This window comes from Amycolatopsis sp. NPDC005003, from assembly GCF_053600695.1.
The window spans coordinates 1-57162 of record NZ_JBSGAI010000017.1; the positions used below are offsets into that span (position 1 = coordinate 1).

A 57162-nucleotide genomic window follows, 5' to 3' on the forward strand; every position below is an offset into this window, starting at 1 on the left:
GAACTGAGGACGAGACCCTGTTCGAACGGATCATTGGTGGGGAGATCCCCGCCGATGTCGTCTATCAGGATGAGACCACCTTTGCCTTCCGGGATTATCACGGCTTCGGGGTGGTGGGCACCGAACCCCGCCACCCGAAGCGCCCCGGGCACCTCCGGCCGAAGGCCGCTTCCACCACAGAGCACCGCAGCAACGACCGACTTCACCACCCCGCCCCCGACGGCTTCCGCCGCCCCCGACCACCGAGCCCCACGCTCGCCGAGCAGCGCCCCACGCCCCGGGGGCGCCCCCCGGTTCCAGCGTATCGAGCGCGACCGACGAAAAGCCGGCAAAGCGGCGGCGGCCGGCCTGGTTGTCCACATCGCCGCCGGGCTGTGGGCAACCCCGCCTGAGCTGCGGCCCGGCACATCGGGGCACTGGCGCGCCCCGTCCGGGCGGGCCTTCTAGACTCGGCCCCGATGTTCCAGCCACCTGAAACCCCGCTTCCGCCGGGGGTGGGCCGATGAAGCTCGTCTTCGCCGGCACTCCCGACCCGGCGGTCCCCGCCCTGCGTGCCCTGCTCGATTCCGGGCGGCACGAGGTCGTCGCCGTCGTCACGCGGCCCGATGCGCAGGCCGGGCGTGGCCGCCGCGTCCTGCGGTCGCCCGTCGGCGCGCTCGCCGATGAACACGGCATCGAGGTCCTCACGCCCGCGCGCGCCGGTGATCCGGCCTTCCTCGCGCGGCTGACCGAGCTCGCGCCGGATGCCTGCCCGGTCGTCGCCTACGGGGCGCTGCTCCCGCAGGCCGCCCTCGACATCCCGCGGCTGGGCTGGGTGAACCTGCACTTCTCGCTGCTGCCCGCGTGGCGGGGCGCCGCGCCCGTGCAGGCCGCGATCCGCGCCGGCGACGAGATCACCGGCGCCTCGACCTTCCGGATCGTCAAGGAACTCGACGCCGGCCCGGTCTACGGCGTCGTCACCGAGGCGATCGGCGCCACCGACACCGCCGGCGCGCTGCTCGGGCGGCTCGCGGAGTCCGGGGCCAAGCTGCTGCTGTCCACGATGGACGGTCTGGCCGACGGAAGCCTCGTCGCGCGGGAGCAGCCTGCCGAAGGTGTCAGCTACGCGCCGAAGGTGACCGTCGAGGACGCGCGGGTGTCGTTCGCGGACCCGGCGTCGGCGGTCGACCGGCAGATCCGGTCGGTCAGCCCGGACCCGGGCGCCTGGGCGGAGTTCCGCGGGGAACGCTTCAAGCTCGGCCCGGTCACGGTGCTCGACGAACCCGGCCCGCCGCCGGGCGAGATCGTGGTCGAACGCAAACGGGTGCTGGTCGGGACGGCGACGAAGCCGCTGCGGCTCGGCGAAGTCCAGGCACCCGGCAAGAAACGGATGGCGGCCACCGACTGGGCGCGCGGAACAAGGATCGACCAGGGAGAGCGCCTCCGGTGAACGACCACAGGGAACGACGCCCGTCACGGCCGCAGCGGGGCCGTCCGGCACCGCGCAAGGAGGGGCCGCGCCGCCCGCCGGAGGTCGACCCGGCCCGGCAGGCCGCGTTCGACGTCCTCGCGGCCGTCCGCACGAAGGACGCCTACGCCAACCTCGTCCTGCCGGACCTGCTGCGGGAACGGCGCATCACCGGCCGCGACGCCGCGCTGGCCACCGAGCTCGCGTACGGCACCTCGCGGGCGCAGGGCCTGCTCGACGCGATCATCGAGTCCTGCGCCGAGCGCCCGCTCAAGCAGACCGACCCGGCGGTGCTCGACGCGCTGCGCCTCGGCGTCTACCAGCTGCTGCGCACGCGCATCCCCGAGCACGCCGCCGTCACGTCCACTGTGGACCTCGTGCGCGCGGAAGCCGGTTCGTGGGCCACGGGTTTCGCGAACGCCATCCTGCGCAAGGTGTCCGAAAAGGACGAAGCCGCGTGGCTCGACGAGCTGGCGCCGGACGAGGCGGCCGACCCGATCGGGGCCTACGCGCTGCGCACCGCGCACCCGCGCTGGATCGCCCGCTCGTTCGCCGAAGCGCTGGGTGACAAGGGCGCCGGCCTCAAGGCGGCCCTGGAAGCCGACGACGCACGCCCCGAGGTGCACCTCGTCGCCCGCCCGGGCGAGATCAGCGCGGACGAGCTCGCCGCGATCACCGGCGGCGACCCGGCGCCGTACTCGCCGTACGGCGTGCGCCTGCCCGCCGGTGCCGGCGACCCGGCCGACGCCGAGCCGGTCCGCGAGCGGCTCGCCGCGGTGCAGGACGAGGGCAGCCAGCTCTGCGCGATCGCCGCGACGAAGGTGCCGGTCGAAGGCACCGACGAGCGCTGGCTCGACCTCTGCGCCGGGCCCGGCGGCAAGGCGGCGCTGCTCGGCGCGCTGGCCGCGCTGAGCGGGGCGTCCGTGGACGCCGTCGAGAAGGCCCCGCACCGCGCGAAGCTCGTCGAGAAGGCCACGAGCGGGTTGCCGGTGAAGGTGCGCGTCGCCGACGGGCGCGAGAGCGGCCTGGAGCCGGGTTACGACCGGATCCTCGTCGACGCGCCGTGCAGCGGGCTCGGCGCGCTGCGGCGGCGGCCGGAGGCGCGGTGGCGCCGCCAGCCCTCCGACGTCGCGGACCTGACGAAGCTGCAGGGCGAGCTGATCACCGCGGCCTACGAGCTGCTGCGGCCCGGTGGCGCGCTGACCTACGTCGTCTGCTCGCCGCACCTGGCCGAGACCGAGGGCGTCTTCGCGGAGACGGCGCGGCGGCTGAAGGCCGAGGTGCTGGACGCGCGCGAGTTCTTCCCCGGCGTCCCGGAGCTCGGCGACGGGCCGTACGTCCAGCTGTGGCCGCACCGCCACGGCACGGACGCGATGTTCTGCGCCGTGCTGCGCAAACCGTGAGGGACCTCGGGCTGGTCGCCGGCTCGTGCGGCGGGCTGGACGTCCGGTTCGCCGCCGAGCTGGCCCGCCCCGCGGCCGAGCGCGGCTGGCGCCCGGCGATCACGCTGACGCCGACCGCGCACCGCTGGCTCGACGCGACCGGCGCGCTCGCCGACGTCGCCGCCTGCACGGACCTGCCGGTCCGCAGCGTGTCCCGGCTGCCCGGCGAGCCCCGGCCGCACCCGGATCCCACGGTGTTCCTGTTCGCGCCGGCGTCGGCGAACTCGGTCGCCAAGCTCGCGCTGGGCATCGCGGACAACCAGGCGTTGACGGTGCTCGGCGACGTGCTGGGCGCGCCGGGGATCACGATGGTGGTGGCGTACCAGATCCAGGACACCCGGGTGCACCACCCGGCGTGGCAGCGCCACCTCGACACCCTCGCGGGCGCCGGGGTGACGTTGCACCGCCTGGACGTCCGGCGGCCGTGGACCGAGGCACTCGACCTGCTGCCCTGAGCCGAGGTGCTCGCGGGGGCGCCCCCCGATTTCCACGCTACCGGAGACCACCGACAATTCCGGGCGCCTAAGGGCACACCGCCGCGTCCATGGCCGCGAACAGGTGCTGGTTCGTCTCGGCCGGCGTCGGGTTCTGGTTCAGCACCACCGCCGCCCGGCGATCGCGCGGCCCCACGCCCGCCAGGTTCGTGAAGCCGATGATTCCGCCCTGGTGGCCCCAGAACACCCCGCACGACACCGGGAGGCTGCCCAGCCCGAGCCCGTAGCCCGCGCCCGGCGCGCCCAGGTCGGCCGGGACCGTCCGCTGCATCTCCGCCAGCTCGGCAGGCCGCAGGAGCCGCCCGCCCAGGAGGGCTCCGTAGAACCCGTCCAGGTCCGCCGGGGTGGAGATCAGGCCGCCCGCCGCCCAGGCGATCGTCGAGTCGAAGTCGCTGAAGTCCACCAGGTTCCCGGCGAACGGGAGGTAGCCGACGGCGTGCGGGGCCGGCAGCCGCTCGTCGCCCCGGCGGGGCAGGTACGTGTCGTGCAGGCCCAGCGGCCGGGTGATCCGGTGCGCGATCAGGTCGGTCAACGCCTTGCCGGTCACCTTCTCGGCGAGCATCCCGGCCACGATGTAGTTCGTGTTGGAATACGACCACTTCGTGCCCGGCGGGAACAGCGCCGGGTGCTGCAGCGCCATGGCCACCAGCTCGGCCGGCTCCGCTCCCCGGTGCCGCAGGGCTTCCGGGTCCGACCGGTCGATGTCGTCCGTGTAGTTGTAGAGACCGCTGGTGTGCTGGAGCAGCTGACGGACCGTGATCCGGCCGTCGGGCAGCAGCCCCGGCAGGTACCGCGCGACCGGTGCGTCGAGCCGGATCCGGCCCTCGGCGACCAGCTGCAGGACCACCGTCGCGACGAACGTCTTCGTCACGCTGCCCGCACGGAAGGAACCGTTGCGCGGGAACGGTTTCCCGGTGGCGATGTCGCCCGCGCCGCTGCGGACGACCCGGGTCCGGTGGCCGTCCTGGATCACCGCCTCGGCGCCGGGGACGCCGTCCTGCGCCGTCAGGACGTCGAGGCGTTGCTGCACCGGATCCGCAGTGGCCGCGAGCGCCGGCGCGGCGGTGGTGGCGGCGAGCAGTGCGACGAGCGTGCCGGCGGTGACGGCCCGCAGTGACTTCCGCATGGAAAGAACCCCCTGTGTCTCGGAAAACCCAGGTTAGGGCGCCGGGACGCCGGGCGGGATGGGGTGAACCACCGGATCTTCCTGCGGTTTACCCCACCATCGTCAGTGACCGTCGAGGTGGCCCGGCCGCACCACGCCCGCCTCGTACGCGATCACCACGGCCTGGCTGCGGTTGCCGGCGCCGAGCTTGGCGAAGATGTTGCCCACGTGGGTCTTCACCGTCTCCAGGCTGATCACCAGCGCCGTCGCGATGTCCTGATTGGACAGTCCGGTGGCGATGAGCCGCAGCACCTCGGCCTCGCGGCGGGTGAGCGTCTTCGCCGCCCGTGCGTGCGCGCCGCCCGGCGGCCGCCCGCGCACCAGCCGCCGGATCGCCGCCGGGAACAGCAGCGACTCGCCGGCGGCGACCGTCCGCACGGCGTGCGCGATCTCCTCCTTGCGCGCCCGTTTCAGCAGGAACCCGCTGGCCCCGGCCAGCAGCGCCTCGTGCACGTAGTCGTCGTTGTCGAACGTCGTGACGACCAGGATCTTCGGGGGATCCGCGAGCGCCGCGAGCACCTGCCGGGTGGCCTCGATGCCGTCCGTGCCGGGCATCCGGACGTCCATCAGCACGACGTCCGGCCCGGTCCGCCGCACCGCGGCCAGCACCTCGCCGCCGTCGGCCGCCTCGCCGACCACCGGCAGGCCCTGCTGCTCCAGCAGCGCCCGCAGCCCGGTGCGGACCAGCGGCTCGTCGTCGGCGAGCAGCACCGTGGGCGTCACGCTCCCGCCCGCAGCGGGATGGACGCCCGCAGCCGCCACTGCTGCCCGTCCGGGCCGGCGTCGAGCTCGCCGCGCAGCGCTTCGACGCGCTCGGCGAGCCCGGCCAGCCCGCGCCGCCCGGTCCGCGGCCCGTCGCCGGGCAGCGCGTTGACCACCGCGATGCCGAGGCGGTCCGGCCCGGCCTCGACCCGGACGTCGACCGTGCCCGGGCCGGCGTGGCGCAACGCGTTGGTCAGGCCCTCCTGCACGATCCGGTAGCCCTCGCGCGACACCGTGGCGGGCAACGCGGCGACCGGGCCGGTGACGGCCAGCCGGACGTCGAGCCCGGCTTCGCGGGCGCGCACGGCGAGGACGTCGACTTCGGCCAGGGTGCGCGTCGGCGCCTTCGCGGCCGGCTCCTCGCGCAGCAGGCCCAGGACGTGGTCGAGGTCCTCCAGGGCGCTCCGGGACGCTTCTTCGATCGTGCCGAGTGCGCGCCGCACCTGGGCGGGGTCCGCCTCGACCAGCTCGGCCGCGGCGGCCGCCTGGATCGTCGACGTCGTCAGCGTGTGCCCGATCGAGTCGTGCAGCTCGCGGGCCAGCCGGTTGCGCTGGGCGAGCACGGCCGAGCGGCGTTCGGCCCGCGCCGCGCGTTCGGTCTCCGACGGGCCGAGCAGCGCCTCCGCGCCGGTCCGGAAACCGCGGGTGGCGCCCGCGGTCAGCACCACCGCCGCGAAGAGCAGCACGACCCCGAAGGGGACGGTCCACCCGCCGAGCGGGACTTCGTCCCAGAAGAGGCTGATGGTGTCCTGGCCGCCGGCCAGCCAGACCTCGGGCACCAGCAGGCCCAGGCTCAGGAAGGCGAGCACGGTGAGCAGGATGCCGCTCAGCGCCGTGTGCAGGGCGAGCCACAGCCCCGACCGCAGCCGCGAACCGGCGTCGGGTCGCCCGTCCGGGGCCGGGACGGCGGTGCCGAGCAGGGTGTTCGCCAGGCCGATGCCGAGCCGCCGGACCGGTCCCAGCAGGCCCAGCAGCCCCATCAGCACCGCCAGGGCGAGCAAGGCGAGCAGCGCCCGCACGCGGGAGTCGGCCTCGACCGACACCGCGACAGCGAAGGCGAAGGGGGAGATCGGCACGGTGAGGACGGCACACGCGATGGCGTACGGCAGGCTGCGGTAGCTGCCGATCCGCGCCAGGGAGGCCAGGAATCCGGACATGTGGTCGAGGTTAGGGCGACCCGGGGTGCCGTGACCTCCCTCTCCGGAGCCAGATCCTGGTCACAACCGGTTAGCGAGCGTTAGCGCCGTCCTCCTACACTCGGGACGTGGCAGTCCGACCTTTGATCGCACCCAGCATCCTCGCGGCCGACTTCGCCCGGCTCGGCGACGAGATCGCCGCCGTGGCCGGCGCGGGGGAGACCCGCGCCGACTGGGTCCACGTCGACGTCATGGACGCGCACTTCGTGCCCAATCTGACCCTCGGCCTGCCCGTGGCCAAAGCGCTGATCCAGAGCACCGACCTGCCGATCGACTGCCACCTGATGATCGACGACCCGGACCGCTGGGCGGTCGGGTACGCCGAGGCCGGCGCCTACAACGTCACCGTGCACGCCGAGGCCGCGAAGGACCCGGTCGCGCTGGCGAAGAACCTGCGCGCCGCGGGCGCGAAGGCCGGCCTGTCGCTCAAGCCGGGCACCGCGCTCGAACCGTGGCTCGACGCGCTCAAGCACTACGACACGCTGCTGGTCATGTCGGTCGAGCCGGGCTTCGGCGGGCAGTCCTTCATCGCCGACGTCCTCGAGAAGGTCCGCACCGCGCGGCGCCTGGTCGACACCGGGCACCTGAAGCTGATCGTCGAAATCGACGGTGGCATCAACGCCGACACCATCGAGCAGGCCGCCGAGGCCGGCGTCGACTGCTTCGTCGCCGGCTCCGCCGTCTACGGCGCCGCCGACCCGGGCAAGGCGGTCGCCGCGCTGCGCGAGCAGGCGGCCCGCGGCCGCGCCGGCTGACCTCGCAGCGGCACCGGGGAAGCCTCCGGGCCGTGGCGGGTGTTGGATGGAAGGACCGGCTCACAGACCGGCTCACGAGGAGGCAGCGCACGTGTTCACCGGCATAGTCGAGGAGATCGGCGAAGTCACCGCGGTCGAGCAGCTGACGAACGCGGCCCGGCTGCGCGTCCGCGGCCCGCTGGTCACCAGCGACGCCGGGCACGGCGACTCGATCGCGGTCAGCGGCGTCTGCCTCACGGTCGTCGAGGTGGCGGGTGGCGAGTTCACCGTCGACGTCGTCCACGAGACGCTGCAGCGCTCCAGCCTGGCCAAGGTCGCGGTCGGCGACCGGGTCAACCTCGAGCGCGCCACCCCGGCCGGCGGCCGGCTCGGTGGGCACATCATGCAGGGCCACGTCGACGGGACCGGCGTGTTCCTCGGCCGCGACGAGAACGGCGTCACGACGTTCGCGCTGCCGAAGCACCTGGCCCGGTACGTGGTCGAGAAGGGCTCGATCGCGGTCGACGGCGTCTCGCTGACGGTCGCGGCGATCGGTGACGACCAGTTCTCGGTCGCCCTGATCCCGACCACCCTGGAAGTGACCACCCTGGGCCGCCGTGAGCCCGGTGACCTGGTCAACCTCGAGGTCGACGTGGTCGCGAAGTACGTGGAAAAGCTGGCCGAGGCACATATCCGCGACCAGGCGCACAATCGGGACGGCGGCACGGAGGAGCGGTCATGAGTGAGACGAGCGCGGCAGAGCCCGAAGCAGGCTGGACCCCCTGCGGCGCCGGAGCGGTGTTCGACGCCGACGCCATCGAGCGGGCCATCGCGGACATCGCGGCGGGCCGCCCGGTCGTCGTGGTCGACGACGAGGACCGCGAGAACGAGGGCGACCTCATCTTCGCCGCCGAGAAGGCGACGCCGGAGCTGCTGGCCTTCATGGTCCGCTACACCTCGGGGTACGTCTGCGTGGCGCTGACCGAGTCCGAAGCGGACCGGCTGGACCTGCCCCCGATGTACCACACGAACCAGGACGCGCGCGGCACCGCGTACAGCGTCACGGTCGACGCCGCGGAGGGCATCAGCACCGGCATCTCCGCCGCCGACCGCGCGCACACGATCCGGCTGCTGGCCGCCCCGTCGTCCACGGCGAAGGACTTCCGCCGCCCCGGCCACGTCGTGCCGTTGCGGGCCAAGGAAGGCGGCGTGCTGCGCCGCCCCGGGCACACCGAGGCGTCGGTCGACCTGGCCCGGATGGCCGGGCTCGCCCCCGCCGGCGTGCTCTGCGAGATCGTGTCGCAGAAGGACGAAGGCGACATGGCGCGCCGCGACGAGCTCGAGGTGTTCGCCGCCGACCACGACCTGGCGATCATCACCATCGCCGACCTGATCGCCTACCGCCGCCGCACCGAGAAGCAGGTCGAGCGGGTCGCCGAGGCCCGCATCCCGCTGGCCGCGGGCACGTTCCGCGCGGTCGGCTACGACTCGCTCCTGGACGGCATCGAGCACGTCGCGTTCGTCTACGGCGAGATCGGCGACGGCCAGGACATCCTCGTGCGCGTCCACTCCGAGTGCCTCACCGGCGACGTCTTCGGCTCGCTGCGCTGCGACTGCGGCCCGCAGCTGGAGGCGGCCCTGGAAGCGGTGGCCACCGAAGGCCGTGGCGTCGTGCTCTACATCCGCGGCCACGAGGGCCGCGGCATCGGCCTGCTGCACAAGCTGCAGGCCTACCAGCTGCAGGACGACGGCGCGGACACCGTCGACGCGAACCTCGCCCTCGGCGTCCCGGCCGACGCCCGCGACTACGGCACCGGCGCGCAGATCCTCTGCGACCTCGGCGTCCGGACCATGCGGCTGCTGTCCAACAACCCGGCCAAGCGGATCGGCCTGGAGGGCTACGGCCTGCGCGTCACCGGCCGCGTCCCGCTGCCCATCTCGCCGAACCCGGAGAACCTGCGCTACCTGCGGACCAAGCGCGACCGGATGGGCCACGACCTGGCCCAGCTGGAGCACTACGACCAGGTCGGCGCGCGCACCGAACACTCCGACGGAGGAGCACTGTGAGCGGCGAAGGCCGTCCGGACGTCAAGCTGGACCTCTCCGACTGCAAGGCGCTGAAGCTCGGCATCGTCGCCACCCGCTGGAACGCGGACATCACCGATGTCCTCCTGGAGCGGGCGCTGGTCGCGGCGAAGGAAGCCGAGCTGGAGGAGGAGCCGACGGTCGTCCACGTCGCGGGCGCGGTCGAGCTCCCGGTGGTGGCGCAGGCGCTGGCCCGCAACCACGACGCGGTGGTCGCGCTGGGTGTGGTCATCCGCGGCGGCACCCCCCACTTCGAGTACGTGTGCGACGCGGTGACGGCGGGCCTCACCCGGGTCGCGCTCGACGAGAGCACCCCGGTCGGCAACGGCGTCCTGACGTGCGACACGCACGAGCAGGCGGTCGACCGCTCGGGCCGCCCGGGCTCGAAGGAGGACAAGGGCTACGAGGCGACGGTGGCCGCCCTGGACTCCGCGCACGTGCTGCGGAGCCTGCGCCAGCCGTGGACCGAGCGGGGTTTCCAGTGAGCGTGGCGACTTCGCTGGTGATCCGCCCCCGCCGGGCGATGATCATGTGCAGCGTGCTGGCGGTGGCGCTGCTGGCGGTGTTCGTCGTGGTGGCGGTCCTGCTGCGCAACGGCGACACGGGGGTCCGCTTCCAGCGCTCCGACCAGGCGGCGATGGTGGGCATCGGCATCCTGCTGGCGTGCGGCGTGATGCTGTTCGCGATCGCGCGCGTGCGGGCCGACGCCGAGGGCATCGAGGTCCGGAACGTGCTGATCACCCGCCGGTTCGCGTGGAGCGAGGTGCTGTCGGTGAGTTTTCCCGACGGTGCGTCGTGGGCGCGGCTGGAGCTGCCGGACGACGAGTACCACGCGGTGATGGCGGTGCAGGCCGTGGACCGCGACCGGGCCGTGGAGGCGGTGCGGGCCCTGCGCAAGCTGCACCGCGCGGCCACCGGCGGCTGAGCAGTCTGCCGCGGCTCTCGTGAGTGGTAATTCGGGTTAGAACCCTAAATACCACTCACGAGAAGGGGCGTCACAAGTCCAGGTCGACCACGATCGGGGCGTGGTCCGACGGCCCCTTGCCCTTCCGCGCGTTGCGGTCCACATAGGAATCCTTCACCGCGGAGGTGAAGGCCTCGTTCCCGTACACCAGGTCGATCCGCATGCCCTTGTTGTTCGGGAAGTTCCCCGCCCGGTAGTCCCAGTACGTGAACGGGTGGTCGTACTTCAGCGGCCGGGGGAAGACGTCCGACAGGCCCAGGTCGCGCAGCCGGGCCAGTGCGTCGCGCTCCGGCTTCGTCACGTGCGTCGACTCCGCGAACAACGCGATGTCCCAGACGTCCGCGTCCGTCGGCGCCACGTTGAAGTCCCCGAGCACCGCGAACGGCCCGGCCGAAATCTCCGAAGCCACCAGCGAGTGCAGCGACGCAAGCCACTCCAGCTTGTACGCGTAGTGCGGGTTGTCCGGCTCACGTCCGTTGGGCACGTACACCGACCACAGCCGCACGCCGCCGCACGTAGCGCCGATCGCGCGGGCCTCCGAAGCCCCGTCGAACCGCGGCTCGTCCGGCAGCCCGCGGACCACGTCCGACAGGCCCACCTTCGACACGATGCCGACGCCGTTCCAGCGCCCCAGCCCGTACGCCGCTACCTCGTACCCGAGCGCTTCGACCTCGGCCGCCGGGAACGCCTCGGTCGTGTTCTTCAGCTCCTGCAGGCACAGCACGTCCGGCGCCGTCTCCTCCAGGAAACCCAGGACGCGGGGCAGGCGGGGGACGATGGAGTTCACGTTCCAGGTGGCGATCCGCATGCCCGCGAGCATCCCACAGACCACCGACAGAACCGGGACGGCGCCGGAGCGCCGCCCCGGGGACTCACACGCCCGCGGTCGTCCGGATCCAGGACCGGCTCGCCGCCACGCTCGCGTAGTTGTTCGTCCCGCGCGTGTTCGAGCCGCTCTGGTTCTGCACCGTCGACGCGACGCCGACCTGGACCCCGCCGGAGACCTGAGGGCCGCCCGAGTCGCCCTTCCACGCCGAGCCGTTGACGCCGACGCTCTGGATCGCGCGGCCGCCGTAGGCGTCCGTGGACCGGCCGGTCACCTGGACGTTCGCCGTCTTCAGCGACGTCGCCGGCGGGCCGGTCGGGGTGGTGCGGCCCCAGCCGTAGATCTGGTTGGTGCTGCCGGTCGCCGGGTCCGAGCTGCCCAGCGAGATCGGCGCGGCGCTGGTCGCCGAGGCCAGGTGCAGCAGCGCGATGTCGCCGTTCGGGGACTCGTACTCGTTGTCGACGGCGATCTTCGTGCCCGAAAGCAGCGTGTTGCTGCCGACCCGGACGTACATGCCCGAGCCGTCCTGGTCGAGGCAGTGCACCGCGGTCAGCACCCAGCGCGACGCGATGACCGTGCCCGAGCAGTTGAAGCCCTGGTAGTCGCGCCCGGCGGTGTTGACGTAGACCTGCGCGCCCCAGGAGACCGTCGGGGCGGTGGTGCCGCCGATGATGTTCGGCTGGACGCCCGCGGAGGCGACCGCGCCACCGGCGAGGGTCAGCGCGACGGCCGCGGCGGACGCGGCGCCGAGGAGACGGAGAGAGCTCACGGTGGGGATCCTTTCGGAGGGGGACCGGATCGGCCGGTCGGAAAGTAACCACCACGTCACCGAGCGGGACACCGACGAAGGTCGGAAACGGACGAACACCCTACTTCCGATGGGGCAGCCCCGGGGGCGTGCGAGAACTGTCGGTGGTGCCAAATAGGCTGGGGGAGTGGCTGACCCGACCACCTACCGTCCCTCGCCGGGGAGCATCCCGGATGCCCCTGGCGTGTACAAGTTCCGCGACGCGACCAAGCGGGTCATCTACGTCGGCAAGGCCAAAAGCCTCCGCAGCAGGCTGAACTCCTACTTCGCCGACCTCTCCGGCCTGCACCCGCGCACGCGCCAGATGGTGACGACCGCGGCGAGCGTCGAGTGGACCGTGGTCACCACCGAGGTCGAGGCGCTCCAGCTCGAGTACAACTGGATCAAGGAGTTCGACCCCCGGTTCAACGTCCGCTACCGCGACGACAAGAGCTACCCGGTGCTCGCGGTGACGCTGAACGAGGAGTTCCCGCGCCTGCACGTCTACCGCGGCGCGCGCAAGAAGGGCGTCCGGTACTTCGGCCCGTACGCGCACGCCTGGGCCATCCGCGAGACGCTCGACCTGCTGCTGCGCGTCTTCCCCGCGCGCACCTGCTCGGCCGGGGTGTTCCGGCGCCACGGCCAGATCGGCCGGCCCTGCCTGCTCGGCTACATCGACAAGTGCTCGGCGCCGTGCGTGGGCCGCGTCTCGGCGGACGAACACCGCGACATCGTCGAGGACTTCTGCGACTTCCTGGCCGGCAAGACCGACGTCATGATCAAGCGCCTCGAGGCCGAGATGGCGGCCGCCTCCGAAGAGCTCGAGTTCGAGCGGGCCGCCCGGCTGCGCGACGACCTCGGCGCGCTGCGCCGCGCCATGGAGAAGCAGGCCGTGGTGCTCGGCGACGGCACGGATGCGGACGTCGTGGCGTTCGCCCACGACGAGCTGGAAGCCGCCGTCCAGGTCTTCCACGTGCGCGGCGGCCGGGTCCGCGGCCAGCGCGGCTGGGTGATCGACAAGGCCGAGGAGATGGACGTCCCGGCCCTGGTCGACCACTTCCTCACCCAGTTCTACGGCGACGAGGCCGAGCTCGACGCCCGCGACGACGTCGACTCCGGCCCGGTCGTCCCGCGCGAGGTCCTGGTGCCGGAGCTGCCCGCGGACGCCGAGGCGGTCGCGGAGTGGCTCACCGGATTGCGCGGCTCGCGGGTGCAGCTGCGGGTGCCGCAGCGCGGCGACAAGAAGGCACTGGCCGAGACCGTGCAGCGCAACGCGGGCGAGGCGTTCACCCAGCACAAGCTGCGCCGCGCCGGCGACCTCACGGCCCGCTCGGCGGCGCTCACCGAACTGCAGGAGTTCCTCGCCCTCGACACCGCGCCGCTGCGCATCGAGTGCATCGACATCAGCCACATCCAGGGCAGCGACGTCGTGGCGTCGCTCGTGGTCTTCGAGGACGGGCTGGCGCGCAAGTCCGAGTACCGGCGCTTCGCGCTGCGCGAGGCGGCCACGGAGGGTGACGTCGCCTCGATCGCCGAGGTCGTCCGGCGCCGGTTCCACCGCTACCTCAAGGAAACCGCGGAAGAGTCGAGCACACCCGGTCTCGACCCGGAAACCGGGCGCCCGAAGAAGTTCGCCTACCCGCCGAACCTGCTGGTCGTCGACGGCGCGGGCCCGCAGGCCACGGCGGCCGCGGACGTGCTGGCCGAGCTCGGCATCACCGACATCTCCGTGGTCGGGCTGGCCAAGCGGCTGGAAGAGGTCTGGCTGCCCGCCGACCCCGATCCGGTGATCCTGCCCCGGACGTCGGAGGGGCTGTACCTGCTGCAGCGGCTGCGTGACGAGGCCCACCGCTTCGCCATCGCCTACCACCGCGAGAAGCGGTCCAAGCGGCTGCAGACGTCCGAATTGGACAGTGTGCCCGGGCTGGGGCAGGCTCGCCGCACCGCGCTGATCAAGCACTTCGGCTCGGTGAAGAAGCTCAAGCAGGCCAGGGTCGAAGAGATCGAGGCGGTGCCCGGCTTCGGCAGGCGCACCGCGGAGGCCGTGGTCGCCGCGCTGGCCGGGGAGTCCGGCGCGAGCAACGGCACAGGAGCAGGGGAGTAGGGAAACACAGTGAGTGCGCAAGAGGAGATCCGCGGCTCCGGCATGGAGGTCGCGGTCGTGTCCGGGTTGTCGGGGGCGGGCCGCAGCACGGCGGCCAAGTGCCTGGAGGACCTGGGCTGGTTCGTCGTCGACAACCTGCCTCCGGAGCTCATCGCCACCATGGTCGAGCTGGGCGCGCAGGCCCGCGGCGCGATCACGAAGGTGGCGGTGGTGATGGACGTGCGCTCGCGCGCGTTCACCGACGACCTGGCCTCGGTGATCAAGGACCTCGACGCCCGGGGCTACAAGCCGCGGGTGCTGTTCCTGGAGGCGACCGACGCGGTGCTGGTCCGGCGCTTCGAGGCCGTCCGCCGCGGCCACCCGATGCAGGGCGACGGCCGGCTCGCCGACGGCATCACCGCGGAGCGGACGCTGCTGGAGCCGCTGCGCGAAGAGGCCGACCTGGTGCTCGACACGTCGTCGCTGTCGGTGCACGACCTGCGCGCCAAGATCGAGGACGCGTTCGGCTCCGAGTCGAGCACCCAGACCCGGGTCACCGTGCTGTCCTTCGGCTACAAGTACGGCCTGCCGATGGACGCCGACCTGGTGATGGACGTCCGCTTCCTGCCGAACCCGTTCTGGATCCCGGAGCTGCGCGAGCACACCGGGCTCGACGGCGAGGTCCGCAACTACGTCCTCTCCCAGGAGGGGGCCGAGGAGTTCCTCGACCGCTACCACCAGCTGCTGCGGCTGATCGGCGCCGGTTACAAGCGCGAGGGCAAGCGGTACCTGACGCTCGCCGTGGGCTGCACCGGCGGCAAGCACCGCAGCGTGGCGCTTTCGGTCGAGCTCGCCGAACGTCTGTCCAAAGAGGACGGTATGGCCGTGAAGGTGGTGCACCGCGACCTTGGTCGTGAATAACGTGCGCGCGGTCGCTCTCGGGGGCGGCCACGGACTGCACGCCACGTTGTCCGCGGTGCGGCGGGTGACCCCCGACGTCACCGCGGTCGTGACCGTGGCCGACGACGGCGGATCGTCCGGCAGGCTGCGGCGCGAACTCGGCCTGCTGCCGCCGGGCGACCTGCGGCAGGCGTTCGCCGCCTTCGCCGCGGAGGACGGCGGCACGCTGTGGGCCGAGGTGTTCCAGCACCGCTTCGGCGGCGACGGCGCACTGGCCGGGCACGCGGTGGGGAACCTGTTGCTGGCCGGGCTCTTCGAGGTGCTCGGCGACCCGGTCGCCGCGCTCGACGAGGCCTGCCGGCTGATGGGCGTCTCGGGCCGGGTGCTGCCGATGTCGCCGGAACCCCTCGACATCGAGGGCCAGGTCAGCGGGCTCGACAGCGAGGATCCGGCGGCGTTGCGCACGATCCGCGGTCAGGTCGCGGTGGCGACCACCCCGGGGCAGGTGCAGCGCGTGAGCCTGCGCTCGACCGGCCGGTCGGGGCGCCCGCCGCTGGCGTGCGAAGAAGCGGTGGAAGCGGTGCTGACCGCCGACGTCGTCTTCCTCGGGCCCGGCTCCTGGTTCACCAGCGTGCTGCCGCACCTGCTCGTCCCGGGGCTGCACGACGCGCTCGTGCACACGGCCGCGACGAAGGTGCTCGTGCTCAACCTTGTCCCCCAGCCGGGGGAAACCGCGGGATTCTCGCCGGAGCGGCATCTCGACGTACTCTTCGAGCACGCGCCCGATCTACGGGTCGACGCGGTGATCGCGGACCGCGATTCCGTGCCCGACCCGGCGAATCTCCGCCGCGCGGCGCAGCGGCTGGGCGGCCGCGCGCACCTGGGGGCGGTCGCCGACCCGGAAGTACCGGGACGGCATGATCCTGATGCGCTCGCGTTGTGCATGCGGGAGGCTCTCGGTCTCGGCGGGGAGCACGGGGGAGGAGCGAAAGGCAGGGAGGGGCAGTAATGGCGATGACCGCCGCGGTGAAGGACGAGCTGAGCCGGCTGGAGATCACGAAGATCGGGCCGCGCCGGGCGGAGGTCGCGTCGCTGCTTCGCTTCGCCGGCGGGCTGCACATCGTGGCCGGCCGGGTGGTCGTGGAGGCGGAGCTGGACACGGGCTCGGTCGCGCGACGGCTGCGCAAGGAGATCCACGAGCTGTACGGCCACCATTCGGACGTCCACGTCATCACCGCCAGCGGCGGGCTGCGCAAGGGCACCCGGTACGTCGTGCGCGTGGTGAAGGACGGCGAGGGCCTGGCCCGCCAGACCGGCCTGATCGACCAGCGCGGCCGCCCGGTGCGCGGGCTGCCCGCGGCCGTGGTGTCCGGGGGAGTGGCCGACGCGGAAGCGGCGTGGCGGGGCGCGTTCCTCGCCCACGGGTCGCTGACCGAACCGGGCCGCTCGTCGTCGCTCGAGGTGACGTGCCCCGGCCCGGAAGCGGCGCTGGCGCTGGTGGGCGCGGCGCGCCGGATGGGCATCCAGGCGAAGTCCCGTGAGGTCCGCGGCGCGGACCGGGTGGTGGTCCGCGACGGCGACGCGATCGGCGCGCTGCTGACCCGCCTCGGCGCGCACGCGAGCGTCCTGCAGTGGGAAGAGCGGCGGATGCGCCGCGAGGTCCGCGCGACGGCGAACCGCCTGGCCAACTTCGACGACGCGAACCTGCGCCGCTCGGCCCGCGCGGCGGTGGCCGCGGCGGCCCGCGTGGAGCGGGCGCTGGAGATCCTCGGCGACACGGCCCCGGACCACCTCCTGGCGGCGGGCCGGCTGCGGCTGTCCAACCGGCAGGCGTCCCTGGAGGAGCTGGGGCAGCTGTCGGACCCGCAGATGACGAAGGACGCGGTGGCGGGCCGGATCCGGCGGCTGCTGGCGATGGCCGACAAGCGGGCCAAGGACCTGAACATCCCGGACACCGAGTCGGCCGTGACGCCGGAGATGCTGGAAGAAGAGGACGCGTAGGCCCAGCCGGCCCGCGCGATCGCACTGTCGTCGTGTTAACGGGATCGGTGCCGCCGCGCCGATCTCGTAACACCCCGGTAGCACCGGGGAGTGGCCGCCGAAACGCGGGCCCTCGAACCTCGGTCGGGAGGGATACGCCGAACGAGGGAAGGGGAAGGCATGCGCACGACCAACGCGCGGCTGCAGGTGTCACCGGAGGTCGGCACCTGGCTCGCCCGGCGCAGCAGCAAGGCGGGCGACTGGACGGCCGAGGAGCTGGTCGCGGCCAAACGCGGCACCACCGTTTCCGTCGTCATCCCGGCCCGGAACGAGGAAGCCACCGTCGGCGCGATCGTCACCGCCATCCGCGAGGAGCTCCGGGAGCACCACCGGCTGGTCGACGAGATCCTCGTCGTGGACAGTCACTCGACCGACGCCACCGCCGAGGTGGCCGCCGCGGCCGGGGCGCGCGTGGTCGCGCAGGACGCCGTCTTCCCCGCCCTCGAAGGCCTGCAGGGCAAGGGTGAGGCCCTGTGGAAGGGCGTCGCGGCGACGACCGGCGACCTCGTCGTCTTCGTCGACGGCGATCTCTACGACTTCACCACGAGCTACGTCACCGGGCTGCTCGGCCCGCTGCTCACCGACCCGTCCGTGGCCTACGTCAAGGGCTTCTACCACCGTCCCCTCAACGGCGCGGCGGGCAGCGAACCCGAAGGCGGTGGCCGCGTCACCGAGCTGGTCGCGCGGCCGCTGCTCAACATGTTCTGGCCGGAGCTGTCCGGGTTCGTCCAGCCGCTGGCCGGCGAGTACGCGGGGCGGCGAGAGGTGCTGGAGGGCATCCCGTTCGTCGTGAACTACGGCGTCGAGATCGGGCACCTCATCGACCTGCTGGAGCTGCGTGGCCTCGACGCGCTGGCCCAGGTCGACCTCGGCCACCGCGTGCACCGGCACCAGAGCACGCAGGCGCTCGGCCGGATGTCCGGGCAGATCATGCAGACGTTGTTCGACCGCCTGGAGCGCTACGACCGGCTGGTCACGGCCATCCCGCCGGCCACGATGCTGGCGCAGTTCCAGCGCGGCGCGTCGGCGGACGGCGTCGAGCGGGAACTGGTGCTGACCGACCTGACGTCCCGGCAGCGCCCGCCGCTGGCGAGCCTGCCGGTGACGCTGCGCCCGGAGAACGAGCGGACCCTGCAGGACACCGCCTAGTCATTCGGCGGGCGCGAGCGCGCGAGCTCCGACGGGCTGCCAGCCAGGCGGCCCGAACACGTAGCCCGCGCGCTCGCGCCACGTCCGGGCCCTGCGCAGGTCGCGCAGGATCGAGCCGTACTCGTGGAAGCCCACGCGCAGCAGGTTGTACGTCCCGATGTTGGTCGTCAGCCCGTACGTCGGCCGCCGGCCTTCGGGGACGAAGCTGCCGAACATGCGGTCCCAGATGATCAGGATGCCGCCGTAGTTGGAATCCAGGTACGCCTCGTCGCTGCCGTGGTGGACGCGGTGGTGGGACGGGGTGTTGAAGACGTACTCGAACCAGCGGGGCAGCTTGCCGACCTTCTCGGTGTGCACGAAGAACTGGTAGACGAGGTCGATCGACAGCCCGGTCAGGATCATCCACGGCGGGATGCCGCACAGCGCCAGCACCGACCAGAACGGCAGCTGGAAGTACGGCGTCCACTTCTGCCGCAATGCCGTCGAGAAGTTGTAGTGCTCGCTGGAGTGGTGCACCTGGTGGCCGGCCCAGAGCAGCCGCACGCGGTGGCTGGCCCGGTGGTAGGCGTAGAACACGAGCTCCTGGCCGAGCAGCATGAGCACCCACGTCCACCAGTCGCGCGGGTCGAGCTTGACCGGGGCCAGTTCGAACAGCGCCGCGAACACGACCAGCATCACCAGCCGGAACAGCGCGTTGACGCCGACGGCGACCGTGCCCATCAGCATGCTCGTCCGGGTGTCGGCGACGCTGTAGCCGACGACGCCGTCATCGTGGCCGAGCACGTGCACCGCGACGATTTCGATCGTCACGAACAGCACGAACACCGGAATCGCGAACAGCACGGGATCGCGCAGGTGCGCGAGGAACTCGGCCACGTTGCCTCCTCGGATCTGACCGTGCGGTAACTTACCTTCGGGTCACTTTACGCACGGTAGGCTCTCCGGTGTGACGGAGTCAAGGCCGGTCGGGACCAAGGGGATGCCCCGCGAAGAGCGCGAAGCCCAGCTCGTCGTGGCCGGCACCGAGGAGTTCGGCCGGGCGGGGTACGCGGGCGCGTCGATGGTCGAGATCGCGCGCCGGGTCGGGGTCACGAAGCCGTTGCTGTACCAGTACTTCGGCTCGAAGGACGGCCTGTACCTGGCCTGCCTGCACCGCGCGGGCGGCCGCCTCACCGACGGCGTGGCGGCGACCATGGCGGCCGGCGGCGAGCCCGACCAGATGCCGCTCAAGGTGCTTTCGGCGATCTTCACGACGTTCGACCACGACCGGTACGCGTGGCGCCTCCTGCGCGACGCCACGGTGCCGTCGACGGGCGACATCGCCGCCGCGGCCGCGGACTACCGCCGCCGGCTCGACGCGTTCGCCGTGCTGGGCGCGACCCAGCTGCTGACCTCCCGCGGCCTGACCGACCCGGCGGACATCGAGGCGGTGGCGCAGGTGTGGACCGGGGTGGTCGACTCGCTGATCAGCTGGTGGATCGACCGGCCGGAGGAAGACGCGGAGGCGATGACGGCCCGCTGCGCGCGGATCATGGGCGGCCTGTTCGGCTGGTGATCACCGGCTCCCGATCGGCTCGGCCAATGCCCTCGAACGGCGCTCCGGCCTCGTCGTGCACGTAGATCTGTCCATAGTGGACGTAAACCTCGCTGTGGACCACGGTTCGCATGGCGGCAAGCGCCGGCATTTCCGGGTTCGGGTGGCGGGGCCCGGATGTCGCTGACAGTTTCGGTTTGCCGCTTTTGCCCGCTTCGGTCGACACGGAGAGTGCTCTTCCGAAATTCGTTGCTCGAATGGCGTAGCGAAACCGCCCCGGTTCGCGATTAATCTGGGAAGCCGTCCCGTCGAGAGGTTGCCCCATGCCCGAACCAGCCGCATCCGTCCCGGCCGATCCTCGGCTCGCTGCGCGATTCACCGAGGATCTGCTCGACGGATGCCGGGTTCTCGCCAAGGATTACGGCTACCGGCCCGCCCAGTTCGAACGCATGGTGCGCGAACACGGCGGCGTCGAGGCGGCCCGGCTGCTGTTGCGCGGGGCCGGCACCGCGGGCGGGTTCACCGTGCTCTGGGAGAAGAACCAGCTCGGCCGCAGCTCCGAGGCGGTCATGCTGCGCGAGGAGTACGCCGAGCTGTTCACCCCCGACGAGCTCCTGCTGGCCCGCCGCCGGCTGGAGGAACACGGCTTCGACGTCGACGCCCACCTGCGCCGGGTGGCGGAGTCGCAGTGAGGGCGGCAGGGGTGACCGGCGCCGCTCCGGTCACCCCTGCCGCGGCTTCTAGGCGGCCGCGCTGGACTTGCCGCGCAGCACCACGTTGGCCGTCGACGCGCCCTTGATCGCCGTCTCGATCTGGGCCATCGTCGAAGACGACGTCAGACCGGGGACGGTCGCGGTGTTCAGGGCGTAGAGCGTGAACGTGTACGGGTGGCTCGAGCCGCCCGGGCAGGGGCCGAAGAACTTCTGCGCGTTCGCCCCGCTGCCCATCGCCTTCTGTTTCGCGCCACCCTGGTTCGGCACGGTGTACCCCGCGCCGAGTCCCTCCGGCAGCGACCGGGTGGCCGCCGGCACGTCCCAGATCGCCCAGTGCAGCTTGTTGCCGCTGTTGGCGACGTCGGCGAACACGATGGCGTAGCCCTTGGCGCCTTCAGAAGCACCCCACGCCAGCGGCGGCGACGGGTCCTGGCCCGCCGTGCCGTCCCCGGCGCAGGTGTACTTGTCCGGGATGGTGGCGTTGTCGGCGAAGGCGGAGCTGGTCAGCTTGAAGCCGCCGGGCGTGCTGCCGCCCGGGAACTTCAGCCGCACGATCACGTTGTCCAGCACCGACGGCGTGCCGCCGTTCTTGTCGTTGTTCGTCGAGGTCAGCCAGAGCCCGCCGTCCGGGGTCTTGGTGACCGAGCGCAGCCGGCCCCAGCGGCCGGAGAACAACGTCGACACCGTGCCGACACCCGTGCCCGCCGCGTTGATCTGCGTGGCGAACAGCTGCTGCCCGGTGACGCCGGCGATGTAGATCCAGTCGTTGACGATCTCCACGCCGCTCGGCCCGGCCTGCGACGTCGACCAGGTCTTCTTCGGGGCGATGAAGCCGCTGCAGCTGCCCTGCGTGCCTTCACAGCTGGGCCAGCCGAAGTTGCCGCCCTTCTGGATCAGGTTGAGCTCGTCCTGGCTGCTCTCGCCGAACTCCGCCGCCCACAGCTGGCCGCGGGAGTCCCAGGCCAGGCCCTGCGGGTTGCGGTGGCCGTAGCTCCAGACGTACCGGGCGTTGCCGCCGGTGGCGTAGAACGGGTTGTCGCTCGGGGCCGAGCCGTCCGGGTTGAGCCGCAGGATCTTGCCGTTGAGCGAGCTCTTGTTCTGCGCGTTGTCGCTGTTCTTGGCGTCGCCGACGGTGGCGTACAGCTTGCCGTCCGGCCCGAACTTGATCCGGCCGCCGTTGTGGTAGCGGTTCTTCGCGATCCCGGTCAGCACCGGTGTCGACGTCGACGACAGCGTGGTGCCGTCGTAGGTCATCTTCACGATCCGGTTGTCCCCGGATGCCGTGTGGTACAGGTAGACCGCGTGGTCGGACGCCCAGTTCGGCGAGATCGCCAGGCCGAGCAGCCCGCCTTCGCCGTTCGTGCCGACCGCGCCCGGCACCTTGCCCAGCGTGGTCTTCTGGCCGGACGGCGTCACGAGCAGGATCTCGAACCGGTCCCGCTCGGTCACCAGCGCGTTGCCGTTCGGCAGGAAGTCCACCGACCAGCCGAGGTCGACCTTCGCGATGTCCTTGTCGTACTCCGGGATGCCCCCGGCGCCGCCCGGGGCGCTGGTCTTCGCCGTGACGGCGTTGCTGGCGGCCGAGGTGTTGCCGTCGGGGTCACGGGCCTTGACGGTGAAGGTGTAGGAGGTGTTCGGGCTGAGGTCGGTGACCGTCGTGCTCAGTGACGTCGTGGTCGCGACCTTGGCCGAGCCCTGGTAGACGTCGTAGCCGGCGATGGTGCCGCCGTTGTCCGTGGAAGCGTTCCACGCCAGGGAGACGCTGTTCGCGGTGACACTCGTGGAGCGCAGGTTGCCCGGCACGCTGGGCGGGGTGGTGTCGTCGCTCGGCGGCGTGGTGAAGGTGACCACGTTGCTCTGCTGCGACGGGTTGCCCGCGGCGTCGAATGCGCCGACGGAGATGTCGTAGGCGGTGTTCGGCGTCAGGTTGTCGACGGTCGCGCTCGTGGTGTTCCCGTCGACGGTCTTGAGGATGTTGCCGCCGCGGTTGATCTCGTAGCGGACGACGCCGACGTTGTCCGTCGCGGCGGTCCAGGAGAAGGTCGCGGCCGTCGGCAGGATGTTGCTCGCCTTGAGGTTCGACGGCGGTGACGGCGGTTCGCCGTCGACCGGCGCGGTGAAGGTGTCGGTGAGCTTGTCGGCGTTCGGGCCGCCGTTGGCGGTGGTCGCGGTGGTGCGGACCTTGTTGACCCCGGCGGTGAGCTGGACGGTCGCGGTGACGGTCTTCCAGGTGGTCCACGCGCCGGTGGCGGGGAAGTCGACGGTGCCCTTGTCGCCGCCGTCGACGGTCAGCTTCACCGGCCGGTTGTCGGCGGTTCCGTTGGCGTAGCGGAAGGTCAGGGTGTGCGTGCCCGCCTGGGCCGCGTTCACGGAGTATTCGACGTAGCTGCCGACGACGTTGTCGAAGTTCACGAACCCGGTGCCGCTGTAGCCGGCGTGGTTCGACTCGACCGCGCCCTGGACGATGGTGGCGTTCTCGGACTCGTAGTCGGTGTCGGCCGCGAAAGCGTTTACCGGAGTGAGCGCGGTGAGGCCGAGCGCCGCGACCGCGGTACCGGCCAGTACCGCGCGCCACGGTGGACGGGGTGCCACTGGGAGCCTCCTGCGTTGTCGGGGGACAGGGGGTGACCGGGGCGGAATGGTCGGCGGACCACCGGCGGCAATAGTTAGTAAAGTTTCCTATCTATGGAACAGATCACACACCCTGGGAGCGGGCCCTGTCAATACTCGACACGATGGCTCACGCGGCGTGCCAACGGTTTCCCGCTCAGCGGGGCGGCGGCCGGGCGGCTGCACCGACCGGCGGGGCGGCTGCACCGACCGGCGGGGCGGCTGCACCCGGGCAGCGGGGCGGCTGCACCCGGGCAGCGGGGCGGCTGCGCCGGAGCGGCCGGGCGGCTGCACCCCGGGCGGCCGGTACCGGCGGTCCCGAGCGTCCCCATCAGGGCGCTCCGGTGCGGCGGATCGGCCGGAGCCCGCCGGGGCGCCCCCCGTTTTCGACTCTACCGGCGGGCACCGACAGTTTCGGCCGCCCAGTCACGCGGAACGAGGAACGACGCCAGCTCGGCCTCCGCGCTCCCCGGCTCGGGCGTGAACTCCGACTCCCACCGCGCCAGCGGCGGCAGCGCCGCGAGGATCGCGTCGGAGTCGGCCTGCACCGCCGTTGCCGCGTCGTGGACCAGCGTGAACTCCACGTACCGGCCCCGGCGGTAGAGCTGCCACTGCCGCTCGCGCTCGCCGTGCGGCATGTCCTTGCGCCGTCGCACGATCGGGAAGTACGCCGGGGCGATCGCGGCGATGCCCGCCGCCGTGAACGCCGCCGAGCGCCGCCAGCCGTCCGGGCCGGGCAGGCGCAGGTGGTCGAAGAGGATGCCGCCGATGCCGCGGGCTTCGTCGCGGTGGGGGAGCCGGAAGCGGTCGTCGCACGCCCGCTTCGCCTGCGCGTGGAACGCCGGGTCGAGTGTGTCGCAGTAGTGCTTCAGGACGCGGTGGAAGTGCGTCGCGTCCGCGGCGAAGCCGTAGCAGGGGAGGAGGTCGACGCTGCCGCCGAACCACCACGAGTCCGCGGCTTCGCGGTAGCGGAAGTGCGCCTGGAACGCCGGGACGTACGGGTTGCGCGGGTGCAGCACGACCGACAGCCCGGCCGCGAAGAAGTCGTCGGAAAACGCCGCGCTGACGACGGCGCGTTCGAAGACTTCGCCGTTCTCCAGCCGCCGCGTGCGGCCGGACCGGCCGAAGCGCCCGCCGTCGAGGCGTTCCAGCTCGGCCACCAGCTCCCGCTGCCCGGCGCTGAAGATCGCCTTGACGGCGTCCCGTCTGTCTCCCGAAGGCATACCCCCACCCCCGGGGGCAGATTACCAGCGAAACGGGGTCAGCCGGCGATGTCGGCGCGCGCGATCACCTTGGTGATCTTCGCCCGGACGAGGGATTCCTCGGGCACGGCGTTGCGCTTGCCGTACGCCTCGGCCTGCTCGGCGCCCATGTAGCGGCCGCCCAGCTTGGTGGCCCACGTGAGCATCTCGTCGAGGTCGTGGGTCAGCCGCGCCTCGGCGGTGAACTGGACGTAGGAGAACGGCGGCTTCTGGTCGTCGACGGCCAGCGAGATGCGGCCGTCGCGGGCGATGGCCTTGCCCTTGAGCGTCTCGGTGCCGGTGGTGAAGATCAGCTCGTCGCCGTCCGGGCCCTCGTTCAGCAGGAACCAGATCGGCGTCACGATCGGGGAGCCGTCCTTCCTGACCAGGCCCAGCATGCCCGTCCGGGTCCCCTCGGAAGCGAACTTCCACCACTCTTCGCGGCTCATCTCACGCATGTGAGCGACGTTAGTCTGTCACCCGCGCGTGCGCAGAGGGTGGCCGACTAGCCTGGCCTGCTGTGCGAGACGACGACACCGGGCTGACCGGCCTGGCCGACGAAGGGCTGACGCGCCGCCTCAAGGCGCTGGCCTGCACCGCGCCGCTGCACGACCTGGACGCGCGGAAGGCGAAGCTCGACTGGGCCGACGCCACGATCTACCAGATGGCCGAGATCGCGCTGCACACGATCGACCAGGTCACCATCGCGATGGACTTCGACACCGGAGCCGGCCACGACGAGGTGATCGACCGGCTGCTGCCGTTCATCGCCCAGCAGGCGCCCTCCCGGATGCCCGAAGAGCACGTCCGGGTGGCCAAGTGGGTCCTGGACAACCTCATCAACGTCGGCACCACCGACCGCGGCTTCCGGCGCGTCTACGGCTCGATCGGGCCCGGCGGCTACCAGCGGCGCCAGTTCGACTTCAAACTGCTGGTCGAGCTGGCCGCCCGGGACGGCGAGGTCTACCTGCGCGCCACCGACGAGGCCATCAACGTCCTGGTCGGCGCGCTCGACACCGACGTCGAATCCGCGCAGATCGCCGCCGAGGTCAAGCTGGAGAACCTGATCAACCGCGGCCGCCTCGCCGACGCCAAACTGGCCGCTGAGCAGGCCCGCTACCGGACCGTCCAGTACGGCGAGACGCTGCGCGCGAAGCTCGACGCGACCCGGCGTGACGTCCGCTCGGTCGACTGGGAACGCGAGGTGCCCGAGCTGCTGGACAGCGCGCTGAGCCACATCGAGGCCCGGTTCCGCGCCGAGAACGCCATCCTCAAGAACATCACCACCGCCCGCGACGAGACCGAGGACCTCGACAAGAAGCGCCGCGCCGCCGAGCTCGTCGACATCGTCGGCGACTGCATCCGCCGCCACACCCGCCTGCAGTCCCGGCTGGCCGACGCGGGCGCGGTCTTCCGCGCCGAACAGGACCGCCAGCAGTTCTCCGGCCCGCCCCAGCGCGCCACCCTGGACCTGTTCGGCCAGCTCCTCGTGCCCACCCTGGGCCTGCCGCTGGCCGACGCCGTCGCGCCGGTCGAGCACTTCTTCCACGCCGCCGCCGGGATCACCGCACCGGTCGTGCCGTCGCTTTCGTCGCTCGTCTCGCTGCTCCTGCGGCCCGCCCCCGAACGTGACCAGCTGGTCGGCGAGATCCCGGAACCCGAGCTCATGCCCGCCGAGGTCAGCGACAAGTTCGGCGACGACGTCTGGCGGCGCGCCGACGAACTCCTCGACCTGCCCGAGGTGCCGCGGCGGCTGTCCGGCCTGCTCGAAGAAGCCCGCCGCAGCCGCCAGCCCGGGCTCGCCGCCCTGGTCGCGCTGCGCGCGGTCCACGCCTACAGTCCCGGGATCGGCGCGGCCCGCCGCCAAGGCGATCGCTCGGTGCTGCTCGCCGTCGACGACGGCACGCTCCTGGACGACCCGGAGTTCGGCGGCGCCGACCTGCTGCTGTCCACGGCCGCCGTCGAGCGCGTCGACGAAGAAGAAAACGAGGAGGTCGCGTAATGGCGCTGTCCCACAGCAGCGTGGACGCCGAGGCCGCGGCCCGGCTGGTCGCCTTCGGCATGCGGCCGAAGCAGCTGCCCGCGCGTGACGTCGTCTACGGCGACCTCGTGCGCCGCTACGGCGAGGACAACGCCTTCAAGGCCCTCACGCACGCCGTCGCCGCCGGCCTCGGCCTCATGGTCCTCGAGGTCAACCAGCAGGCCGGCGCCGTGCTCGCCGCGACCGACGAGTCCGTCTTCGAGATCAAGATGGACTCCTACGCCCGCCAGGCCAAGATCCGCGAGCGCCGCGAGACCGAGAAGGTGCTGCACGGCCTGATCCACCTCGCCACCGCCGCGCTCGGCTACCCGCGTCCGGACGACCTCGCCAACGACACCTACATCGGCCGCGTCAGCGTCGAGCAGGTCGACGCGATGGTCCGCGAAGCCGCGCGGATGCTCGACGAACGCGCGGCGGCGGCCGAGGCCAACAACGACCCCCTGGCTGATGCGCCCGAGCTGGAACAGGCGTGGCGCGCTTACACGAGGCGCCCGGCCGCGGCGGCCACGAAAGACGGGCGGCTGGCCGCCGACACCACCCGCGGCATGGTCTCCCGCGCTCTGCGGTTCCTCGCCGACCAGGGCTTCCTGGTCCCGGTGAGCGACGAGCAGGGCGGCACCTACCGGACCACCCCGCGCTACCAGATCCAGGTCCGCGAACTCGCCGCCGACGCCGCCTTCGACGACCTGCTCGCACTCGACGTCGTGGCCGTCGCGACCGCCGGGGGCACGCTGCGCGCGGCCGCCTCCGACACGCTCTAAGAGGGGAACCGATGTACGAGCTTTCGCGGGTCCGCCTGCACTCGGTGGGCCCGGCGGGTGCCCGCTACCAGGACGTCGTGCTCGACTTCAGCGGCGTCGGCGCCAAGATCACCGCGCCGAAGCAGGACGCGCTGTTCAGCGCCGGGATCCACGCGACCGGGCCGGCCGAGTTGCGCCGCCCGTCGCCGGCGAGCGTGCTGTTCCTCGAGAACGGCGGCGGCAAGTCCGTGCTCATCAAGCTGATCTTCTCGGTGATGCTGCCCGGCCGCCGCCAGGTGGTCGGCACCACCAGCACGAAGGTGCTGGAGAAGTTCGTCGCCGCCAAGGACGTCTCGCACGTCGTGCTGGAGTGGCTGCACGTCGAGAGCGGCCACCGGATCATCACCGGCAAGGTCTCCGAATGGCGCGGGCACGTCGTCTCCGCCGACTCCGAGAACCTCGTCGACTCCTGGTACTGCTTCCGCCCGACCGCCGCGCTGGGCCTGGAATCCCTGCCGATGACCCAGGACGGCCGGCTGCTCACCATGTCCGGCTTCCACGACAAGCTCACCGCGGCCCAGCTGGCCGAACCCGAGCTGGAACTGTCCTGGACCCGCCGCCACCACGAGTGGACCGGCCGCCTCGACGGCCTCGGTCTCGACACCGAGCTGTTCCGCTACCAGCGCGCGATGAACGCGGGCGAGGGCGAAGCGGCGGACGCGTTCGCCTTCGGCACCGACGACGCCTTCGTCGAGTTCCTGCTGCGCGCGGTGATCTCCGAGGAGGAGCCGAAGGACCTGGCCGAGGTCGTCGCCACTTACGCGCACAACCTGGCCCAGCGCGGGGATCTCCTCGCCGAGCGTGACTTCGTGGCCGGCGCCCTGGAACTGCTGGGCCCCCTGGCGGCCGAGGAAGGCGTGGCCGCGGAGTCGCGCAAGATCGCGGAGGCCGCGAAGGCCGACATGGCTTCGTTGGCCGGCCGGGTCGTCGCGCGCAACGAACTCGAGAACGCGCGGCTGTCCGGGCTCGAAGACCATGTCACCGAGGTCAAGTCCGCCGAAAAGCTGGCCGAGGGCGACCACCGGCGGCTCGCCGCGGCCGTCACGGAACTGCGCCGCCTGGTCGCGGTGCTGCGGCTGGACGAGGCCCAGGAGGTTCGCAAGCGGGTCGACGCCGAATTGGCGGCCGCGAAGACCGAAGCCGAAGCGTGGCGCGAGACGGCGACCGTGCTCAACTCCTTGAACGCGGCGCGCAAGGCGAAGGACCTGCGCGAGCTCGTCGGCAGCCGCGAGGAGAAGGCGCGGCCCGCGTTGAAGGCGCGCAACGACGCCGCTTCGGCGCTGGCACGCGGGTTGCACGCGCTGGCGCAGGACGCCCAGCGGCAGGCCGACAAGGCCGAAGCGCACGCGGGCGCGTTGCGTGCCGAAGCCGAGAAGGCGCAGACCGAACGCGACGAAGCCGCGAACCTCGCGGCCGCGCGCCGCGCCGAAGCACGCGGGCTGACCACGCGGATCACCGAGCTGCGCGAGGAGGTCCAGGCCGCCGTCCGTGCCGGGCTGCTGCCCTCGGGCGCCGATGTCGCCGAAGCCGCACGGGCCGCGCGGTCGGCCGCCGAGTCGGCCACCGCCGAGCTGGCCCGCCGCGAGCAGGAACTCGACCGCGTCGGCGCGGATCTCCAGGCGGCGCAACGGGCCGTGAACGAGGCGCACCAGCTCGCGGGCACCACCCAGGACCGCCTGGAACGCGCCACCGAGGACCTCGACCGCGCGCACCGCCGGACCGACGCCCTCGCCGCCGAAAGCCGTCTCGTGGAGCTGCTCGGCGCCGACGACGTCAACCTGGAAAGCGACCTGCCGGTGCTGCTGGAGCGGCTGCGCGAGGCGAGCGCGGCCGTCGAGAAGGAGCAGACCGCGCTGCGGATGGAGGAGTCCGCCGACGAGCGGGCCCTGGCCGCGCTGGGGTCCGGCGGGCTGCTGCCGCCGCCCGAGGACGTCCAGGCCGCATTGGAAGCCTTGGAAGAGGCCGGGATCACCGCGTGGTCCGGCTGGCGCTATCTGTCCAAACTGGACGCTTCCCGGCGCGCCGAAGTGCTGGAAAGCCTGCCGCAGCTGGTGTCCGGCGTCCTGCTGAACGATGCCGCGCACGCCGGGCGCGCCCGCGAGGTGCTGACGACGCGGCGGCTGCTGCCGAGCGCGATCATCGCCGTCGGCACCACCGAGGCGCTGCAGGCCGAGGTCCCCGCCACGCCCGGCGTCGAGTTCCTGGTGCCGCCGAACCCCGCGATGTACGACGAGGAAGCCGCCGACGCCGAGCGGGAAGCCGTGGCGCGGCGGCACACCGAGCGGCAGCGGCGCCTCGAAGCGTTGTCCGCCAAGCTGTCCGCGGACGGCGCACTGACGTGGAAGCTCACGACGTGGCGCGAGGACTACCCGGCCGGCGCCATCGCCACCCTGGCCGAGCAGGCCCAGGCGGCCCGGACCGCGCGGGAGACCGCCCGGACCGCGCTGACGCAGGCCGACGCGGAATTCGCCCGGTTGAGCGAAAAGGCCGCGTCGCTGCGCGAGCGCGTCCCCGAGCTGCGGGCGGCCGCCGCGGAGGCCGAGGAGAAGGCCCGGCGGCTCGGTGAGCTGGGTGTCCGGAGCGCCCGGATCGCCGAGTGGACCGAAGAAGCCGAGCGCGCGGCCGAGATCGCCGAGCGCGCCGACCTGCAGGCGTCCGACGCGGCGGGCAAGGCCGCGCGGCTGCGCGAGCAGGCGGGGGAGGAGCAGCGCACCGCCGACGGCCACCGCCGGACCGCGACCACCGCGCGCGCCGAGCTGGCCGAGGTGCCCGGGGCGGCCGACGCGACCGAGGGCCCGGCGCCGTCGGAGCCGGTGGACGCGCTGCGGCGGACGTTCGCGTCGGCGTCCGAGGCGTACGCGAAGGTCGAGGTCGGCAGCGACCTGCGGAGCGAGCTGGAGCAGGCGGAGTCCGCCGAAGCCGCCGCGGGGTCGGCCGTGGAGGCCCTGGACGAGGCCGTCCGCGCCCGCGCGGCCGAACTCCTGGAGACCCCCGACGGCTCCGACGCTTCGGCGCGGGCGGCCGCGTTGGCGCGTGCCCGCCGCGTCGTCGACGGGCTGGAGGACGAGCGGACCGAAGCGATCGGGCTCGTCTCGACGCGGCGCGCGGAACTGGACGCGCTGCCGCTGCAGAACGGCGTCAACGGCGAGAAGCCGCGGGACATCGAGCACGGCCTGGAGCTGATCGACGCGGCCGGGCTCGAGGCGTCGGCGGCCGCGCGGAAGTGGGAAGAGCTGCAGGAACGCCGGGCCGCGGCGGAAGCGACCCTGGAATCGGCGCGCGCTTCGGCGTCGGGGTTCGCGCTGCTCGCCGAGTCGATGGCCCACCTGGTGACCGACACCGACGCGGCGGCTTACGACGGCGACGTCGACACCGCCCGCGCCCAGCACGCGCGGCTGAACGCGACCTTCAACCAGGCCCAGGAAGCCGCCGATGCCGGCGACCGGCGGGTGCGCGCGGCCGCCGACCAGCTCGCGCAGTACGCGACGGAGAGGCGGTTCGAGAAGCTGAGCACGCCGGTGCGCCAGCAGGTCATCTCGGTCAAGCGCGACCAGCTCCCGGCGCACGCCGCGGAGTGGGCCGAAGCGCTGCGGCCGCGCCTGCGGTCGCTCACCGACGACCTCGCGCAGATCGACCGGCATCGCGGCGGCATCATCACCCGCCTGCAGGGCATGGTCGACGGCGCCCTCCGGACGTTGCGTTCGGCCCAGCGCGTCTCCCGGCTGCCGGACGGCCTGGGCGACTGGTCCGGCCAGGAGTTCCTCCGCATCCGCTTCACCGAGCTGGAGGACAACGCGCTGACGGAGAAGCTCGGCGAGGTCGTCGACGAGGCCGCCGTCGGCAAGACGGCGGACGGCCGCGACGTCAAGCGCGACGGGCTTTCCCTGGTCCTGCGCGGCGTGCGGGCCGCGGCGCCCAAGGGCTTCCGCGTCGACATGCTCAAGCCGGACTCGGTGCTGCGCACCGAACGCCAGCGCGTCTCGGAGATCCGCGACGTGTTTTCGGGCGGCCAGCAGCTGACCGCGGCGATCATCCTGTACTGCACGCTGGCGGCGCTGCGGGCCAACAACCGCGGCAAGGTCCGCAACCGGCATTCGGGCGTGCTGTTCCTCGACAACCCGATCGGCCGCGCGTCCGCCGGGTACCTCCTGGAGCTGCAGCGGGCGGTGGCCGAGGCACTGGGTGTGCAGCTGATCTACACGACGGGCCTGTTCGACGCGGGCGCGCTGTCGGAGTTCCCGCTGATCGTGCGGCTGCGCAACGACGCCGACCTGCGGGCGGGCCGGAAGTACCTGTCGGTGGATTCGACGATCCGGAACTCCCTGGAGGACCTGGGCGAGCCCGACGGCGTCGCGCGGCTGTCGGCGACCCGGATGTTCACGCGGGCCGCCGAGGAACCCGATTCCGCTGAGGACGAACAACCGGCCTGACGGGAACATCTTCCCGGGTTCCGTGGTTGCCGCGCGCATGACGACACTGGGGCCGCTCGGGGCCACCCACAGCGCACTGGACACAGACACGGCCGTGGCGGTCCAGCTCGAAGAGCTGGGTTACGACACGCTCTGGCTGGCCGGTGGGCAGGGGAACAACCTGCCGCAGATCACCGAGGTCGTCCGCGCGACTTCGCGGATCCAGGTGGCGAGCGGGATCCTGTCGGTCGACCGGGTGCCGTCGGCGGCCGTGGCTTCGGCGTACGCGGAGCTGCCCGCCGGCCGGTTCGTGGTCGGCCTGGGCGGGGCGCACGGCGCGCGCCCGCTGGCCACGCTCGGCGACTACCTCGACGAGATCGAGGACGTCGTGCCGCCGTCCGCGCGGATCCTCTCGGCGCTCGGCCCGCGGATGCTGGAGCTGGCGCGCGACCGTGCCTCGGGCGCCTACCCGTACCTGGTGACGACGGATTACGTCGCGTCGGCGCGGGAAATCCTCGGCGCGGACCGGCAGCTCGCGGTGCTGCTGAACGTCGTCGCGGAGACCGACGTGGCTCGCGTGCGCGAAGCCGTGCGCGGCGGTTCCCTGGGTTTCCTGGCCGGGGTGCCGGGCTACGCGGCCAACTTCCGCCGGATGGGCTTCACCGACGCCGACATCGCGGACCGGTCCGACCGGCTGGTCGACGGCCTCACCGTGTGGGGCGACTTCGACGCGGTCGTCGCGCGGCTGCGCGAGTACCGGGCCGCGGGCGCCGACCAGGTCGTCGTCCCGCTCGACGGCCTGCCGCGGGAGTGGTGGCCGGAGCTGGTGAAGGCACTGGGCTAGACCGTATGGAGGGCCGGCGCCTCGCTCGTAAGTTGGCGCGGGTTGCCGCCACGCTTGGTGGTGGCAGAGCCGCGATTTACGGGAGGTGCCGGTGTTTATCGAGCGTACGTGTGTCGGGTTGGATGTTCACGCCCGGTCGGTGATGGCCTGCGCGATCGACAACGAAGCCGGAGAAATCCGGTCGTTGCGGCTGTCGCCGAAGGCCGAGGCGGTGGTGGGGTGGGTGTGTTCGCTGCCCGCTCCGGTGGCGGTGACGTATGAGGCCGGCCCGACCGGGTTCGGGCTGGCGCGGGCGCTGGACCAGGCCGGTGTAACGATTCGAGGGCGGCCAGCGCACCTTCGCGGCCGGGCTCGGCGGCTTCGTCGAGGCGGTTGCGCGCGTCCGGGCCGAACGCGGCCTCGAGGTGCCGTGGCATGCCTGCTCCTAGAGTGTTCGACGGAGGTCGACGCGGATGAGTGTACGACAGTCATCGAACACTGCGCGGGCGCGCGGCCTCACGCACGCGCCCCCGGCGCAGGTTTCGCTGCAGGACGCCCTGGCCGCGGTCGCCGATCCGGTGCGCCGCAGCATCCTGCGCGAGCTGGCGGCCGTGCCGGAGTGGACGAAGGCGTGCGGCACCTTCGACCTGCCGGTGGCCAAGGCGACCCGCAGCCACCACTTCGCCGTCCTGCGCGCGGCGGGGCTGATCGAACAGCGCGACGAGGGCCCGCGGCGGCTGAACCGCCTGCGGCGTCCCGAATTCGACGCCGCCTTTCCCGGATTGCTCGACCTGGTGCTCAGTCACCCCGGCCCGTGAAGGCCAGGGTGGTGCCCAGGCCGATCATGACGAGACCGCCGGTGCCGCCGACCAGCTCCAGGCGCTTCGGCGAGCGGGCGAACCACGCGCGGGCGGTGCCGGCGACCAGGGCCCACGCGGAGTCGGTGGCCAGCGCGATCGCGGGCAGGCACAGCCCGAGGACGAGCATCTGCGCGGGCACCGATCCGGCCGCGGGCTCGACGAACTGCGGCAGCAGCGCCGCCAGGAACACGATCGACTTCGGGTTCGCGAAGCCGACGACGAAGCCGTCGCGCAGCACGGTCAGCACGCGCCCGGGCGTGGCACGCACCTTCGCGGCCATCGCGTCGGACAGCTTCCGGCGGTGGCGCACGGCCTGGATCCCCAGGTACACCAGGTAGACCGCGCCGGCGACCTTGATCGCGGTGAACACCGCCGCGGACGTCGTGACCAGCGCGCCGAGGCCGAAAGCGACCGCGACGACCTGCGTGTACACGCCGGCGGAGTTGCCCGCGACGGTGAGCAGCGCGTCGCGGCGCCCGACGGTGAGCGCGCGGCTGATCGTGAACAGCACGCTCGGTCCGGGGACCACGACCATGAGGAACGTCAGCGCGGCGAAGGCCGCCAAGTGCGTACCGGACACCATTTCCCGAGGCTAGCGCCCGGTCGCCCGGCAGGACCAGGCGTTTTTGTCGGTGCCGGGTGGTATCAAATCCGGGTGGCTCAGAAGATCGGCATCGACCAGCGCCGGGCCCGCCTCGCGGTCCGGCACCACCTCGCCGCGCCCGCGGCGACGGTGGCGGAGGCGGTCGCCGGCGTCGTCGCCCTGCACGCGACCGACCCGGCGACCGTCCACCTGTCCGCGTCCGCCCGGCTCGCCGCCCCGGCGGTTTCCGGCGTCGAGCGGGCGCTCTACGAAGAGCGTTCCCTGCTGCGCCTGCTGGGCATGCGGCGCACGGTGTTCGTGACGGACCTGGAGACGGCCGCGCTCGTGCAGGCGGGCTGCTCGGCGGACATCGAGATCAAGCAGCGGAAACTGCTGAAGCAGCACCTGGGGCAGCAGGGCCACCCGGAGAACGTGCCGGAGCCGGCAGCGTGGCTGAAAGACGTCGAGGCGTCGGTCGAGGCGGCGTTGCGGGCCCGCGGTTCGGCGACGGCGCAGCAGCTGAGCGAAGACGAGCCGCGGTTGCGCCAGCAGCTGCTGATGGCGGCGGGCAAGCCGTACGAGGCGATCGGCAACGTGACGAGCCGGGTGCTGTTCCTGCTGGCGGCGGGCGGCCGGATCGCCCGCGGCCGTCCCCGCGGCAGCTGGCTCAGCAGCCAGTACGTCTGGCACCCGCTGGACGAGTGGGTGCCGGGTGGGCTGGAGCCGTGGAGCGCCGAAGACGCCAGGGTGGAGCTGGCCCGGCGGTGGCTGCGCGCGTACGGCCCGGCGCCGGTGAGCGATCTGCGGTGGTGGACGGGCTGGACGGCGGGCCAGACGAAGAAGGCCCTGGCGGCGCTGTCCCCGGCCGAGGCCGACCTCGACGGCGTGCCGGGCGTGGTCCTGGCGGACGACGTGGATCCGGTGCCGCCGCCACCACCGTGGGTGGCGTTCCTGCCGTCGCTGGACCCGACGCCGATGGGCTGGCAGGACCGCGACTGGTTCCTCGGCCCGCACCGGGCGGCGCTGTTCGACCGCAGCGGCAACATCGGCCCGACGGTGTGGGCCTCGGGGCGGGTGGTCGGCGGCTGGGCCCAGCGCTCCTCGGGGGAGGTGGTGTTCAGGCTGCTGGAGGACGTGGGCACGGAGGTCCGCGCGATGGTGGAAGCGGAGGCGGAGAAGTGCGCGAAGTGGTTCGGCGAGGTCCGGGCGGTGCCGCGGTTCCGCACCCCGCTGGAGCGCGAGCTGACCGGCTGACGGCGGCCGGAGCGGGTGCCGATCCACCGGGTGAATCCCTGCTGGATCGGTCGAGTCATCGACCTCACGTCCCGCTTCCGGCTCACCTCCGAAGGCGGCTGAGGGCGGCTGAGCGGCTGAATCGGTCAAGGCCCGGTTTCGCCGTCCCGGCCGGCGCCCTCGCGGGCTGTTGCACACCCGTCGGGATCAGCCGGAACCGGTCCCGGCGCCCCGTGTTTCCCACAGGTCACGCCGACCCACGGAAACCCGCCGTGACGCCCTCGCTTCTTAATCGATTCTTGACCCGTTCGCCAAGTGGTGGAAGTCTCGTCAGGGCAGTCAGGGACGCGCATGCCCGCACGCTAGGGTGGCCGCGAGCCCGCAAGTCACGGCCGGAGTGCCGGCCGATCCTCAGAGGAGTGGCAGCAGTGACCGTTCGCGTAGGTGTCAACGGCTTCGGCCGCATCGGCCGCAACTTCTTCCGGGCCGTGCAGGCCAGCGGCCAGGACATCGAGGTCGTCGCCTTCAACGACCTCGGCGACGTCGCCACCATGGCCCACCTGCTGAAGTACGACTCCATCCTGGGCCGGTTCCCGGGTGAGGTCAGCGTCAGCGACGAGGGCATCGTCGTCGACGGCAAGACCATCAAGGCCCTCGCCGAGCGCGACCCGGCCAACCTGCCCTGGGGCGAGCTGAACGTCGACGTCGTCCTCGAGTCCACCGGCTTCTTCACCAACGCCGACGCCGCCAAGGCGCACATCGCCGGCGGTGCCAAGAAGGTCATCATCTCCGCGCCCGCCAAGGGCGAGGACCTGACCATCGTCCTCGGCGTCAACGACGACAAGTACGACGGCTCGCAGGTCATCATCTCGAACGCGTCCTGCACCACCAACTGCCTCGGCCCGCTGGCCAAGGTCCTCAACGACGCCTTCGGCATCGAGCAGGGCCTGATGACCACGGTCCACGCGTACACCCAGGACCAGAACCTGCAGGACGCCCCGCACAAGGACCTGCGCCGCGCCCGCGCCGCCGCCCTGAGCGTCGTCCCGACCTCGACCGGCGCCGCCAAGGCCATCGGCCTCGTGCTGCCGGAGCTGCAGGGCAAGCTGGACGGCTACGCGCTGCGCGTCCCGGTCCCGACCGGCTCGGCCACCGACCTCACCGTCACGCTGACCAAGGCCGCCACGGTCGAGGAGATCAACGCCGCCTACAAGGCCGCCGCCGAAGGCCCGCTGGCCGGCATCCTGCGCTACAACGAGGACCCGATCGTGTCGGCGGACATCGTCACCGACCCGGCGTCCTGCATCTACGACGCGCCGCTGACCAAGGTCATCGGCAACCAGGTCAAGGTCGTCGGCTGGTACGACAACGAGTGGGGCTACTCCAACCGCCTCGCCGACCTGGTCAAGCTCGTCGGTTCGAAGCTGTCCTGAACCAGATGACCGTCAAGAACCTCGACGACCTGCTGGGCGAGGGCGTTCAGGGCCGGTACGTGCTCGTGCGATCCGACCTGAACGTCCCGCTCGACGGGGAGCGCATCACCGACGACGGCCGGGTCCGCGCGGCGCTGCCGACGATCAAGAAGCTCGCCGACGCGGGCGCGAAGGTCGTCGTCACCGCACACCTCGGCCGTCCGAAGGGCGAGCCGGACCCGAAGTACACCCTCGCGCCCGTCGCGAAGCGGCTGTCCGAGCTGCTCGGCGCCGAGGTCGCGCTGGCCGGTGACCTGGTCGGCGAGTCCGCGAAGGCGCTGACCGGCGGCCTCGCCGACGGCGGTGTCGCCCTGCTGGAGAACGTGCGCTTCGACGCGCGCGAGACCAGCAAGGACGCCGCGGACCGCTCCGAGCTGGCCGCCGAGCTGGGCGCGCTCGTCCCCGGCGGCGCGTTCGTCTCCGACGGCTTCGGCGTCGTCCACCGCAAGCAGGCCTCGGTCTACGAGGTCGCTTCGGTGCTCCCGGCGTACGCGGGTGGCCTGGTGCTGGCCGAGCTGGACGTGCTGAAGAAGCTGACCGAAGACGTCCAGCGGCCGTACGTGGTCGTGCTCGGCGGCGCGAAGGTGTCCGACAAGCTCGGCGTCATCGCGAACCTGCTGACCAAGGTCGACCGGCTGCTCATCGGCGGCGGCATGGCGTACACGTTCCTCAAGGCCCAGGGCCACGAGGTCGGCCAGTCGCTCCTGCAGGCCGACCAGCTCGACCAGGTCAAGGGCTTCCTCGCCGAAGCCGAGAAGCGCGGTGTCGAGCTGGTCCTGCCGGTCGACGTGCTGGCCGCGACGGAGTTCTCGGCCGACGCCGAGCACGAGGTCGTCGACGCGACGGCCATCCCGGCCGACCGCCAGGGCCTCGACATCGGCCCGCGTTCGCGCGAGCTGTTCGCGGGCAAGCTGGCCGACGCGCAGACGGTGTTCTGGAACGGCCCGATGGGCGTGTTCGAGTTCGAGGCGTTCTCGGGCGGCACCCGTGCCGTGGCCGAGGCGCTCGTGAAGAGCGACGCGTTCACCGTGGTCGGCGGCGGCGACTCGGCGGCCGCGGTGCGGCAGCTGGGCCTGCCCGAGGACGGCTTCTCGCACATCTCCACCGGCGGCGGTGCCTCCCTGGAGTACCTCGAAGGCAAGGAACTGCCGGGCGTGACCGCTTTGGAGGAGAAGAACTAGTGGCACGCAAGCCGTTCATCGCCGGCAACTGGAAGATGAACCAGAACCACCTCGAGGCGATCGCGCTGGTGCAGAAGATCGCCTTCGCGCTGCCGGAGAAGTACTACGCGAAGGTCGACGTGGCGGTGCTGCCCCCGTTCACCGATATCCGCAGTGTGCAGACCCTGGTCGACGGCGACAAGCTGTCGCTCACCTACGGCGCGCAGGACCTCGCGCCGCAGGATTCGGGCGCCTACACCGGCGACATCTCGGGTCCGATGCTGGCCAAGCTGGGCTGCAAGTTCGTCACGGTCGGGCACTCGGAGCGGCGCGAATACCACGCCGAGTCCGACGAACTGGTCAACAAGAAGGTCAAGGCCGCGCTCAAGCACGGCATCACGCCGATCCTCTGCATCGGGGAGAAGCTCGAGGTCCGCGAGGCCGGCGAGCACATCCACCACACCACGACGCAGCTGATCGAAGGCCTGAAGGGCCTCAAGGCCGAGCAGGTCAAGGACGTGGTGATCGCGTACGAGCCGGTCTGGGCGATCGGCACCGGCAAGGTCGCGTCGTCCGCGGACGCCGAAGAGGTCTGCAAGGCCATCCGCGCCACCCTCCTGGAGAAGTACGGCGACGAGGTCGCTTCGTCCGTCCGGGTGCTCTACGGGGGATCGGTGAAGTCGGGCAACATCAGCGAGCTGGTGGGCTGCGAGAACATCGACGGTGCCCTGGTCGGCGGAGCGAGCCTCGACGGTGAGGAGTTCACGAAACTCTGCGCACTCGCCGCGGGCGGGCCGCTGCCCTGATCGAGGCCACGACCGGGTAGCCTGTGTATTCGGTCCGTCACACAGCAGTGGACGAGTCCAGGGGTACGGTGGTGGTCGGAAACGACCATGCCGTACCCCTGCATTCTCCTAGAGCCCAGAGGATGACATGAAGCTGTTCCTGCAAATCCTGTTGATCGTCTCCAGCGTCCTGCTGGTGGTCGCCGTGCTGCTGCACCGTGGCCGGGGCGGTGGCCTGTCGTCGCTGTTCGGCGGTGGGATGCAGTCGAGCCTGGCCGGGTCGAGCGTGGCCGAGAAGAACCTCGACCGGATCACCCTGCTGCTGGGCGCGGTCTGGCTGATCAGCATCGTGGGCCTGGGTCTGCTGCTCAAGGTGTGAGGCGTCCGGCGTTCCGTCGTCGGCCGCGACCGGGTCGAGACGGCGGGGCGCAGCGATTCGGCGTGCCTATTGGGGGGCGCGCCGCCGATTCCTAGGTGTGAGGATTCATGGTTGGCGGTAACGCGATTCGGGGCACCCGGGTGGGTGCCGGTCCTACGGGCGAATCGGAACGGGGTGAGTCGGCGCCGCGTCGCCGCATTTCCTACTGGTGTGCCAACGGGCACGAGGCTCGGCCGTCGTTCGCGCTCGACGCGGAAATCCCCGACGAGTGGGACTGCCCCCGCTGCGGGCTCCCGGGCGGGCAGGACGAGAAGAACCCGCCGGCCGCGCCGCGGACCGAGCCGTACAAGACCCACCTCGCGTACGTGAAGGAGCGGCGCAGCGACGCCGACGGCGAGGCCATCCTGGCGGAGGCGCTCGACCGCCTGCGCAAGCGCCGGGAAATCCTCTAGCGGTTCCACCGAACAGCCACCCCGAGGGATGCGGACCCCCTCGAGGTGGCTTTTCGCGCGCTCACCCAGGCCTTACTCGTGCTCAGGCGGGCATCACGCGTGACTGGCCAGGCATCGCGGTGATGCCCCGCTGATCACACGAGATGCCCGGCGGATCACGCAAGATGCCCGGCCAGTCGCGCGAGATTCCCGGCCAGGCACGCGAGATGCCTGCCTGGTCACGCGAGATTCCCTTCCGGGTCCGCGAACTGCCGGGCGGTTGCGCCGAACCTGCCTGAGCAGCCCCCGATTCCACGCTACCGGCGGATACCGACAATTCCCGGGCCGGAGGAGCCGCGAACGGAGGATTCCGGTCGTTTCCGTCCGGAATCCTCCGTTCGCAGCCTCGCGGGAGCCGGAATCGTCGGTGCCCGCCGCTAGACTGGATACCGGGGGCCGGAGGTCAGCGGTCCAGCGGATACCGCGCCCGCACGCGGAAGCCGCCGTCCTCCGTTCCCGATGTCTCGAAGCTGCCGCCCAGCAGGCGGGCGCGCTCGGCGAGGCCCGTCAAGCCGTGGCCGCCCGAGGGGAGTCCCTCCGCCGGGCGGCTCGCCCGCTCGTTGCGGACCTCGATCTTGAGCGCACCGTGCTCACCCTGGATGCGGATGGTCGCCGTCGCGCCCGGGGCGTGTTTGTGGACGTTGGTCAAGCACTCCTGCACCGTCCGGTAGGCCGCCGCCGACACCTGGTTGGGCAGGGCCTCCGGGAGGTGCTCCACCGTCAGGTGCACCGGGACCTCGGACGTGCGGATCAGCCGGTCGAGCTCGTTGATCCCGGCCCGCGGGCCGTCGTCGTCCGAGCCGGCGCGCAGCACGCTGACCAGCGACCGCAGCTCCTCCAGCGTCCGCTTGGACAACGTGCGGATGACCTGCGCCGTCTCCAGCGCGCGGTCGTCGGTGGTCTGGGCCTGCAGCGCGCCCGCCTGCATGGCGATCAGCGTGATCTGGTGGGAGACGACGTCGTGCATCTCGCGGGCCAGCCGGGCGCGCTCTTCGGCGCGGACGGCGTCGGCGTGGAAGCGGCGCTCGCGGTCGCGGCTCGTGGCCAGCTCGGCGAGCTTGTTCGAAATCTCGGTGCGCGCGCCGACCAGCAGGCCGATCGCGATCGGCATGCCGGCGACCAGCACGCCGTAGATGCCGTCGAGGATGTGCTCGCGCCAGCTGAGCTCGGCGAAGTCTTCCAACGGCCACTGCACGAACCGGCACATCCACACCAGCGCGGCGCCGACCCACGTCTGCCAGTGCAGCTGGCGGCGGGTGGCGAGCATGCCGAGGGTGATCATCGACGCGAGCTGGGCCCAGCCGGCCAGGAAGCCGGGGACCGCGACGAGCACGGCGAGGAACGGGAACTTCCGGCGGAACACGACCGCGAGGCACGCGGCGCCGGAGAGCCAGATCGAATAGGGCTGGGCCTTCTCCGGAATGACCAGCCAGACGTCGAGCACGGCCAGGATGACGGCGGCCGCCTCGATGGCGAACGTGACCACAGCGGGGCGGGGCACCGAGCCGAACGCGCTCAGCCCTCGCTTTCGCACCCGCTCGGCGGCCGACGGCCCCGAGCTCGCGATCGAGATGCCTGGAATCGAGAGTCCCTCTGTACTCATCGCTGGCGACCCCATTCGTCTTGTGGACTTGTTGGTGAGAGGCGCTCAGGGCCCGATCGGGACGCGCAGCCGCAGACAAATGTGCGGATGCTAACGAGGTCGCGTACGGAGACGGTTAGTTTCACCCGCGGTCGGCGTTCGGGCGTCCGGATTCCGTAATCGGCTGCGCCGTCCGGGGGATAGCCGACGAGGTGCACTACCCAGGGTGGGAGTTCCGTTTCCCAGTGTGTGCCAAAACGACCACATCGTGGGAATCATGTTACCCACGTGTGGTCGCTTTTGGGCACACAGTTCTCAGGCGGCCATGGACCGCAGGTCGTCGCTCAGCAGGTCGTGCAGGCCGGCCGCGCAGGCCTTCGCCGTCTCGATCGACCGCGGCAGCATGCCGGCCTCATACGCCCGGACCGCTTCCTCGACGCTCGGTGCCGTGGCCAGCGCCGTCGCCAGCTCGGTGCCGTCCAGCAGGGCGAGATTCGCGCCGACGCCCAGCGGCGGCATCAGGTGCGCGGCGTCGCCGAGCAGGGTGAGGCCGGGAGTGGTCGTCCAGGCGTGGGGAACCGGCAGGACGTGCAGGGGCCGGTGCGCGAACCCGCCGTCGTGCTCCCGCAGGTAGGCGAGCAGATCCGGGTGCCAGCCGGCGTAGCGCTCGAGCAGGTGGTCGCGCACCGCGTCCGGGTCGGCGAAGTCGAGGCCGGCGGCCCACTCCTCGGGGGCGTAGAAGATCGCGTAGCAGCGGATGTGGCCGGTGCTGGTGCGTTGCGCGACGAGCGCCTTCCCGTCGGCCTTCGTCATCATCGTCCCCCGGCCGGTCAGTGCGGCCAGGGCCGGGTGGTGGCGGTCGGCGTCGTCGAGGCCGAACTCGACGAACGTGACGCCGCTGTACACCGGCCGGACGCCGGTGAGGGCGCGCCGGACGCGGGACCACGCGCCGTCCGCGCCGACGACCAGGTCGAAGTCCTGGGTGACACCGCCGGCGGACGTCAGCCGTGCGCCGGTGCCGGTCGGGGCGACGCCGTCGACCGGGTGGCCCCACTGGACGGTGCCCGGGGCGAGGGAGTCCAGCAGGATGCCGCGGAGCTGGCCGCGGTCGATTTCGGGCCGGGAGTCGTCGCCTTCGGCGGGGCGCTCGTCGAGGACGGCTTCGGCGGTGTGCGGGTCGATGCCGCGCATCTGCTGGCCTTCGGGGCGGGCCAATGTACGGAACGGTTCGTCCAGACCGGCGGCGCGGAGGGCAACCTGGCCGGTCTCGGCGTGCATGTCGAGCGTCCCGCCCTGTGGCCGCGCGTCGGCGGCGGGTTCCTGCTCGAAGACGGTGACGTCGAGGCCGTGCAGCTGCAGGACGCGGGCGCAGGCGAGCCCGCCGAGGCCGGCGCCGGCGATCGCGATACGGGGAAAGGTCATGTCACTACGAAAGCAGAGTCACTAAGAAAGTGCAACGACTAAACTTTTGAAGTGAGTTAGACTTTGCCGCATGACCGAAGTGATCGGACGCCGCGAGCGCAAGAAGGCGCAGACCCGCAAAGCCCTCGCCGACGCCGCGCTGGAGCTGTTCCTCGCCCGGGGGTACGCCCAGGTCGGGGTGAAGGAGGTCGCGGACGCCGCGGACGTCTCGGTGACGACGTTGTTCAAGTACTTCCCCAGCAAGGAAGCGCTGGTGTTCGACCAGGACGAGGACATCGAGGCGGCGCTGGTCCAGGCGGTCCACGGGCGGCCGCCGGGGCACTCGGTCGTGGACGCCCTGCGCAAGCACATCCTGCGTCTCGCCGAGAACGCGCCGAGCGACGAGTTCCTGCGGCTCACCGAGAGCGAGCCCGCCCTGCGCGACTACGCGAGGCGGATGTGGATGCGCCACGAGACGGCGCTGGCCCGCGCGATCGCCAAGGAAATGGGCGCCCCGGAAGGCGACGCCGCCTGCGCGGCGTTGGCCCGGTTCGCGTTGGCCGCGCGCGAGCTGATCCAGGCGGACAAGCACCCCCGCCGCGCGGCGGAGGAGATCTTCGCCCGCCTGCAGCGCGGCTGGCGCACGGAGTGAACCGGCCGGTCGGTGTGGAGGCGGGGCCGCGTGGTCGCGCGCTGGCCTGGTGGCCGGTGGAGGTGAGGTCGCTGCCCGGGGCGACGCGGTTCCGCGATGACGTGGTGGGTCGGTGGCCCGTAGCGGGGTTGGTGGGCCAACGGCCGGAGGAGAAACTACCCGGCAACGCGGTCGCGCGGTGCCCCGGCGGCCAGTAGCGGGGCGAGGCACTCCCGGCGCGACAAGTCCTGAGATGACTCCGCCCCAGGTCACATGGCCCAGCGCCGAAATCCTCCTTCGGCGTTGATGACCTGACCGGTGATCCACCGGCTGTCGTCGGAGGCCAGCCACCGCACCAGGCGGGCCACCTCGGCCGGGCTGCACCAGCGGCCCGCCGGCAGCGCGCGGCCGACGCGTTCGCTCAACTCCGGGTCCGCCCACCCGGTGTCGACCGGCCCGGGGTTGAGCGCGTTGACCGTGATCCCCCGGTCGGCCAGCGCGTCGGACAGGCTGAGCGTCATCTGGTGGACCGCGCCCTTGCTGATCGCGTACGGCAGCTCCCGGCTCATCGGCGCCAGGTGCTGCCCGGAGGTGAACAAGATGATCCGCCCGCCGGGACGCGCGTCGTCGTGCGCGGCGGCGAACGCCTGCGTCAGCAGCACGCTCGCGCGGGCGTTCACCGCCCAGGTCAGGTCCAGCTCGGCGGCGGTGACCTCGGCGAGACTCTGGTTCGAGCTCCGGGCGTGGTTGGCGACCACCACGTCGACCGCGCCGAAGGCTTCCACCGCGGCGGTCACCACCAGCCCCGGCGCCTGCGGGTCGGCGAAGTCGGCCGCGACGTGCCGCAGCCGGGGACCCGAGCCGCCGAGCAGCTCCACTATTCCCGCGTCGCCGGCCGGGTCGGTGCCCCACGGCTGGTCCGCGTCGTGCGGGGACCACGAGTGCACGAGCACCGCGGCACCCGCCGCCAGCAGTTCCCGGGCCACCGCGAACCCGATCCCCGCCCGGCGGCTGACGCCGGTCACCACGGCCACCCGGCCCTCCAGCGACGCACCACTCACGCCGTGCACCCTAGCCACGGGCACCGCCGCACGCCGACCGGTTTTCCGGTGCGGGAAACGAATGAGGGCCCCCTGCCGCAGCAGAGGGCCCTCACCGAGCCGGAACAACACTCAAGCCGTGGGCGGCTGGTACACCTTCGTCAGCTTGCCCGCCGCGGCCCGGTCCAGCAGCCACAACGTGCGCCGGTGCCCGCGGGCGCCGGCCACCGGCAGCTGCACCTCGCCGGCGCCGGCCAAGGCCAGCGCCACCGCGTCGGCCTTTTCCGATCCGGCCGTCATCAGCCACACGTCCCGAGCCTGCCGGATCGCCGGCAGCGTCAGCGAAATGCGGGTCGGCGGCGGCTTGGGGCAGTTCCGCACCGCCACCACCGACCGCTCGGTCTCGTACACCGCCGGGGACTCCGGGAACACCGACGCCGTGTGCCCTTCGCCGCCGAGGCCCAGCAGCATGATGTCGAACGACGGTACGTCCCCGTGGTCCTCCGGGCCCGCCTGGGAAGCCAGCACGTCGGCGTAGGCCGCGGCCGCTGCGTCCACATCGGACCCGAACTCGCCGTCCGACGGCGCCATTGCGTGGACGCGCTTCGGGTCCAGCGGGACGTGGTCGAGCAACGCCTCGCGCGCCTGCTTCTCGTTCCGCTCGTCCGAATCCGCCGGGACGAACCGCTCGTCGCCCCAGTAGATGTCCAGCCGGGACCAGTCGATCGCGTCGCGCGCCGAGGACGCCCGAAGCTCCGACAGCACCGCGATCCCGGTGCCGCCGCCGGTCAGCACCAGCGACGCCGAGCCCTTGGCCGCCTGGACGTCCACGAGCCGCGTGACCAGGCGGGCGGCCGCCGCGGCGGCCAGCAGGTCCTTGTTCGCGTAGACGACGACTTCCGTCTTGCTCATTTCTCGGCCCCGGCCGCAGCCCCCGCCGCAGCCGCGGCCGCCGACGAGGTGACGTCCGCCTTGGGCGGCGCTCCCGTCTTGCCGTTCGTGCCCGACGTGATCTTGCCCAGGCCGTGCAGGGCCGCCTCGTAGACCTCGTCCGGGTCGAGCCGGCGGAGCTCCTCGATCAGGCAGTCCTGCGTGCTGCGCCGCTGCAACGCGATCCGGCGGGTCGGCTGGCCCGGCTGGGTCAGCGTGCCGACGCGGCCGTCCGGGCGGTGCAGCTCCACCGGGCCCGACTTGCGTTCGAGCGTGACCGAGATGATCCCGGCCGCGCCCGAGCTCTTGACCCGCTTGACCGGCACCTTCAGGTACTCGGCCAGCCACGCGGCCAGCAGCTCGGTCGACGGCGAGTCGGCCTCGCCGGTCACCGTCGCGGCGGTGATCTTCTCGTACGGCGGCAGGTCCAGCGCCGACACGAGCTGGGCGCGCCAGTGCGTCAGGCGCGTCCAGGCCAGGTCGGTGTCGCCCTCGGTGTACGCCTTCGCCCGCGTGGTCAGCGCCTTGACCGGGTTCTTCTCCGCGGCCGAGTCGGTGATCCGGCGCTGGGCCAGCTCGCCGAGCGGGTCCTTGTCCGGGTCCTTCGGGCCGGCGCCCGGCCACCAGCAGACGATCGGCGCGTCCGGCAGCAGCAGCGGCACCACCGCGCTCTGGCCCTGCGACGCCAGCGGGCCGTAGAGCCGCAGCACGATGACCTCGCTCGCGCCGGCGTCGCCGCCGACCCGGATCTGGCCGTCGATGCGCGGCGCCGCCGTGCGGGCGCCCTTGGCCACCACGATCACCCGCGACGGGTGTTCGCGGCTCGCGCCGTTGGCCGCCTCGATGGCCTCTTCGAGGTGGGCGTCGTCGTCGGCCACGATCACCAGCGTCAGCACCCGCCCGAGCGCGACTTGGCCGCCCTGTTCGCGGATCTCCACCAGCTTCTTGTTGAGTGCCGAAGTCGTGGTGGACGGCAGGTCGATGATCACGGGCGCCTCCATTTCCGGCCGGTGCGCTCCAGCATTTCGTCGGCGGACGGCGGACCCCACGTGCCCGGCGCGTACTGCTCGGGCGCGCCTTCCTTCGCCCAGTGCTCCAGGATCGGGTCGAGGATCTTCCAGGAGAGCTCGACCTCTTCGTTCACCGGGAACAGCGACGGCTCACCCAGCAGCACGTCCAGGATCAGCCGCTCGTAGGCCTCGGGGGAGGACTCGGTGAACGCGTGGCCGTACCCGAAGTCCATCGTGACGTCGCGGACCTCCATCGTGGTCCCCGGCACCTTCGAGCCGAACCGCAGCGTGATTCCCTCGTCCGGCTGCACCCGGATGACCAGGGCGTTCTGCCCCAGCTCCTCGGTCGACGTCGAGTCGAACGGCAGGTGCGGCGCCCGCTTGAACACGACGGCGATCTCGGTGACGCGGCGGCCGAGCCGCTTGCCGGTGCGCAGGTAGAACGGCACCCCGGCCCAGCGGCGGTTCTGCACCTCGAGGGTCACCGCGGCGTAGGTCTCGGTCTTCGAGTCCTTCGCGAAGCCCTCTTCCTGCAGCAGGCCGGGCACCTTCTTGCCGCCCTGCCAGCCACCCGCGTACTGGCCGCGCGCGGTGGTCCGGCTCAGCGGGCCCACCGGCGTGACGCCGGAGAGCACCTTGATCTTCTCCGCGCGCAGGGCCCGCGGCTCGAACGACAGCGGCTCCTCCATCGCGGTGAAGGCGAGCAGCTGCAGCAGGTGGTTCTGGATGACGTCGCGGGCGGCGCCGATGCCGTCGTAGTACCCCGCGCGGCCGCCGAGGCCGATGTCCTCGGCCATGGTGATCTGCACGTGGTCGACGTAGTTGGCGTTCCAGATCGGCTCGAACAGCTGGTTGGCGAACCGCAGCGCCAGGATGTTCTGCACCGTCTCCTTGCCGAGGTAGTGGTCGATGCGGAACACCGACTCCTCGGGGAAGACGTCGTTGACGATCGCGTTCAGCTCTTCGGCGCTCTTGAGGTCGTGGCCGAACGGCTTCTCGATGACCACGCGCCGCCAGGTCTTCTCGTCGGCGTTCGCCAGCCCGGAGCGGGCCAGCTGCTTGGTCACCACCGGGAAGGCGCCGGGCGGGATCGACAGGTAGAACGCGGTGTTGCCGCCGGTGCCGCGTTCCTCGTCGAGGTCGCGGACCGTCTTCGCGAGCCGGTCGAAGGCCTCGTCGTCGTCGAAGGTGCCCTGGACGAACCGGATGCCTTCGGCGAGCCGGTTCCACACCGACTCCTTGAACGGCGTCCGCGCGTGCTCCTTGACCGAGTCGTGCACGAGCTCGCCGAAGTCCTGGTGCTCCCAGTCGCGGCGGGCGAACCCGACGAGCGAGAAGCCCGCGGGCAGCAGCCCGCGGTTGGCCAGGTCGTAGATGGCGGGCATCAGCTTCTTGCGGGCCAGGTCGCCGGTGACGCCGAAGATCACCAGGCTGGACGGCCCGGCGATCCGCGGGAGCCGCTTGTCCCGCGGATCGCGCAGCGGGTTCGCCCACGTCATGCGCCCACCTCCTGTACCGCGCGGACGACGGCCGCGAGGCCCGCGGCCCGGTCGGTCAGGTGCAGGCGCAGCACCGGGCGGCCGTGCTCGGCGAGCACCTGCCCGTCGCCGAGCGCCTGGGCGTGCTGCAGCTGCCCCAGCGTGTACGGCCGGTCCGGCACGTCGAGGTCCTGCTCGACGGCGCCGGTCAGCTGAAGGAAGACGCCGTTCTGGTGCCCGCCCTTGTGGTACTGGCCGGTGGAGTGCAGGAACCGCGGGCCCCAGCCGAACGTCGTCTGCTTCCCGGTGCGCTTGGCGATCTCGCCGCGCAGCAGGGACGTCGACGCGTCGTCGAGCCGGTCGAGGTAGGCCTGCACCGCGATGTACCCCGCGTCCGGCGCCGAAGCGAAGAACGCGCGCAGCACGTCGGTCAGGCTGCCGTCCGTGGAAACCCCGTCACTGCCGAAGATCTCGACCGGACCGTCCACGTTGGACGGCTCTTCGCCGCCCTTCAGCTTCTCCGGGTCGTCCAGCAGCGCGCGGGCCGCCTTCTTCGCGGCTTCGACGTCCGGCTGGTCGAACGGGTTGATCCCGATCAGCCGGCCGGCCAGCGCGGTCGCGAACTCCCAGAGCAGGAACTGCGCGCCGAGCGAGCCGGTGACGGCGATCTTCGCCGCACCCTGCGGGCTGCCGACCGCGGTGGCCGTGGCGTCGTCCCCGGCGTCCACGAAACCGGCCGCCTCCGGGCCTTCGACCGCGACCGGCAGCAGACCGGTGCCCTGCTTGCCGGTGGACTCGGCGATCAGCTGCTCGGCCCAGTCCGGGAAGCCCTTGATGCCCGATCCGGTGTCCGCGAGGACGACCTTCTCGGCGCCGGCCTCGTGCGCGGCGGCCCAGGCGGCGGCCAGCTTGACCGCCGGGTTGTCCGCCGAGTCCGCGGCGAGCTCCTCGGCCACCGAAGCGGCCTGGTCGAGCAGCCGGGCGACGTCCGCCCCGGCGAGGCCGGCCGGGACGAGCCCGAACGCGGTCAGCGCCGAGTAGCGGCCGCCGACGTGCGGGTCGGCCAGGAAGGTCTTGCGGTAACCCTCCTTTTCGGACAGTGCCTGGAACGGCGAGCCCGGGTCGGTGACGACCACGATCCGCCGCGCCGCGTCGATCCCGGCGTCGGCGAACGCCTTCGCGAAGATCCGCCGGTGGCTGTCGGTCTCGACGGTGCCGCCCGACTTCGACGACACCACGATCACCGTGCGCTCGAGGTCACCCGCGAGGGCGTCCGCGACCTGGCCCGGGTCGGTCGTGTCGAGGACCGTCAGCGCGACGCCGTCGGTCGCGGTGATCACCTCCGGCGCCAGCGACGAGCCGCCCATGCCGGCCAGGACCACCCGGTCGACGCCCTCGGACCGCAGCTCGGTCCGCAGCGCCTCGATCTCGCCGATCAGCGGCCGCGAAGACTTGTGCAGCGTCGTCCACGACAGCCGGATCGACGCCTCGGATTCGGCCTCCGGCCCCCAGAGCGTCGCGTCCTGCGCCGCCAGCTTCGAGGCGGCCTGGTCGGCGACCAGCCGCTCGGCCAGCGGCGCGGCACGCTCCGCCAGTGCGGCGTCCACGATCTCGACGCCGGTCTTCTCACCTGTCGTCATGTCGTGCTTCAGCCCTTCGCCTGCTCGAGCTGCCCTTGCACGGTCTCCAGCAGCTCGGTCCACGACTTCTCGAACTTGTCGACGCCCTCGTTCTCCAGCACCAGGAACACGTCGGTGATGTCGATGCCCACCGCCGTGAGCTTGTCGAAGACCTCCTGCGCCTCGGCGCTGCGGCCGGTGACCTGGTCACCCTTGAGCTCGGAGTGCTCCGCGACGGCGTCGAGGGTCTTCTCCGGCATCGTGTTGACCGTGTCCTTCACGACCAGGTCGTCGACGTACAGCGTGGGGGAGTAGTCCGGGTTCTTCACACCGGTCGAGGCCCACAGCGGACGCTGCGCGTTGGCGCCGTCGGCCGCGAGGGCCTTCCAGCGGTCGGACGCGAACAGCTCCTCGAAGGCCGCGTACGCGAGACGCGCGTTGGCGACCGCGGCCTTGCCGCGCAGGGCCAGGGCTTCGTCGGTGCCGATGCCTTCCAGGCGCTTGTCGATCTCGGTGTCCACGCGGGAGACGAAGAACGACGCCACCGAGTGGATGCCGCGCAGGTCGTGGCCGTTGGCCTTCGCCTGCTCCAGGCCCGCGAAGAAGGCCTCGATGACGGCCTTGTACCGCTCGACGGAGAAGATCAGCGTGACGTTGACGCTGATGCCCTCGGCGAGCGTGGCCGTGATCGCCGGCAGGCCCTCCTGGGTGGCCGGGATCTTGATCAGCACGTTCGGCCGGTCGACGGTCTTCCACAGGTCCTTCGCCTCGGCCACCGTCTTGTCGGTGTCCTTGGCCAGGCGCGGGTCGACCTCGATGGAGACGCGGCCGTCGACGCCGTTCGTGGCGGTGTAGACGTCGCGGAACAGGTCGGCGGCGTTGCGCACGTCGGTCGTCGTCAGGTCCCGGATGGTGGCCTCGACGTCGGCGCCCTGGGCGGCGAGTTCGCGGGTCCGCTCGTCGTAGGCGTCACCCTTCGACATCGCGTTCGCGAAGATCGTCGGGTTGGTCGTGACGCCGACGACGTGCTTGTCGCGGATCAGGTCGGCGAGGTTGCCGGTGTTCAGACGTTCACGCGAAAGGTCGTCGAGCCAGATCGAGACACCGGCCTCGGACAACGCGGCGAGCTTGTCGTTGCTCATTACTGTCATCCCCTTCAGGAATTCTTGGTGTTGGCGATCGAGCGACGGGCGGCCTCGACGACGGCTTCCGCGGTGAACCCGAACTCACGGAACAGTGTGGCGGCATCGGCGGAGGCGCCGAAGTGCTCGATCGAAACGTTCACCCCGGCGTCACCGGTGAAGCGGTGCCACGACTGGGCGATGCCCGCCTCGACGGACACGCGGGCCTTCACACCGGCCGGGATGACGGATTCGCGGTAGGCCGCGTCCTGCGCGTCGAACCACTCGACGCACGGCATGGACACGACACGCGCCTTGACGCCGTCGGCGTCCAGGGTCTTCTTGGCCTCGACGGCGAGCTGGACCTCGGAGCCGGTGGCGATGAGGACCACGTCCGGGGTGCCGTCCGAGTCGGCCAGGACGTACCCGCCCTTGGCCACGCCCTCGGCGCTGGTGCCCTCGAGCACCGGCACGTTCTGGCGGGTCAGCGCCAGGCCGGACGGGTGGTGGATGTCCTCCAGCACGGCCTTCCAGGCGTACGCGGTCTCGTTGGCGTCCGCCGGGCGGACGACGTTGAGGCCCGGGATCGCGCGCAGCGCGGAGAGCTGCTCGATCGGCTGGTGCGTCGGGCCGTCCTCGCCGAGGCCGATCGAGTCGTGCGTCCACACGTAGGTGACCGGCGCCTTCATCAGCGCGGCCAGCCGGACCGGCGGGCGCATGTAGTCGGAGAAGATGAGGAACGTCGCGCCGTACGGGCGGGTGCCGCCGTGCAGCGCGATCCCGTTGAGGATCGAGCCCATGGCGTGCTCGCGGACGCCGAAGTGCAGCGTCCGGCCGTACGGGTTGGCCTGCCACATGTCGGTGGCGGCCTTCTCGGGCCCGAACGAGTCGGCGCCCTTCATCGTCGTGTTGTTGCTCTCGGCCAGGTCGGCCGAGCCGCCCCACAGCTCCGGCAGCGGCTCGGCGAGGGCGTTGAGCACCTCACCGGAGGCCTTGCGGGTGGCGATGCCCTTGGCGTCCGGCTCCCACTTCGGCAGGTTGTCGGCGAAGCCCTCGGGCAGCGTGCGGGTGGACAGCCGGTCCGCGAGCTTCTTGCGCTCCGGGTTGGCCTGGGCCCACGCCTCGAACTTCTCGTCCCACTCCGCGTGCGCGGCCCGGCCGCGCTCGGCCGCCTGGCGCGTGTGCTTGAGCACGTCGTCCTCGACCTGGAACGACTGCTCCGGGTCGAAGCCGAGGATCTCCTTCACCGCGGCGACCTCTTCGCCGCCCAGCGCGGCGCCGTGCGCCTTGCCGGTGCCCATCTTCTTGGGCGCCGGGTAGCCGATCACGGTCCGCAGCGCGATGAACGACGGCCGCTGCGTCTCGGCCTTCGCGGCCTTGATGGCCTCCTCGATCGCGACGACGTCCTCGCCGCCCTCGACGACCTGGGTGTGCCACCCGTAGGCCTCGTAGCGCGCGACGGTGTCCTCGGACAGCGCGATGTTGGTGTCGTCCTCGATCGAGATCTTGTTGTCGTCGTAGAAGACGATCAGGTTGCCCAGCTCCTGGCGGCCCGCGATGGACGAGGCCTCGGAGGTGACGCCCTCTTCGATGTCGCCGTCGGAGGCGATCACGTAGATGTGGTGGTCGAAGATGCTCTCGCCGGGCGCGGCGTCCGGGTCGAGCAGGCCGCGCTCGCGGCGGGCGGCCATCGCCATGCCCACGGCGTTCGCCAGGCCCTGGCCCAGCGGGCCGGTGGTGGTCTCGACGCCGTCGGTGTGGCGGTACTCGGGGTGACCCGGGGTCTTCGAGCCCCACTTGCGCAGCTGCTTGAGGTCCTCGAGCTCGAGGCCGTAGCCGGCGAGGAACAGCTGGATGTAGAGGGTGAGGCTGGAGTGGCCGGCCGACAGGACGAACCGGTCGCGGGCCGGCCAGTGCTGGTCGTTCGGGTCGTGGCGCATGGTGCGCTGGAACAGCGTGTAGGCCAGCGGCGCCAGGCTCATCGCGGTGCCGGGGTGGCCGCTGCCACAGTTCTCCACGGCGTCGGCGGCCAGCACCCGGACGGTGTCCACGGCGCGGGTGTCGGTGTCGGTCCAGTCGGCGGGGACGTTACGCCGGAGGAGTGGGTTGTTCTCGCTGGTAGTGGCGGTTTCGGACACTGAACTCCAACTCCCGGTCATGATGGTTGCGGCTGGTCTTCCTCGTTCCGGTTACCCGTACGCGCGGCTACTTATCTCAATCGATCCCGAAGGGACGATATTCCTGCTCGCGGCCATGCGCAGGGGCAATCGCGGCCCGTCGCGGCCAGCCTAGTGCTTGGGCCGGTCGAGGACCCGCGATCACCCACGGGATTCACCACGTCTAACATCGTTCGAGGGTTCAGTGGGGCTGGTTCTTCGGCTACCCGCGCTGTCCCGCCCGAACCTGACGCAGGGAGTGAAATGTCGCCGGTGAACGCTGCGCACGGACGCAGTGAAGACACCAGCGCCGTGCACCCGACCGGTGAACGACCGCACGGTGAGCGGCGAAGCCTCCGCCGGGTCGTCGGTGCCTACGCCGCGCTGGCCAAGCCCCGGGTGATCGAGCTCCTGCTGGTGACCACCATCCCGGCGATGTTCCTCGCCGGCCGTCAGATCCCCTCGCCGTGGCTGGTACTGGCCACGCTGGTCGGCGGGACGATGGCCGCGGGCAGCGCGAACGCGCTCAACTGCGTGATCGACGCGGACATCGACAAGGTGATGAACCGCACGAAGCGCCGCCCGCTGGTGAAGGACTCGGTGCCCCGCCGCGGCGCGCTGATCTTCGGCCTGGTGATGGGCGTCGCCTCGGCCGCCGTGCTCTACCTCACGGTGAACCTGCTCTCGGCGATCCTGGCGATCGCGACGATCCTCTTCTACATCTTCGTCTACACGCTCGGCCTCAAGCGGCGCACGTCACAGAACGTGGTCTGGGGCGGCGCGGCGGGCTGCATGCCGGTGGTCATCGGCTGGGCGGCCGTCACCGGCACGGTCCAGTGGCCGGCGTTCGTGATGTTCGGCGTGATCTTCTTCTGGACCCCGCCGCACACCTGGGCGCTGGGCATGAAGTACCGCGAAGACTACGAGCGCGCGGGCGTCCCGATGCTGCCGGTGGTCGCCACCGCCCAGCACGTGGCCCGCCAGATCGTCATCTACTCGTGGGTGATGGTGGCCTGGACGCTGCTGCTGCTCCCGGTGACGTCCTGGCTGTACGGCACGTTCGCCATCCTGGCCGGCGGGTGGTTCCTCTTCTACGCCCACAGCCTGCAGGCGGCGGTGCGGCGCGGCGAGGAGACCAAGCCGATGGCGCTGTTCCACCGGTCGAACACGTACCTGATGATCGTGTTCGTCGCCCTGGCCGTCGACTCGGCCATCGGGCTGCCGACCCTCGGCCTGCCGTTCTGATCCTCCGGCGGATCGGGATCGGGGTCACCGCGGTCGTCGTCTTCGGCCTGCTGGTCCTCCTCGGCCACGGCCGGTTCGACTTCGACCAGGACCGGCTGCTCGGCACCGGCTGCGCCATCCCGGCCAAGATCACCGCACGTCCCGGCCCGGCGCCCGACGGCGGCGCCGTCCGCGTCGCCGAACAGGGCCCGGGCGCTGCTGTGCTGGAGAACACCAGCACTCTCGCCGCCTACCGGATCCCGGTGACGTCCGGCTCCCGGACCGTCGACGTGCCGCTGCTCGTCCCCGGCCAGCGGATCGGGGTCCTCCTCGACCGGCCCACGGTCGGCCCGGTGATCTGGATCGCCCGGGAGGCCCTGGGCGGCTTCACGCCGGTGACCGCCGCCGTCGTCCCCGGTGGTGTCCGGTACCACAGCGAGAACTGCCGGGCGCTGACCAGCCGTGGTGCCGCGGTGCTGTTCCGTGCCCCGGACGGGCGAATCACCGGGGGTGAGCAGCTGCCGCCGGCGGACGTGTCGTGCGCACGAGGGGAGCAGGTGCTGCCCGTCGCCGTCCGGGCCGGCGAGGTCTTCCCGTACTGCGCCCTCGGAACGGAATGATCGGGCGGCGACCGCCGTTACACTTCGTTGGCTCTTTTCCTTGAGGCGAAAGCAGGATCCTTGTCTTCGGACGACTTTTCCGCCGAGCTCGCCCGCGAGCAGGCGTACGTCACCACCCTCTACGCGAAGCTCGACGCCGAGCGCCTCGAAGCCCAGCGCCGCCTCGACGAGACGCTGCGGCAGACCGGCGGCACTCCGCAGGCCCGCACCGAGCGCGACGTCGCCACCACGCTCTACACCGACCGGCTCGCCCAGCTCGGCTCGGTCGAGCAGGGCCTCGCCTTCGGCCGGCTCGACTTCGTCCCCGAGAGCGCCGAGGAAACCACCTACATCGGCCGACTCGGGCTGTTCGACGAAGACGACGACTACCAGCCGCTGCTCGTCGACTGGCGGGCGCCGGTCGCGCGGCCGTTCTACCTCGCCACCGCGGCTTCCCCCGAGGGGGTGCGACGGCGGCGGCACCTGCGGTCGCTGAGCCGCAAGGTCACCGGCTTCGACGACGAGGTCCTCGACCTCACCGCCGCCGACCAGGGCCAGGACCTCGGGCTGGCCGGCGAAGCCGCGCTGCTGGCCGCGCTCGAACAGCGCCGCACCGGCGAGATGAGCGACATCGTCGCGACCATCCAGGCCGAGCAGGACCGGATCATCCGCGCCCCGCTCGGCGGGGTCATGGTCGTGCAGGGCGGCCCCGGCACCGGCAAGACCGCCGTCGCGCTGCACCGCGCCGCCTACCTGCTCTACACGCACCGCCAGCAGCTCACCACCCGCGGCGTGCTCGTCGTCGGCCCGAACAGCACGTTCCTGCGCTACATCGGCCAGGTGCTGCCGTCGCTCGGCGAGACCGGCGTGCTGCTCGCCACCATCGGGCAGCTCTACCCCGGCCTGGCCGCCGACGGCGTCGAACCCCGCGAGGCCACCGAGGTGAAGGGCCGGCTGGTGCTGGCCGAGGTGCTGGCCAACGCCGTCCGCGACCGCCAGCGCGTGCCCGAGCCCGTCATGGAGATCGAGTACGAGCACGACGTGCTGCGGCTCGACCGCAAGACGTGCACGGACGCCCGCACCCGCGCCCGCCGCTCGCGCCGGCCGCACAACCCGGCGCGGCGCCTGTTCGTCTCCGACGTCCTCGACGCGCTGACCCGCCAGGCCGCCCGCAAGCTGGGGGAGGACCTCCTCGACGGGCAGGACCTGGCCGACATCCGCGCCGAGCTGGCCGCCGACGAGAACGTGGCCGCCGCGCTGGACTCGTTGTGGCCGGTGCTGACCCCGGAAGGCGTGCTCGACGACCTGTTCGCCGACCGCGAACGGCTCGACAGCGCCGCCCGCAAGCTCCTTTCACCCGAAGACCGCGCCCTGCTGGAGAGCCCCCGCGACGCGCGCTGGACGCCCGCGGACGTGCCGCTGCTCGACGAGCTCGCCGAGCTGATCGGCGTCGACGACACCGAGGCGCGCGTCGAGCGCAAACGCCGTGAGCGCGAGGACCGCGCGTACGCCGAGGGCGTGCTCGACATCCTCGAGCAGGACGAAGAGATCATCGACGAGGAGCTGCTGCGCGTCTCCGACGTGCTCGACGCCGAGCTGTTCGCCGAACGCCAGCAGGCGCGCAGCGAGCTGACCGCCGCCCAGCGGGCCGCGCAGGACCGGACGTGGACGTTCGGGCACGTGATCGTCGACGAGGCCCAGGAGCTGTCGGCGATGGACTGGCGGCTGCTCATGCGGCGCACGCCGAACCGGTCGATGACGCTGGTCGGCGACGTCGCCCAGACCGGCGCGGCGGGCGGGGCGCGGTCGTGGGGCGAGGTGCTCTCGCCGTACGTCGAGGACCGGTGGCGGCTGGAGCAGCTGACGGTGAACTACCGCACGCCGGCCGAGATCATGGCCGTCGCCGCGCGGGTGCTCGCGGAGGTCTCGCCGGGGCTGTCGGTGCCGTCCTCGGTGCGGGAGACCGGGGTGCCGCCGTGGTCGGTGCGGCCGGCGTCGCTGGAGGCGGAGCTGCCCGGGCTGGTGACCCGCGAGCTGTCCGAAGTGGACGGCGGCACGGTGGCGGTCCTGGTGCCCGCGGCCCGGTTCGACGCGGTTTCGGCGCTGCTCGGCTCGTTCGACGAACGGCTGAGCGTGCTGACGGTCGAGCGGTCGAAGGGCCTGGAGTTCGACTCGGTGGTTCTCGTGGCGCCGGACGAGGTCGTCGCGGGTTCGCCGCGCGGCCTGAACGACCTGTACGTGGCCCTGACGCGGGCGACCCGGCGGCTCGGCGTGGTCACCACCGGTGACGACGTTCCGGCACTCTCCGTGCTTGGCTAGGGTGCCCGGCATGCACAACATCGGGAAGATCGTGGTCGTCGCCGCGGCGGCGCTGTCGCTGGCCGCGTGCGGCCAGCAGGCCAAGACCCAGTCGGCCGCTCCGGCGGGACCGCCCGTCCCGTCGTCGACCGCCGCGCCGGCGCCCCAGAGCAAGGGCCGCGAGTGCACCGCGGACGACGTCAAGACGACCGGCAAGTTCGGCGAGGTGCCGACGATCACCATCCCGGACGACTGCGACCCGCCGAAGAAGCTGATCACGAAGGACCTGTCCGAGGGCACCGGCGACCCGGCCAAGGCCGGGCAGAAGCTCAGCATGAACTACCTGCTGGTGACGTGGTCGGACAAGCAGAAGCTGGACAGCTCCTTCGACCGCGGCAAGACGTTCGACCTGAACCTGGGCGCGGGCGAGGTCATCCCCGGCTGGGACCAGGGCCTGGCGGGCATCAAGCAGGGCGGCCGCCGCCTGCTGATCATCCCGCCGGACCTCGCCTACGGCGACGGCGGCAACGGCATGAAGCCGAACGAGACGCTCGTGTTCGTCACCGACGCGGTGGCGGTCGGCGCCGCCTGACCTGCGTCGAGGCCGCCGCGGGAACTTCCCGGGGCGGCCTTCGAGGCGTCAGGGGATGAGCAGCAGCTTGCCGGTGGTGCGGCGGCCCTGCAGGTCTTCGTGGGCCCTGCGGGCCTCGGCCAGGGGGTACTTGCCGCCGATGCGGATGGTCAGCTCGCCCGCGAGGATGGCGTCGAACAGCTCCTTCGCGCGCCAGTCGAGCTCTTCGCGAGTGCGGACGTAGTGGCCGGACGTCGGGCGGGTCAGGTACAGCGAGCCGCCGGCGTTGAGGCG

The 57162-nt window shown here is 72.0% G+C and carries 51 protein-coding genes and 1 pseudogene (1 of these 52 only partly in view); 32 read left to right on the forward strand and 20 right to left on the reverse strand.

The features are described from left to right. The 4 genes and pseudogenes from ACWED2_RS20670 to ACWED2_RS20685 form a co-directional block, all read left to right on the forward strand. A pseudogene (locus tag ACWED2_RS20670) lies at positions 1-95 on the forward strand (histidine triad nucleotide-binding protein); the annotation flags it as partial. A gap of 407 nt (positions 96-502) precedes the next feature. After that, positions 503-1429, forward strand: coding sequence for a methionyl-tRNA formyltransferase (gene fmt / locus ACWED2_RS20675; RefSeq protein WP_449692095.1), 927 nt, complete (start codon positions 503-505; stop codon positions 1427-1429). Next, complete coding sequence (locus tag ACWED2_RS20680) at positions 1426-2850, forward strand: RsmB/NOP family class I SAM-dependent RNA methyltransferase (RefSeq protein ID WP_449692096.1); 1425 nt, start codon at positions 1426-1428, stop codon at positions 2848-2850. The genes fmt and ACWED2_RS20680 overlap by 4 nt, the downstream gene beginning before the upstream one ends. Beyond that, positions 2847-3344: a flavoprotein gene (locus tag ACWED2_RS20685; RefSeq protein ID WP_449692097.1), complete on the forward strand. Its 498-nt coding sequence runs from the start codon at positions 2847-2849 to the stop codon at positions 3342-3344. The genes ACWED2_RS20680 and ACWED2_RS20685 overlap by 4 nt, the downstream gene beginning before the upstream one ends. Before the next feature lie 67 nt (positions 3345-3411). On the opposite strand, the gene ACWED2_RS20690 is transcribed toward ACWED2_RS20685, so the two are convergent. From ACWED2_RS20690 to ACWED2_RS20700, 3 genes are all read right to left on the reverse strand, one after another. Then, positions 3412-4509: a serine hydrolase domain-containing protein gene (locus ACWED2_RS20690; protein WP_449692098.1), complete on the reverse strand. Its 1098-nt coding sequence runs from the start codon at positions 4507-4509 to the stop codon at positions 3412-3414. A 102-nt stretch (positions 4510-4611) separates the two neighbouring features. Then, a complete protein-coding gene (locus ACWED2_RS20695; RefSeq protein ID WP_449692099.1) occupies positions 4612-5271 on the reverse strand; it encodes a response regulator in 660 nt (219 codons plus the stop codon). After that, entirely contained in the window at positions 5268-6467 is a 1200-nt protein-coding gene (locus ACWED2_RS20700) for a sensor histidine kinase (protein WP_449692100.1), read from the reverse strand. Before ACWED2_RS20700 ends, ACWED2_RS20695 begins: the two co-directional genes overlap by 4 nt. 122 nt (positions 6468-6589) lie before the next feature. On the opposite strand from ACWED2_RS20700, the gene rpe reads away from it, so the two are divergent. The 5 genes from rpe (at position 6590) to ACWED2_RS20725 (ending at position 10250) form a co-directional block, all read left to right on the forward strand. Next, complete coding sequence (gene rpe / locus ACWED2_RS20705) at positions 6590-7261, forward strand: ribulose-phosphate 3-epimerase (protein WP_449692252.1); 672 nt, start codon at positions 6590-6592, stop codon at positions 7259-7261. A gap of 91 nt (positions 7262-7352) precedes the next feature. After that, the gene (locus tag ACWED2_RS20710; protein ID WP_449692101.1) at positions 7353-7982 is read left to right on the forward strand and encodes a riboflavin synthase; all 630 of its coding nucleotides are present in this window, start codon (positions 7353-7355) and stop codon (positions 7980-7982) included. After that, a complete protein-coding gene (locus ACWED2_RS20715; RefSeq protein ID WP_449692102.1) occupies positions 7979-9307 on the forward strand; it encodes a bifunctional 3,4-dihydroxy-2-butanone-4-phosphate synthase/GTP cyclohydrolase II in 1329 nt (442 codons plus the stop codon). Before ACWED2_RS20710 ends, ACWED2_RS20715 begins: the two co-directional genes overlap by 4 nt. Then, positions 9304-9810 carry a 6,7-dimethyl-8-ribityllumazine synthase gene (gene ribH / locus ACWED2_RS20720; RefSeq protein ID WP_176176252.1) on the forward strand — a complete coding sequence of 169 codons (507 nt, stop codon included), beginning with the start codon at positions 9304-9306 and terminating at the stop codon, positions 9808-9810. Before ACWED2_RS20715 ends, ribH begins: the two co-directional genes overlap by 4 nt. Then, positions 9807-10250 carry a PH domain-containing protein gene (locus tag ACWED2_RS20725; RefSeq protein ID WP_191314254.1) on the forward strand — a complete coding sequence of 148 codons (444 nt, stop codon included), beginning with the start codon at positions 9807-9809 and terminating at the stop codon, positions 10248-10250. Before ribH ends, ACWED2_RS20725 begins: the two co-directional genes overlap by 4 nt. A 70-nt stretch (positions 10251-10320) precedes the next feature. Here ACWED2_RS20725 and ACWED2_RS20730 read toward each other — a convergent pair whose 3' ends face one another. Both ACWED2_RS20730 and ACWED2_RS20735 read right to left on the reverse strand, forming a co-directional pair. Then, positions 10321-11097, reverse strand: coding sequence for an exodeoxyribonuclease III (locus ACWED2_RS20730; RefSeq protein ID WP_449692103.1), 777 nt, complete (start codon positions 11095-11097; stop codon positions 10321-10323). Between the two features lie 64 nt (positions 11098-11161). After that, positions 11162-11884 carry a S1 family peptidase gene (locus tag ACWED2_RS20735; protein ID WP_449692104.1) on the reverse strand — a complete coding sequence of 241 codons (723 nt, stop codon included), beginning with the start codon at positions 11882-11884 and terminating at the stop codon, positions 11162-11164. A gap of 166 nt (positions 11885-12050) precedes the next feature. Here ACWED2_RS20735 and uvrC point away from each other — a divergent pair, with 166 nt between their 5' ends. The 5 genes from uvrC to ACWED2_RS20760 all read left to right on the forward strand — a co-directional run bounded on the left by uvrC (position 12051) and on the right by ACWED2_RS20760 (position 18074). Next, positions 12051-14006 carry an excinuclease ABC subunit UvrC gene (gene uvrC / locus ACWED2_RS20740; protein WP_449692105.1) on the forward strand — a complete coding sequence of 652 codons (1956 nt, stop codon included), beginning with the start codon at positions 12051-12053 and terminating at the stop codon, positions 14004-14006. A 42-nt stretch (positions 14007-14048) separates the two neighbouring features. Then, the gene (gene rapZ, locus ACWED2_RS20745; RefSeq protein ID WP_449665199.1) at positions 14049-14906 is read left to right on the forward strand and encodes an RNase adapter RapZ; all 858 of its coding nucleotides are present in this window, start codon (positions 14049-14051) and stop codon (positions 14904-14906) included. Between the two features lies 1 nt (position 14907). Beyond that, positions 14908-15894: a gluconeogenesis factor YvcK family protein gene (locus ACWED2_RS20750; RefSeq protein WP_449692106.1), complete on the forward strand. Its 987-nt coding sequence runs from the start codon at positions 14908-14910 to the stop codon at positions 15892-15894. Continuing rightward, a complete protein-coding gene (gene whiA, locus ACWED2_RS20755; RefSeq protein WP_043788299.1) occupies positions 15894-16886 on the forward strand; it encodes a DNA-binding protein WhiA in 993 nt (330 codons plus the stop codon). Before ACWED2_RS20750 ends, whiA begins: the two co-directional genes overlap by 1 nt. A gap of 159 nt (positions 16887-17045) precedes the next feature. Next, positions 17046-18074, forward strand: a complete 1029-nt coding sequence (locus ACWED2_RS20760; protein ID WP_449692107.1) for a glucosyl-3-phosphoglycerate synthase — start codon at positions 17046-17048, stop codon at positions 18072-18074. Here ACWED2_RS20760 and ACWED2_RS20765 read toward each other — a convergent pair whose 3' ends face one another. Next, positions 18075-18950 (reverse strand): sterol desaturase family protein, encoded by an 876-nt coding sequence (locus ACWED2_RS20765; RefSeq protein WP_449692108.1) that lies wholly within the window; start codon positions 18948-18950, stop codon positions 18075-18077. A 70-nt stretch (positions 18951-19020) separates the two neighbouring features. Here ACWED2_RS20765 and ACWED2_RS20770 point away from each other — a divergent pair, with 70 nt between their 5' ends. Together ACWED2_RS20770 and ACWED2_RS20775 are read left to right on the forward strand one after the other, a co-directional pair. After that, positions 19021-19629, forward strand: coding sequence for a TetR/AcrR family transcriptional regulator (locus ACWED2_RS20770; RefSeq protein ID WP_449692109.1), 609 nt, complete (start codon positions 19021-19023; stop codon positions 19627-19629). 302 nt (positions 19630-19931) lie between these two features. After that, a complete protein-coding gene (locus tag ACWED2_RS20775; protein WP_043788295.1) occupies positions 19932-20300 on the forward strand; it encodes a hypothetical protein in 369 nt (122 codons plus the stop codon). 48 nt (positions 20301-20348) lie between these two features. Here the strand turns inward: ACWED2_RS20775 and ACWED2_RS20780 are convergent, their stop codons facing one another. The 3 genes from ACWED2_RS20780 to ACWED2_RS20790 form a co-directional block, all read right to left on the reverse strand. After that, entirely contained in the window at positions 20349-22913 is a 2565-nt protein-coding gene (locus ACWED2_RS20780) for a PQQ-dependent sugar dehydrogenase (RefSeq protein WP_449692110.1), read from the reverse strand. A gap of 410 nt (positions 22914-23323) precedes the next feature. Further along, a complete protein-coding gene (locus ACWED2_RS20785; RefSeq protein WP_449692111.1) occupies positions 23324-24154 on the reverse strand; it encodes a coproporphyrinogen III oxidase in 831 nt (276 codons plus the stop codon). A gap of 38 nt (positions 24155-24192) precedes the next feature. Next, positions 24193-24630, reverse strand: a complete 438-nt coding sequence (locus ACWED2_RS20790; protein WP_449692112.1) for a PPOX class F420-dependent oxidoreductase — start codon at positions 24628-24630, stop codon at positions 24193-24195. A 62-nt stretch (positions 24631-24692) separates the two neighbouring features. Between ACWED2_RS20790 and ACWED2_RS20795 the strand changes: the two genes are divergently transcribed. From ACWED2_RS20795 to ACWED2_RS20815, 5 genes are all read left to right on the forward strand, one after another. Continuing rightward, a complete protein-coding gene (locus tag ACWED2_RS20795; RefSeq protein WP_449692113.1) occupies positions 24693-26174 on the forward strand; it encodes a hypothetical protein in 1482 nt (493 codons plus the stop codon). Then, positions 26174-26974 (forward strand): hypothetical protein, encoded by an 801-nt coding sequence (locus ACWED2_RS20800; protein ID WP_043788290.1) that lies wholly within the window; start codon positions 26174-26176, stop codon positions 26972-26974. The genes ACWED2_RS20795 and ACWED2_RS20800 overlap by 1 nt, the downstream gene beginning before the upstream one ends. Before the next feature lie 11 nt (positions 26975-26985). Then, positions 26986-31443 (forward strand): hypothetical protein, encoded by a 4458-nt coding sequence (locus tag ACWED2_RS20805; RefSeq protein WP_449692114.1) that lies wholly within the window; start codon positions 26986-26988, stop codon positions 31441-31443. A gap of 37 nt (positions 31444-31480) precedes the next feature. Further along, positions 31481-32266 (forward strand): TIGR03620 family F420-dependent LLM class oxidoreductase, encoded by a 786-nt coding sequence (locus ACWED2_RS20810; RefSeq protein WP_449692115.1) that lies wholly within the window; start codon positions 31481-31483, stop codon positions 32264-32266. A gap of 452 nt (positions 32267-32718) precedes the next feature. Next, entirely contained in the window at positions 32719-33063 is a 345-nt protein-coding gene (locus ACWED2_RS20815; RefSeq protein ID WP_449692116.1) for an ArsR/SmtB family transcription factor, read from the forward strand. On the opposite strand, the gene ACWED2_RS20820 is transcribed toward ACWED2_RS20815, so the two are convergent. Then, positions 33044-33688: a LysE family translocator gene (locus ACWED2_RS20820; protein WP_449692117.1), complete on the reverse strand. Its 645-nt coding sequence runs from the start codon at positions 33686-33688 to the stop codon at positions 33044-33046. The genes ACWED2_RS20815 and ACWED2_RS20820 overlap by 20 nt on opposite strands. A gap of 72 nt (positions 33689-33760) precedes the next feature. Here ACWED2_RS20820 and ACWED2_RS20825 point away from each other — a divergent pair, with 72 nt between their 5' ends. From ACWED2_RS20825 to ACWED2_RS20850, 6 genes are all read left to right on the forward strand, one after another. Then, positions 33761-34942, forward strand: coding sequence for a winged helix DNA-binding domain-containing protein (locus ACWED2_RS20825; RefSeq protein ID WP_449692118.1), 1182 nt, complete (start codon positions 33761-33763; stop codon positions 34940-34942). Between the two features lie 407 nt (positions 34943-35349). Continuing rightward, positions 35350-36354 (forward strand): type I glyceraldehyde-3-phosphate dehydrogenase, encoded by a 1005-nt coding sequence (gap, locus tag ACWED2_RS20830; RefSeq protein ID WP_449692119.1) that lies wholly within the window; start codon positions 35350-35352, stop codon positions 36352-36354. A 5-nt stretch (positions 36355-36359) separates the two neighbouring features. Beyond that, positions 36360-37574 carry a phosphoglycerate kinase gene (locus ACWED2_RS20835; protein ID WP_449692120.1) on the forward strand — a complete coding sequence of 405 codons (1215 nt, stop codon included), beginning with the start codon at positions 36360-36362 and terminating at the stop codon, positions 37572-37574. Further along, positions 37574-38359 carry a triose-phosphate isomerase gene (tpiA, locus tag ACWED2_RS20840; RefSeq protein WP_449692121.1) on the forward strand — a complete coding sequence of 262 codons (786 nt, stop codon included), beginning with the start codon at positions 37574-37576 and terminating at the stop codon, positions 38357-38359. The genes ACWED2_RS20835 and tpiA overlap by 1 nt, the downstream gene beginning before the upstream one ends. Before the next feature lie 127 nt (positions 38360-38486). Beyond that, entirely contained in the window at positions 38487-38717 is a 231-nt protein-coding gene (secG, locus tag ACWED2_RS20845) for a preprotein translocase subunit SecG (protein ID WP_003071471.1), read from the forward strand. A gap of 107 nt (positions 38718-38824) precedes the next feature. After that, positions 38825-39169, forward strand: coding sequence for an RNA polymerase-binding protein RbpA (locus tag ACWED2_RS20850; protein ID WP_043788280.1), 345 nt, complete (start codon positions 38825-38827; stop codon positions 39167-39169). 442 nt (positions 39170-39611) lie between these two features. Here the strand turns inward: ACWED2_RS20850 and ACWED2_RS20855 are convergent, their stop codons facing one another. Together ACWED2_RS20855 and ACWED2_RS20860 are read right to left on the reverse strand one after the other, a co-directional pair. Next, entirely contained in the window at positions 39612-40811 is a 1200-nt protein-coding gene (locus ACWED2_RS20855; RefSeq protein ID WP_449692122.1) for a sensor histidine kinase, read from the reverse strand. 294 nt (positions 40812-41105) lie between these two features. Further along, positions 41106-42212, reverse strand: a complete 1107-nt coding sequence (locus ACWED2_RS20860) for an FAD-dependent oxidoreductase (RefSeq protein ID WP_449692123.1) — start codon at positions 42210-42212, stop codon at positions 41106-41108. A gap of 70 nt (positions 42213-42282) precedes the next feature. Here ACWED2_RS20860 and ACWED2_RS20865 point away from each other — a divergent pair, with 70 nt between their 5' ends. Beyond that, on the forward strand, positions 42283-42843 hold the full coding sequence (locus ACWED2_RS20865) for a TetR/AcrR family transcriptional regulator (RefSeq protein ID WP_449692124.1): 561 nt from the start codon (positions 42283-42285) through the stop codon (positions 42841-42843). 248 nt (positions 42844-43091) lie between these two features. Here ACWED2_RS20865 and ACWED2_RS20870 read toward each other — a convergent pair whose 3' ends face one another. From ACWED2_RS20870 to tkt, 7 genes are all read right to left on the reverse strand, one after another. Beyond that, positions 43092-43883, reverse strand: coding sequence for an SDR family oxidoreductase (locus tag ACWED2_RS20870; protein WP_449692125.1), 792 nt, complete (start codon positions 43881-43883; stop codon positions 43092-43094). Positions 43884-43994: 111 nt separating this feature from the next. Continuing rightward, a complete protein-coding gene (gene pgl, locus ACWED2_RS20875) occupies positions 43995-44774 on the reverse strand; it encodes a 6-phosphogluconolactonase (RefSeq protein ID WP_449692126.1) in 780 nt (259 codons plus the stop codon). Beyond that, the gene (gene opcA, locus ACWED2_RS20880) at positions 44771-45781 is read right to left on the reverse strand and encodes a glucose-6-phosphate dehydrogenase assembly protein OpcA (protein ID WP_449692127.1); all 1011 of its coding nucleotides are present in this window, start codon (positions 45779-45781) and stop codon (positions 44771-44773) included. Before opcA ends, pgl begins: the two co-directional genes overlap by 4 nt. Further along, positions 45778-47301 carry a glucose-6-phosphate dehydrogenase gene (gene zwf / locus ACWED2_RS20885; RefSeq protein WP_449692128.1) on the reverse strand — a complete coding sequence of 508 codons (1524 nt, stop codon included), beginning with the start codon at positions 47299-47301 and terminating at the stop codon, positions 45778-45780. Before zwf ends, opcA begins: the two co-directional genes overlap by 4 nt. Further along, positions 47298-48920, reverse strand: coding sequence for a glucose-6-phosphate isomerase (locus ACWED2_RS20890; protein WP_449692129.1), 1623 nt, complete (start codon positions 48918-48920; stop codon positions 47298-47300). Before ACWED2_RS20890 ends, zwf begins: the two co-directional genes overlap by 4 nt. Before the next feature lie 8 nt (positions 48921-48928). Beyond that, positions 48929-50041, reverse strand: coding sequence for a transaldolase (gene tal / locus ACWED2_RS20895; protein WP_449692130.1), 1113 nt, complete (start codon positions 50039-50041; stop codon positions 48929-48931). Positions 50042-50055: 14 nt separating this feature from the next. Next, positions 50056-52158, reverse strand: a complete 2103-nt coding sequence (gene tkt / locus ACWED2_RS20900) for a transketolase (protein ID WP_449692131.1) — start codon at positions 52156-52158, stop codon at positions 50056-50058. Positions 52159-52440: 282 nt separating this feature from the next. On the opposite strand from tkt, the gene ACWED2_RS20905 reads away from it, so the two are divergent. The 4 genes from ACWED2_RS20905 (at position 52441) to ACWED2_RS20920 (ending at position 56889) form a co-directional block, all read left to right on the forward strand. Then, entirely contained in the window at positions 52441-53421 is a 981-nt protein-coding gene (locus tag ACWED2_RS20905; protein ID WP_449692132.1) for a heme o synthase, read from the forward strand. 200 nt (positions 53422-53621) lie between these two features. After that, complete coding sequence (locus tag ACWED2_RS20910) at positions 53622-54020, forward strand: hypothetical protein (protein WP_449692133.1); 399 nt, start codon at positions 53622-53624, stop codon at positions 54018-54020. Between the two features lie 60 nt (positions 54021-54080). Then, entirely contained in the window at positions 54081-56318 is a 2238-nt protein-coding gene (locus ACWED2_RS20915) for a HelD family protein (protein ID WP_449692134.1), read from the forward strand. Between the two features lie 10 nt (positions 56319-56328). Continuing rightward, positions 56329-56889 carry an FKBP-type peptidyl-prolyl cis-trans isomerase gene (locus ACWED2_RS20920; protein WP_449692135.1) on the forward strand — a complete coding sequence of 187 codons (561 nt, stop codon included), beginning with the start codon at positions 56329-56331 and terminating at the stop codon, positions 56887-56889. 48 nt (positions 56890-56937) lie between these two features. Here ACWED2_RS20920 and ACWED2_RS20925 read toward each other — a convergent pair whose 3' ends face one another. Then, on the reverse strand, positions 56938-57162 hold the end of the coding sequence (locus tag ACWED2_RS20925; protein ID WP_449692136.1) for a quinone oxidoreductase family protein. It continues 738 nt past the right edge of the window; 225 of the gene's 963 nt are visible here — the last part of the coding sequence; its start codon lies beyond the right edge, outside the window; its stop codon occupies positions 56938-56940.

Excerpts from the sequence above, each read along its gene's own strand:
- fmt (WP_449692095.1), top strand. The coding sequence starts at position 503 with ATGAAGCTCGTCTTCGCCGGCACTCCCGACCCGGCGGTCCCCGCCCTG.
- ACWED2_RS20690 (WP_449692098.1), bottom strand. The coding sequence starts at position 4,509 with ATGCGGAAGTCACTGCGGGCCGTCACCGCCGGCACGCTCGTCGCACTG.
- ACWED2_RS20700 (WP_449692100.1), bottom strand. The coding sequence starts at position 6,467 with ATGTCCGGATTCCTGGCCTCCCTGGCGCGGATCGGCAGCTACCGCAGC.
- ACWED2_RS20715 (WP_449692102.1), top strand. The coding sequence starts at position 7,979 with ATGAGTGAGACGAGCGCGGCAGAGCCCGAAGCAGGCTGGACCCCCTGC.
- ACWED2_RS20730 (WP_449692103.1), bottom strand. The coding sequence starts at position 11,097 with ATGCGGATCGCCACCTGGAACGTGAACTCCATCGTCCCCCGCCTGCCC.
- rapZ (WP_449665199.1), top strand. The coding sequence starts at position 14,049 with ATGGAGGTCGCGGTCGTGTCCGGGTTGTCGGGGGCGGGCCGCAGCACG.
- whiA (WP_043788299.1), top strand. The coding sequence starts at position 15,894 with ATGGCGATGACCGCCGCGGTGAAGGACGAGCTGAGCCGGCTGGAGATC.
- ACWED2_RS20760 (WP_449692107.1), top strand. The coding sequence starts at position 17,046 with ATGCGCACGACCAACGCGCGGCTGCAGGTGTCACCGGAGGTCGGCACC.
- ACWED2_RS20775 (WP_043788295.1), top strand. The coding sequence starts at position 19,932 with ATGCCCGAACCAGCCGCATCCGTCCCGGCCGATCCTCGGCTCGCTGCG.
- ACWED2_RS20785 (WP_449692111.1), bottom strand. The coding sequence starts at position 24,154 with ATGCCTTCGGGAGACAGACGGGACGCCGTCAAGGCGATCTTCAGCGCC.
- ACWED2_RS20790 (WP_449692112.1), bottom strand. The coding sequence starts at position 24,630 with ATGCGTGAGATGAGCCGCGAAGAGTGGTGGAAGTTCGCTTCCGAGGGG.
- ACWED2_RS20800 (WP_043788290.1), top strand. The coding sequence starts at position 26,174 with ATGGCGCTGTCCCACAGCAGCGTGGACGCCGAGGCCGCGGCCCGGCTG.
- ACWED2_RS20805 (WP_449692114.1), top strand. The coding sequence starts at position 26,986 with ATGTACGAGCTTTCGCGGGTCCGCCTGCACTCGGTGGGCCCGGCGGGT.
- ACWED2_RS20810 (WP_449692115.1), top strand. The coding sequence starts at position 31,481 with ATGACGACACTGGGGCCGCTCGGGGCCACCCACAGCGCACTGGACACA.
- ACWED2_RS20815 (WP_449692116.1), top strand. The coding sequence starts at position 32,719 with ATGAGTGTACGACAGTCATCGAACACTGCGCGGGCGCGCGGCCTCACG.
- ACWED2_RS20820 (WP_449692117.1), bottom strand. The coding sequence starts at position 33,688 with ATGGTGTCCGGTACGCACTTGGCGGCCTTCGCCGCGCTGACGTTCCTC.
- ACWED2_RS20835 (WP_449692120.1), top strand. The coding sequence starts at position 36,360 with ATGACCGTCAAGAACCTCGACGACCTGCTGGGCGAGGGCGTTCAGGGC.
- secG (WP_003071471.1), top strand. The coding sequence starts at position 38,487 with ATGAAGCTGTTCCTGCAAATCCTGTTGATCGTCTCCAGCGTCCTGCTG.
- ACWED2_RS20850 (WP_043788280.1), top strand. The coding sequence starts at position 38,825 with ATGGTTGGCGGTAACGCGATTCGGGGCACCCGGGTGGGTGCCGGTCCT.
- ACWED2_RS20855 (WP_449692122.1), bottom strand. The coding sequence starts at position 40,811 with ATGAGTACAGAGGGACTCTCGATTCCAGGCATCTCGATCGCGAGCTCG.
- ACWED2_RS20860 (WP_449692123.1), bottom strand. The coding sequence starts at position 42,212 with ATGACCTTTCCCCGTATCGCGATCGCCGGCGCCGGCCTCGGCGGGCTC.
- ACWED2_RS20865 (WP_449692124.1), top strand. The coding sequence starts at position 42,283 with ATGACCGAAGTGATCGGACGCCGCGAGCGCAAGAAGGCGCAGACCCGC.
- pgl (WP_449692126.1), bottom strand. The coding sequence starts at position 44,774 with ATGAGCAAGACGGAAGTCGTCGTCTACGCGAACAAGGACCTGCTGGCC.
- zwf (WP_449692128.1), bottom strand. The coding sequence starts at position 47,301 with ATGACGTGGGCGAACCCGCTGCGCGATCCGCGGGACAAGCGGCTCCCG.
- ACWED2_RS20890 (WP_449692129.1), bottom strand. The coding sequence starts at position 48,920 with ATGACGACAGGTGAGAAGACCGGCGTCGAGATCGTGGACGCCGCACTG.
- tal (WP_449692130.1), bottom strand. The coding sequence starts at position 50,041 with ATGAGCAACGACAAGCTCGCCGCGTTGTCCGAGGCCGGTGTCTCGATC.
- ACWED2_RS20905 (WP_449692132.1), top strand. The coding sequence starts at position 52,441 with ATGTCGCCGGTGAACGCTGCGCACGGACGCAGTGAAGACACCAGCGCC.
- ACWED2_RS20920 (WP_449692135.1), top strand. The coding sequence starts at position 56,329 with ATGCACAACATCGGGAAGATCGTGGTCGTCGCCGCGGCGGCGCTGTCG.